Genomic DNA, 56,713 nt, shown 5'->3' with positions numbered 1-56,713 from the left:
CGCGCTTGACGATATCCATGCTGTTTAGCCAGCGTTCGGCCTGGGCATTGAAAGCCGTTTCGATTTCGCGGCGCACGCCCTGGGCCGCACCGGCGGCATCGGTCATCAGCTTGGCGAATTCATCCATGATACGGTTCGGTCCAGTGCTCATAGCAATCTCCTTGCGGCCGTCGGCCCTCAACGGTCAGGCATCTATCTGGGCCAGATAGTGCTGAGGTAGGATTTCCGGAAAGCCGATGCAAGTAAATTGAGATAGGACGGGACAACAGGCCCGGCCCATACGGCCTCAATAACAATCGACTTGACCGTTTCGATAGCGGACGCCATGTTCCGCGCACATTTGGATATAGCATGGTCCTGCTCCGAAATGGCAGGGTGCCTTCGGGAATCATGCGATAACGGGCCTGACGATCTTGCTGACATCCGCCAATCTTGCCGCCATCCTCCCATTTCCGGACCTCGATCCGGTTGCCATTTGGCTTGGGCCGGTCCCGGTTCATTGGTATGGGCTAGCCTATGTGGCGGGCATTCTGCTCGGCTGGCTCTACGCGAGGCGGCTGATCGACAACGGCAAGCTCTGGCTGAACGATACCGCTCCGATGACCCGCCAGCATCTGGATGACTTCATCCTTTGGGCTGCCATCGGCATCGTCCTGGGTGGACGCATCGGCTACATCTTGTTTTACGATCTCGGGCCGGTTTTGAACGATCCGATACGGGCCATACAGATCAACAAGGGCGGCATGTCCTTCCATGGCGGATTAACCGGCACGACCATCGCCATGTTTTTGTTCGCCAGACGCAATAAGATTCCGGTCTGGAGCATGTTCGACATCGTTGCCGCCGTAGCGCCGATCGGCCTCTTCTTTGGCCGCATCGCCAATTTCGTCAATGGCGAGCTTTGGGGCCGCGTCACCGATGTTCCCTGGGCGATGGTATTCTGCAGCCAGCATCTGGTCGATGCCAACAACGGAATCTGCCCCGCCGGCCCCGACCCGCGCCACCCAAGCCAGCTTTACGAAGCCGGCATAGAAGGCATTTTGCTCTTCCTCATTCTGTTCGCGCTCTGCCGCTGGGCACTCGCGCTGAAAAAGCCGGGGACAGTCAGCGGTATTTTCATTATCGGCTACGCATTCTCGCGTATTTTTGTCGAATTCTTCCGTCAACCTGACCGGCAGCTCGGCTATCTGCTTGAGACGAACTGGCTGACGATGGGCATGGTGCTGTCGCTTCCGATGGTTGCCATCGGCCTGTGGGCAGTTATTCGCGCCGGTCGAGCAGCGACCAGGCAAGCGGCTTGAGTTGAGGGTTTAATGTCGCGTGGCCTCCGTCGAAAGACGCTCCCAGCTTGTTGCGGGTCACGCATTAGCGAAAGCAAAGAATGACGACGGCGCTCGGGGAAAAAATCAAAGCCATCATCCGCACCAACGGGCCATTGAGCATCACCGATTATTTTTCGCTGTGTCTCGCCGATCCGGTGCACGGTTACTACAAGACGCGTGAACCCTTCGGCCACTCCGGCGACTTCGTCACCGCGCCCGAAGTCAGCCAACTTTTCGGCGAAATGATCGGCGTCTTCATGGTACATGCGTGGCAACGCCATGGGACGCCGGTGGACGTGCGGCTCGTCGAGATCGGTCCCGGCAGAGGCACGATGATGGCCGATATGCTGCGCGTCATCGGTAAGCTCGCGCCGCAGCTCTATGACGCCATGACGGTGCATCTGGTCGAGACCAGCGAAAGGTTGCAGGGCTTTCAAAGACAAACGCTGGAGGCGCATGGCACGAAGGTCACGTGGCATATGGACTTCGGCGAGGTGCCTGCCGGTTTTACCCTGCTTGCGGCCAATGAACTCTTCGATGCCATCCCCATCCGCCAGTTCGTGCGCACGCAAAGCGGCTTTCGCGAGCGCGCGGTCGGGCTCGACATCAATGATGAGCTGACCTTCACGACAGGCGTCGCAACGCTCGATCCGGCGCTTCTTCCCGACGGCAGCCTGCCGCCGATAGGTACTATCTTTGAAATTGCCCCTGCCCGCCAGGCCGTGATGACAACGATCTGCGACAGGCTCGCAGTCCATGGCGGCACGGCGCTGGCCATCGATTACGGGCACATGACCACCGGTTTTGGCGACACGCTGCAAGCCGTGCGCATGCACGAATACGACCCGCCGCTTGAGCATCCGGGCGAAGCAGACCTCACCAGCCACGTCGATTTTCAGGATCTAGCTCAAACCGCGCTCGCCTCCGGCATGCACATCAACGGATGCTGTCATCAAGGCGATTTCCTCGTCGGGCTCGGCCTGCTGGAACGGGCGGCAGCACTTGGCCGCGACCAGGACGCGACCACCCAGGAGAGCATCCAGAACGCCGTGGAAAGGCTGGCCGCAGCCGGCGAAGGCAAGATGGGCGAGCTCTTCAAGGCTCTCGCGGTTTCTAGCCCGCCGATCGATCTCCTGCCCTTTCGTCCCGTCAGTTGAATAGTGACTGTCGATCCTGCGGATTGACAGTCAGCGCTGCGCTGGGCCAACATCCCGGTCAAATCGAACTGCTTCGCCGCAGATGCGTTGTTCATCGCACGACAGGCAAACCAGAACTCAAGGAACGCTCCAGTTGCCGACACCAATTGCAAGCACGCTGCTGAGCGCCGCCGAGGCTGCCGGCATTCGCCATGGCTATTTCACCCGTGCAGGCGGTGTTTCGGAAGGCATTTATCGCGGATTGAACGTCGGGCTTGGCTCGAAGGACGATCGCGAACATGTGCAGGAGAACCGCCGTCGCGTCGCCGGTTGGTTTGGCCTCCCGGTGAAGAAGCTGGCCACTGTCCATCAGGTTCATTCGCCTGATGTCATGACGGTCGACGTGAATTACGATGGAAACCGCCCGGAAGCCGATGCGATGGTCACGGCCACGCCCGGCATCGCGCTCGGCGTATTAGCGGCCGATTGCGGTCCCATCCTTTTCGCCGATCCGGAAAATCGCGTCATCGGCGCGGCTCATGCCGGCTGGAAAGGCGCGCTGACCGGCGTACTGGAAAACACCATCGATGCGATGGTGGCGCTCGGCGCCCGCCGCGAGGCGATCATCGCCTGCCTTGGCCCCTCCATCAGCCAGGCAAGCTACGAAGTCGGCCCCGAATTCGTAGATCGTTTCCTCGCCTACGATGCCGGCTATGGCAAATATTTCGTACCGTCCGAACGAGCCGGCCATGCGATGTTCAATCTGCCAGCACTGACCGTCGATCGCCTGCGCAAGGCGGGCGTGACAGCCGAAAGCCTGAACCTCTGCACCTATCCGGACGCCGACCGCTTCTTCTCCTATCGCCGCACGACGCATGCGAAGGAGCCGGATTACGGCCGGCAGATCTCAGCAATCGCCATCGCGGAGACAAGTTGACATGGCCCTGCATTTCGAACGCAGCGAATTCGATGCCCGCCTCGCGCGGCTGCTTGCCAGAATGCAGGAAGAAAAGCTCGATGCCATGCTGCTGTTCGCGCAGGAGAGCATGTACTGGCTGACCGGCTACGACACGTTCGGCTTCTGCTTCTTCCAGACGCTGGTGGTCAAGGCGGATGGCTCGATGACGCTTTTGACGCGCTCTGCCGATCTTCGCCAGGCGCAGCTCACTTCGGTCATCAAGGATATCCGCGTCTGGGTCGATCGCCCCAATGTCGATCCGACGCTCGAACTCAAGGAATTGCTCGTCGAACTCGATCTTCTCGGCGCACGCATCGGCGTCGAATACGACACCCACGGCATGACGGGCCGCATCGCCCGACTGCTCGATCATCAGCTGTCCAGCTTTGGCCAGATTATCGATGCCTCTTATATTATCAGTCGCCTCCGTTTGACAAAGAGCCCGGCAGAGATCGCCTATGTGGAACGGGCAGCGGCACTTGCGGATGATGCGCTCGACGCAGCCCTGTCGCTGATCAAGCCGGGGGCGGACGAAGCCGATATTCTGGCCGCCATGCAGGGCGCCGTCTTGTCCGGCGGCGGAGACTATCCCGCCAACGAATTCATCATCGGCTCGGGCCAGGACGCACTGCTCTGCCGCTACAAGGCAGGACGCCGCAAGCTCGATGCCGACGACCAGCTCACGCTCGAATGGGCCGGCGTCAATGCCCATTATCACGCCGCGATGATGCGCACCGTCGTCATCGGCAATCCCAGTCATCGACATCGCGAACTCTACAGCGCCTGCCTGGAAACGCTGCAGGCGATCGAAACGATCCTGACACCCGGCCACACGTTCGGCGACGTTTTCGACATGCATGCCAGGATCATGGATGGGCGTGGCCTCGCCCGTCACCGGCTGAACGCCTGCGGCTATTCGCTCGGCGCCCGCTTCTCGCCCTCGTGGATGGAGCATGAGATGTTCCACATGGGCAATCCGCAGGAGATCGCGGAGAATATGTCGCTCTTCGTGCACATGATCATCATGGACTCCGACAGCGGCACCGCCATGACGCTCGGACAGACCTATCTGACCACATCCCAGGCTCCGAAAGCCCTCTCGCGGCACCCTCTCGAATTTCTTAACCGTTAGCGGCGTAATGTAGCGATCCTGAACGGGACGACCGGAAAGAGGAAGGATCGCGCCAATGGGACTGGTCAGGATAACATTGACTGTCGCCGGCTTTTGCCTCGCGCTCTCTGCCTGCAACACCACGGACGCTTTGACGCCGCCCGAGGCCATTGGTTATGCCGGCTCCAGCCCCGTCACGCAGCGCGATGTCGAGCGCCTGGCCGCAGCGCCACAGCCCCGTCGGAGCTATCAGAACTCGCAGGATAGCTTCGGTTATCAGCAGCAGACTTCCCAGCAGGCCTATCAGCCCCAAAGCAACGGCGGCAGCGGCTCGCTCGACGAACAAGCGTCGGCGCTGCGCTCGAGCGGCACCAACCCCTATGCCTCCCGCCCCTTGGACGGTGCTCGCACAGCGTCGATCCCCCAGGCCAACGACAATCAAATTTCCGAGAGTGACGAGCAGCGCGAGGCGGACCGCCGCCTTTCGGAAGACCCGCCGCCGCAACAGCAGCAAGCAGCTGACGATCAGCAGCCGGACCAGCAACAGGCATCGCTGCCGCCGGCCGCAGCGGCCACAGGCGGCAGCAGCATCCGCTTTCTGCCGATCATCGGCGCGCCCGTTCAGGCTGTCACGCCGCTTTCGCGTCAGCTCGGTGCCGATGCCCGTTCGCTCGGCTTGACGATCAAGAGTTCCAGCGACGCCAGCGCAAGCTACATCCTGAAGGGCTACCTCTCAGCCTTCGAGGACGGACCGCAGATCTCCGTGACCTATGTGTGGGACGTACTGGATGGTGCCGGCAACCGCGTCCACAGAATCCAGGGAGCCGAAAGCGCTCCGTTGAAGCGCGGCGATCCGTGGACGGCGGTCCCTCCAGCGGTCATGCAGAAAATTGCCACCAAAACCATGGCAGATTTCAACTCCTGGCGTAATTCCAGCGGTGGATAGTCACAAGCTTTTCAGAAATATGAAAGGTAACGCGCCTCTACCCCTTGCATTCGAGAGCGAGGTGATTAAAAGCGCGGCTATCAGGTTGGTAACAGGCGGACCACAATGAAGGTTTTCGCAGGCAATTCGAACCGGCATCTAGCCGAAGCGATCTGCAATTATCTTAACGTTCCTTTGGGCAAGGCTAGTGTCAGGCGCTTTGCGGACCAGGAAATCTTCGTCGAGATCCAGGAGAACGTGCGCGGCGAGGACGTATTCGTCGTCCAGCCGACTTCGTTCCCGGCCAACGACCATCTCATGGAACTGTTGATCATGATCGATGCGATGCGGCGCTCCTCGGCGCGGCGCATCACGGCGGTTCTTCCCTATTTCGGCTATGCCCGTCAGGATCGTCGCGCCTCCGGGCGCACGCCGATCTCGGCCAAGCTGGTGGCCAATCTGATCACCGAGGCAGGAGCCGATCGCGTTCTCACGCTCGACCTGCATGCAGGCCAGATCCAGGGCTTCTTCGACATCCCCACGGACAATCTCTACGCTCTGCCGATCCTGACGCGCGATATCAAGGCAAACTACGATATCGGCAACGTCATGGTCGTCTCGCCTGACGTCGGCGGTGTTGTCCGCGCCCGCGCGCTTGCCAAACGCCTCGACTGTCTGCTGGCGATCGTGGACAAGCGCCGTGATCGCCCGGGTGAATCCGAAGTGATGAACATCATCGGCGAAGTCACCGGCAAGGATTGCATTCTCATCGACGATATCGTCGATTCCGGCGGCACGCTCTGCAATGCGGCCGATGCCCTGCTTGCACGAGGCGCGGCAAGTGTTACCGCCTATATCACACATGGCGTTCTCTCCGGTGGCGCTGTGACACGCGTGACAAATTCGCAGCTGAAGGAACTGGTCATCACCGATTCCATTCAGCCGACGACGGCCGTGCAATCGGCCCCAAACATCCGCGTCATAAGCACAGCAACTCTCATCGGCGAAGCCATTAACCGCACCAGCCAGGAAGAGTCAGTTTCCAGCCTGTTCGACTGACGTCGGATAGCGCCCTGGAGCAATTCGAGGAAGTGTGCGTAGCGTTTTCCGCCCTGAATTGCGTAGCAGTGAAAAGACGGAGAATCTTCGCGATTCGAAGAAAAGCGGAAAGGCTCTAGGAAGCCTTGGCTTCGGCTGAATGCGTCTGTCGCCATGCCAGTAGGCCAATTCCGATCAGGCCGGAGACGAACACCGCTGCGCCAGCTCCCATGATCGACGGCCCGATGCCGAACCATGCAAACAGGCTCGGTGACATGAGATAGGCCAGAAACAGGCCGGAAAAGATCGCGCACATCATCAGACGATAGACCTGCCCGAGACGATGCGGTTCGCTGCGCGTCTGCATCAGATGCAGCATGGCCAGATTTTCGAAGGGGCCGTTAATGGCCGCAAAGCAGGCGACGATCATCAGCCACATCCGATCATGCATCAGCGGCAACAGAAAGACCCCTGCCCCGAAAGTCAGCTTCGCCGCAATGATCCAGACGACGGGCCGGCGCGGCTTGATGCTGCTGAGAATGAGATTGGTCGTGACGTTGCCGACGCCGTAGGCCGTCATCATCAAGCTGTAATCCGTCAGCGGATCGGCGCTGGTTTCTCGCAGATGCAGGATCATCCCGAGCAGGATGCCCATGGCCCAGGCGATGTTTCCCATCAGATTGGTGAACAGGCCATAGAGAATGGCGGCGTGGCCTCGCGCGACACGCCATCCGCCGAGAACGCCGTCCACAACGGCAGCCATGCCTGAAAATTCGCGCCGACGCGGTGCGGCCGGCAGCTTTGCCACAGCCAGCCAGACGGCCAGTGCCGAAAGCAGGAAGGTCGCGGCCGTCACGGTAAAGAATTGCGACTTCGGCAAAAAGCCGTTCACGAGGGCAATCAGGCTCGGCCCGAGAATGCGCGCCATGCGGCGCGTGGCATCAAAGAGGCCGTTGGTGGCATGCCGGACATCCGGATCGACGGCGATGGTCGGCAAAGTCGCCTGCAGCGACGGGTCGAATGCCGACGTCAGCAAGGCAATGCTTCCGGCGAGCACCATTAGAAGCGGCAGGCTCATCAGATGCAGAAGGCCGGCAAGCGACAGTATCAGCAAGAGCGCCGCCCTTACGAGATCGGTCGCGATCATCGTGGTGCTGTGCCGCCAGCGATCCGTGAGGATGCCGCCGAAGAGGCTTCCGAACAGCAGCGCTCCGGACTGCAGTGCGGACACATATCCCGCGTTGCTGCCGATAAAATCCGCCGCGATCCAGACGACCGCGACCATGTAGAATTCCGAGCCCGTGGCCGCCAGCACCTGGCCGGCCCACAGAAGAGAGATCGAGCGCTGGCTCAACGGCCTCAGAACAAACATGGTCGCATTCTGATTTCAGAGTGGCTTACTTCATGACCTGGCCGTTGACCGTCACGCTGCCAGTATCGGAGAGATCGATGTCCCAGCGCGACCGTCCATCAGCATCCGTCTTGGCAAAACCCTTGGCCATCATCAGACCGAAGGAGAGCTGGGAAAGATCGGCCTTCGTCTTTGCCGCTTCCTGGACGGCAGCAATCGTCTTGTCGAGATCACGTGCGAACACGGACATCTTCATAGACACGCGATCTTTCTCGTTCAGCCAGCCACGCATGCTTCCGGTCGCCTCGACATCATAGAGACCAGAGACGGCGCTGATCTTCGGGAAGTTGATCGTCATCGTGCCGTCCGGGAACATGGCCTCCTGCAACTTGGTGTCGAGAGCCGCCTTGCTTTCCGGATCATTGAAATCGGCCTGCTGGAAGACATCCATCAGGGCCGAAAAATTCAGGTTGGGCATCTGAATCTGGAAGTCGGTCACATCGGGAATGAAAGCGATATAGTCTTCGGGCACCAGACCGGTGGCCAAGGTAAGCTTTTCGGCGCTCAATCCAAAATCGGCGTTCATCGCGTTGGTCGGGCCAGCCAACTTGACGAAGTAACCCAATTTCTGCAGGCCGCCTTCCCCGAAGGGGGTCGTAACGGAAATATCCTTGGCGGTGATGGCCTCATCGAAGGAACCGACGATCGGCATGGCATCCATGAACAGCGCCTTCAGCGCCTTGCTGTCCGCGTCGGAGAGCGTCTTCTGGTCCTTGTGCTCGGAGACGAAGTGCAGAATGGAATTGACGGCCTTCAGCGGCAGCTTGGTCGCACCGGCGTTGAAGTCGATCGCCGCCACCTTGATTTCAGCAAGCGTCGCATCCGCGGACGAAACCTTGTCGTAGAACGACTGCATGCTTCCGTTCATCTTGACGTCGAGCCTGCCGGCCTCGCCACTATCGGCGGAGGAAAGCGTGTAGCCTATGCTATCGACCGTTCCTTCGTTCTTCTGGGCGCTGGCGTCGTTGGTCTTCGTGGCGAAGGTGATGCCTTTGCCCTGCAGATCGGCCGATCGCAGATAGTGGAGTGCCGGATCGAAGACGCCTTTGAAAACGGAGGAGGCCAGCGCGTAGCGGAACTCCACATCAGGGTCGGTGCCGGGCTTGGACTTCGCGGAAATGTCAAAGCCATTATTGCCCTCGACGTTCCAAAGGCCGCTGTCCAGTGGCGTCGCAAACATCGTCAATGGCTTCAGGCCGCTGATCTCGAAACCAGTGATATCGAGCTTGTCGAACAGCGCCTTCAGGTCATAGGTGACCTCATACTGAGAGCCGGTCGGCTTTACCGAGATGCTGCCGCTCTTGGCAATATCGTCGGGCAGGAAATAGGTCAGATTGCTGAAAAGATCCTTCGCACCCTGCTCGCTGACATCAGCCGCCTGCGTGGCGCCAGCCACACCTGCAGCGAGGACAGCCGCCGCGGCAACCGCTTTGAAACGCATAATTTACCCCCAAATATGATGGAAAAGAAATGTGAAAGCTCGAAAAGCACCATCCGGCTCTTCAAGCGGAGTTGTGTCTTTGCCCCACGGCATCACGCGCGCCTGCGCCGCTTCAGGGCTTCTTCATCACCTGTCCGTTGACCGTTATCGTTCGATCCTCGTCCATCGTGACATCCCAGCGCAAACGGCCGTCGGGATCGGTCTTCGCAAACCCCTTTGCGGCCAGCATGCTGATGGAAACCCTGTTGAGACGGGCGTCTGCCTTCGCAGCCTCCTGAATGGCGGCAATGGTCTTGTCGAAATTGCGCGCCAGGATCGTCGCCTGCAGCGAATAATCCGAATGCGCCTTGGTTGAGCCCTTCAATGCGCCGGAAACCTCCAGGTCGTAGACGCCCGAAGTAGCGCTGACCTTTGGAAATTCAAGCGTGCCGTATCCATTCGGGAACATCGTGCGCTTGACGGCCTCGCCGGACATGGGCGCCGCCCGCGTGGTGATCGTCTCAAGCGCTGTGTCGATGAGGCCGGAAAAATTGATATTGGGAACACCGAGCTGCACATCCAGCGTCTCCGGCAGGAAGGACGCGTAAGCTGCCGGGACAAGACCCGCATCCGGTGTGAAATGCTCGGCCCGCAGCCCCAGATTGACATTCGAGGCCTTGGTCAAGCCGTCCATCTTGAAGCTGTAATCGATCCGCTTGATGCCGACCTTTCCCTTGTCCGTCGCGATGACGGCATTGTTCAACGTCACCGTCTTGCCGAGAGAGCCGAACACGGGCAAGGCCTTGTGCACCAGCTGCTCGAATTTCTCGCCGCCGCTCTCCGAAAGCTGCTTGGTCTTGATGTGCTGAACGAAGAACCGGATGAGTGCGCTCAGCTCCTTCACAGGCAAGCTGGTCGCGGTAACGTTGGTGGTAACGCTATCGGCACTGAAGCTGAAGGGCGAGCCCTGCGGCAAAGTGAACGTCTCGTTCAGTTGCTGAAGCGAGCCTTGCATTTGCAGATCGACCTTGCCCGCTTCGCTGCTATCGGTCACCGTGTGGGCAAACGAGGCGCTGTCGATGGCGACATCGACCTTGCGGCCGCTTTTTGCTCCGCTGCCGACGCTCGAGAATTTCACGCCGCCGCATTTGACGCCCATCGAGCGCATCATCTCGATCGACGGATCGAATATGCCGTCAAAGGAGCTTGACGCGATCGAAGAGGCGATATCCGAGGTCGGCGAATGCACGGCGACATCGAGACTATTGCCGCCCGTGAGATGCCAGCGGCCTTGTTCGACAGGTTTTGCAAACAGGGACAATGGCTTGAAACCCGTCACCGAAAGCACGTTGGAGTTGATCTTGTCGAAGAACTTCGCAAGATCGTAGGTAATCTCGTATTGGTCGCCCGCCGGCTTGACGGCTACGAAGTCGCTTCGAGCGAGGTCGCGTGAAAGCGGAGAGAGCAGGATGTCGCGGAGATCGTCCGCACCCCGCTGACTGACGTCGGCGGCGTGCGATGCGCCGGTAAGGCCCACGGAGAAAATCGCGCCGACGATAAGCTTGGAGCGCATGCTCGACCTCACCTTCTGCCCCTGATCGATTGAACTCGACTGTTGAAGAGGCCGAGCGTATATGTCAAGCCGTTGATAGAAATGACACCTGCGGCTCGTGCCTCTCAGTTGCAATGTCATCACAGCCCCCTGTTTCCAGGGGTGCTTGCACCTTTCATCACTTTGTATTATACGCCACGCGTCCGCGTAGACACCCTTGGAGGCAACGCGGATGAGGCAGGGCACGCCCTCCTCCAGTTCAATCGATACGGCGTATGACCGACCGGATGAACTCTCCAAATAACCTCGAAAGGAATAGCTATGAGCCACGAAAGCTACGAGCTCAAGGCCGAGGCGCGCGAACGGGTTGGTAAGGGGTCCGCCCGTGAACTTCGCCGCAATGGTCTGATCCCCGCTGTCATCTATGGTGACAAGCAGGCCCCCATTTCCATCGCTCTCAACACCAATGAGGTGACGAAGCGCATCCACGCCGGCGGCTTCCTGACGACGATCGCAACGATCGACGTCGACGGCAAGAAGATCAAGGTTCTGCCGAAGGACTATCAGCTCGATCCGGTCCGTGACTTCACGGTTCACGTCGACTTCCTGCGCGTTTCCGGCAACACCGCCGTTACCGTGGAAATCCCGGTTCACTTCGAAAACCATGAGAAGTCCCCCGGCCTCAAGGCTGGCGGCGTACTGAACATCGTTCGTCACGAAGTCGAAGTTCATTGCCCGGCAGACGCCATTCCGGAATTCTTCTCCGTTGACCTCAGCGGCCTGAAGAGCGGCGACAGCGTTCATATCTCGAACGTCAAGCTGCCGAAGAACGTCACGCCTGTCATCGCCGACCGCGACTTCACGATCGCAACGATCGTTGCTCCGGCAGCCGGTCTTGCCGAAGAAGAAGGCAGCGAAGAAGCCAGCGCCTAATCGGCCTCTTCATCGTAACATTCGAAACCCGCCTCCCCCTTGGGATGGCGGGTTTTTCGTGTTTGGCGCGAATATTAGAGAAAGTAAAAATAAAGATTTCTTGAATCTATACTTCAATCGAGGTCCATTAACCCCAGAGTTTCAGCAACATTTAACAGATTCATGAAAATCTACGCGAAAGAGTTGTGGGGAGCGGCGCACCCAGGATGCGGTTGGCCTGCGACTGGGGAGCAAACGGAATAATGAGTCATTCGGTCGAAAACAGGTTTTTCGCGATCGTCTGCGGTGCGCTGCTGGTTTTCGTGGCGCCACTCTTCATTCTGTTCCTTTTTCTCTCCTCCGAGCGCGCAGAAAAAGAAATCAAGGATCACATTACCGTTCTGCTCGTCGCCAATGCCCAGGCGCTGGCAAAGCCCCTATGGGATCTGGACGAAGACAGCGTCACGCAGATCAGCGCTACGACGGTCGCTGAAGGCGCAATCGTCAGGGTGAATGTCCGCGATCTTTCTGGCCAGCTCGACGTTACGCAATCGACCATCCCGAAATCCTACAAGGGCAATCTGGAATCTGTCTCCCGCCCGATCATCTACAATGGCGTCGATGGCGCCAAGAAACTCGGCACCATCACCGTCTACTATCCCGAACTCGGCCTCTTCGATGGGCTGAAGAATGAAGAGATCGTCTTCATTTCGATCTTCATTTTTGCCGTGTTGACCGTTTTCGGCGCAGCGCTGATCGGCAACCGCATCTTCGTCATTCAGCCGCTGATGCGGTTGACACATGCCATCGAGGCGACCCGCCGTCTTGGCTCGCGTCATCATGTCGACTGGCAGTCGAGCGACGAGATGGGTCGGCTTGCCAGCAGCTTCAACGACATGCAGAGCAAGCTACAGCGCGAAGAAACCGAGTTGAAATTCGCCCATCGGCGGGCGACCGACACTTACAATCTGACGCCCGCTATGCTGTTCTCGCTCGACAAGGACGATTGCATCGCCGCCGTCAGCGACTATTGGCTTGCCGCCACCGGTTATGACCGCGCCGAAGTGCTCGGCCGCCGGTTCGCAAGCCTGGTCCTTCCGGATTCGCGCTCGGAATACAGCGAACGCAAGCACGACAACCCCGACAGCGCCGCTCGCCTTGCCGTGACGGTGAAATTCCTCTGCCGTGACGAGCGGGTCATGGACGTCCTGATCCTCGAAACCACCGCGATCCAGGACGGCCTCTCGCTTTCGGTCATGACCGACGTCACCGAGCTCAAGCAATCCGAGGACCGCAATCTGCGGCAGGCGATCACCGATCACCTGACCGGCCTTCTCAATCGTCAGGGCTTCGAGACCGCACTGGACGCCAAGATCAACGAGGCAGACCTACGCAAGCGCGAGCTCGCCTGCCTCTTCATCGACCTCGATCGCTTCAAGTGGATCAACGACAATATGGGCCATGCCGCCGGCGATGCGGCGTTGCGGGAACTTGTCGCGCGCCTGCAGGAATGTCTGAAGCCCGGCGATATTGCAGCTCGCCTGGGCGGCGACGAATTCGCGATCCTGCTATTGGCCGAGGACGCGGAAGCGCGGGCCTTCGATATGTCCGCCCGCATCGCGGAAATTTTCGAAGCGCCCTTCGAAGGCGACGCGCGTCTCAGCGCTAGCATCGGTATCGCCATCTATCCACGCCACGCCGCAAACGCCGCCGAACTGCTGCTGAAATCCGACATCGCCATGTACGCCAAGAAGCGCGACGGGAAGAACGGTGCGCAAATCTTCGACAATGGCATGCTCGACGACTCCCGCAGTCGCGCCGAGTTGGAAAGCAATATCGAGAGCGGCCTCAACGAAGACTGGTTCGAGGCATATCTGCAGCCGATCGTGAATATCGACGACCGCTCGGTTGCCGGCTTCGAAGCCTTGATGCGGCTGAACCATCCTCAGAAAGGCATCCTGCCTCCTGCCCGCATTATCGAGGTCGCCGAGGAAACCGGGTCCATCGTGCGCATCGGCAATCGCATCATGGAAAAGGCGATCGCCAGTTTCGCAAAGCTGTCCCGTCTCGACGGCATGGAAGACACCTACCTCGCCATCAACTTCTCGCCGCTCCAATTCGAGCCGGAGCTGCCGGTGCGCATCGCCGCCCTGCTCTCGCGCTACGATATCTTGCCGCGGCGCATCGTCGTCGAGATCACCGAGGCCGTGCTCATGGATGACAATCCGGAGACGCGCATGGTCATTAACGAAATCTGCCGCTATGGCTGCCGCATCGCGCTGGACGATTTCGGCACAGGCTATTCGTCGCTGAGCTATATCAACCGCTTCCCGGTCGACATCATCAAGATCGACCAATCCTTCATCAGGGCAATCAACGACACGGCTTCCGATGTCAGCGCCAAGAGCCGCATGCTGGTCGAAAGCATCACCACGCTCTCGCACAAGATGAACTGCACCGTCATAGCCGAGGGCGTCGAGACGGAAGAGGAATGCGCGACCCTGCGCACCATGGGCATCGATTATGGCCAGGGCTATCTCTTCTACCGGCCGCAGCATCCGGACAATCTGATGAAGATATGGACGGGCCTGATACAAGCTCATCCAACCCCCGTAGCCCAAGCATCCTAGCGAAGAGGAACCGCATGCGAAAGCCGCTGCTCATCATTGCAACCAGCCTGTTTTCGCTCTCTCTTCTCTCTCCAGCTCGCGCTGAAACGGTTCATTTCACCACAGAGGAATATCCGCCCTTCAACTATCGCGAGGGCAAGACGCCCGTCGGCGCCACCACCGAACAGGTTCAGAAGATCATGGCCGACATCGGCGTGAGCTATACGATCACCGTGCTGCCCTGGGTTCGCGCATACAATCAGGCCTTGACGGAACCGATGACCTGCGTCTTCGCCACCGCCCATAATGAAGAGCGCAACTCGCTGTTCAAATGGGTGGAACCATTGCTGATCGATCGCAGCGTCCTGATCAAGCATAGCGGTTCCAAGGTCGCGGCAGCAAACCTGGATGAAGCCAAGCAGTATCTCGTCGGCACCTGGCGGGAAGACTATACGGCAACGATATTGCACCGAAACAATTTCCAGCGCATCGACGTCGGCAGCGACTTCAAGGCAAGCCTGAAGAAGCTGATGAGTGACCGCATCGACCTGATGCCGATCTCGGAATTCTACTTCGACAAGCTGAAGGACGAAGGCAACGCGGTGGAAGAGGTAGCCGTCCTTGCGCAGCAACCCCTGAGCATCGCCTGCCAAAAGGATTTCCCGCCCGATCTTCTGAGCAAGATGCAGACGGCACTGACCGCGCTGATCGCCGACGGAACGCAGAAGCGAATTTACCTGAAGTACGGCCTGCATCTCGGCGACTGATCGCATCTAAACTTGACTTTGCCGCCATTTCCTTGTGGTGAAGGGCGTCAGCATTTTCCAAGGGGTGAAGCGCATGCTTCTCATCGCGGGTCTCGGCAATCCCGGCGCCAAATATCAGAGCAATCGCCACAATATCGGCTTCATGGCGGTGGATGCGATCCATCGTCGCCACAGTTTTTCGCCCTGGTCGAAGAAGTTCAAGGCCGAGATCGCGGAAGGCGAACTCGGAGGCGAGAAGGTGCTGCTCATCAAGCCGCAGACTTTCATGAACCTCTCCGGCGAAGCCGTCGGGGAAGCCATGCGCTTCTACAAGCTTGAGCCCTCCCATCTTGTGGTGATCTACGACGAACTTGATCTGGTCGCCGGCAAGGCGCGATTGAAGACCGGTGGCGGCCATGGCGGTCACAACGGCATTAAATCCATCGACGCGCATGTCGGCCGCGAATATCGACGCCTGCGCCTCGGCATCGGCCATCCGGGCGCCAAGGAACTCGTGCATAATCACGTCCTCGGCGATTTCGCCAAAGTGGACAGGGACTGGCTTGAACTCCTGTTCGATTCGCTTGCCGATAATGTCGACATGCTGGTGCGGGGCGAAGATTCGCAGCTGATGAACAAGATCGCGCTCGCGCTCGGCGGCAAGTCGGAAGACGATGCACCGAAGCCGGAGAAGAAGGCGCCGGCTGCCAAATCGCACATTCATCAGGCGCGCAACCACAGCCAACCGAAGATACCGGAAACCGGCCCCATGGCCGAGATGCTGAAGAGGATGTTCGGCAAGAAGGACAATTGAAATGCCGGGGGCAGCCTTCAAAGACAGCGCAGAGATTAGCATCCGGCCGATAACAGCAGCGGATCTACCGACGCTCATTGCCCTGTACCAGCATTTGAACGCCGACGACCCGGTGCCGGAGCTATCGTTGGCACAGCGCCGTTTCGCGGAAATCCTCGCCCATCCCGGCATGACCATCTTTGCCGCCTTTGACGGCGCGAAGGCCGTTTCTTCCGTCACACTGGCGGTCATTCCCAATCTGACGCGCGGTGGTGCGCCCTATGCACTGATCGAGAATGTGGTGACACACGCCGATTGCCGCCAGCGCGGCCTCGCCGGCACGGTTATCCGTAAGGCAATAGCAACGGCGTGGGACAAAGACTGTTACAAGGTCATGTTATTGACGGGGTCAAAAGACCCGGCAACCCTGCGCTTCTACGCCAATTGCGGCTTCATGCAGGACAAGACCGGCTATCAAATCCGTCGCCCTGTCTGAGGCGCAACCGTAACCCTATTCTTCCGGCTCGGTCGTGAACATCAGCGGAAAGCCTCCGCTTTTCGCAAGATCAATCGCCTCCTGCGCCTTGGTCTCGGCGATATCCCGCGCACAAACCATGACAACGCAGGTACCGAGCTTGTGCGCCGTCATCATGACGCGATAGCCCGTCTCCTCGCTCATACGGAAGACGGCTTTGAGTACCATGATGACGAATTCCCGCGGCGTGTAATCATCGTTCACGAGAATGATCTTGTAGAGCTTCGGCCTATCGACCTTCGGCTTGGTTTTAGTCTTTGGTTTCAGGACAACATCATTGTCACTCATCGGCATCACCGTTGACGACAGGAAAAGGGCTTTGGAATGATAGAAGGACTATAGTGCAGCGCGCCACATCGTTCAAGAACAGTCCTGTCAAGGAGACAATGTAGTCGGCGGCGGCCACCAGCAAAACCAGGGCTTGCAATCCGTCTGATTTCGCCTATAAGACGCCATCTACTAACTCAGGTTCGGGAGCAGCAAAATGAAGAGCACAGCTTCATCGCGCCCCTTAGGGGCACAAGCTTAAGCAGCGTAGACGCGCTGCGATGAGCTTTTTCGATCGGCATTGACGCCGAGAGATTGACCCATCCTGGGAATATTTTCATGGGCAATTCCATAGGGACCTCCGGTCCCATCGCTATGCGCTGCAATCAGCCTGCTGCCGCGGTCGCACATTATTTCACATCGAAGTCCTGGATCGAAGGGACGGCACTGGAACAGCTCGGAGAGATCGCAAAGCTCCCCGGCATGCTTTCGGTCGCCAGCTTTCCCGACCTGCACCCCGGCAAATACGGGCCCGTCGGCATGGCCGCACTAGCATCGAGGCTCTATCCGCAACTGATCGGCAACGATATCGGCTGCGGCATGGCTCTTTTCGAATTCGATCTGCCTCAGCGTAAGTTCAAGCTCGACAAGGCGGCGGATATGCTGCGGGGCTTGGAAAACATCAGGCTCGATGTGTCGGATGTCTCGCAGACCGACCGATCGCTCGACCTCGAAATCAGCACGGAGACGCTAGGTACGATTGGGGGCGGCAATCATTTCTGCGAGATCCAGGCAGTCGAAGACCTGCTTGAGGAAGATGCAGGCCAATTGCTGGACAAGCAGAAGCTCTATCTGCTCGTTCACACCGGCTCACGCGACCTCGGCGCCAAGGTGTTCAACCGCACCATCGACGTGAGCTGCGGCTTAGCTGAAGGCTTCGATCCGATGTCCGAAGCCGGCATGCAGTGGCTGCAGCTTCATGATCTTTGCGTCGAGTGGGCCAAGCTCAATCGGCGCATGATTGCGCAGCGGGCCGCTGTAGCCCTGCGGACGGACTGCAGGCTGATCGCCGACATCCCGCACAATCTCGTGCGGGCGACGGCGGACGGCTACGTCCACTATAAGGGCGCGGGTGCCGTCCAGGATTCCGCGATCGCACCGATCGCCGGCTCCAGGGCAAGCCTGAGCTATGTCGTCGAACCGCTTGCGGCTGCGGCAAAGTCGCATTGGGCGATCTCGCATGGAGCCGGTCGGAAGTATGATCGTCGCAACATGCATGGCCGGACGGGTTCCACCCGCTCCGAGCGGGAGGCGCTGCTGCGCAACCCGTGGGGCGGCATCGCAATCTGCGACGATCGCAAGCTCGCGATCGAGGAGGCGGCCGGCGCCTACAAGAATGCCGGTCAGGTCATCGCCGATCTGGCCGATCACGGCCTCATCCGGCCGCTGGCATCGATGAAGCCTCTCATTACCTACAAGAAGGTCAGCATCGATCACGAGGAGCCGAAGAAGGATCGCATGCGGGACCGCAGAGCAAGCGGGAGGCACCGGGATGTCTGAAATTCATCTTCTCGCAACCTCAGGCAACGGCCCGGCAGAATGCAGGGTCGCGCTGAAGGCCCTGCTGTCCATTCTGGAGAGCGAGGCCCGCGACAAAGGCTGCGAGATCGAGGTTACCGCGTCGCGGGCACCCGATCTGCACGGCCCTGTTTCGGCAATCATCACGCTGCGCGGCGCCGAGGCACATCGCCTCGCAGCAGATTATTGCGGCTCGATCCGTTTCATCTTCAAGAGCAGGATCAGGCCGGGACACAAACGGCAAAACTGGTTCGTCGGTATCAAGCAGATCGAATTGCCCGATACGGCAAAGGAGATCCCGAGCATTCAGCGGGACGATATCCGCTTCGAGACACTGCGTGCCGGCGGCCCCGGCGGGCAGCACCAGAACACGACCGACAGCGCCGTCAGGGCAACGCATATCGCGACCGGCATTACCGTAACCTGCCGCGATGAACGTTCTCAGCACCGCAACAAGGCGCTGGCGGTAAGGCGACTGGAGGCAATGCTGCAACTGCTGGCCGAACGTCAGAATCAGAACGCCAAGACCGCCCTCTTTCTCGCCAACAAGGAGCTGGAGCGCGGCAATGAAGTAAAGGTGTTCCGACTTTGAAAGGATGACCCGCTCGGCTGAAACCGGGCGGGTCATTTGGTCCAAAACGCCCCTTTTTGCCGGAAAATAGGCTCGGCTTTCGCACAAGGCTTGACCCGCAACGGCCCTTCCCCCATAGGCACTGCAAAGATTTTCAAGATATGGACAAGGTGCCATGGGTTTCAAATGCGGTATCGTCGGGCTGCCGAATGTCGGCAAGTCCACTCTGTTCAACGCGCTGACCAAGACGGCGGCGGCGCAGGCGGCCAACTATCCGTTCTGCACGATCGAGCCGAACACGGGTGAAGTCGCGGTTCCCGATCCGCGCATGCGCAAGCTTGCCGACGTTGCCAAGTCGAAGGAACTGATCCCGACGCGCATCTCCTTCGTCGATATCGCCGGCCTCGTGCGCGGCGCGTCGAAGGGCGAAGGTCTCGGCAACCAGTTCCTCGCCAACATCCGTGAAGTCGATGCCATCGTGCACGTGCTGCGCTGCTTCGAAGATAGCGACATCACCCATGTCGAGGGCCGCATCAATCCGGTCGCCGATGCCGAAACGATCGAGACCGAGCTGATGCTCGCCGACCTTGACAGCCTGGAGCGCCGCACCGAACAGACGCGCAAGCGCGCCACCGGCAAGGACAAGGAATCCATGGCGATGCTGCCGATCATGGATGCATCGCTCGCATTGCTGCAGGAAGGCAAGCCGGTTCGCACGCTGCTGTCGAAGCTCGATGCCGAAGAGATCCGCATCCTTAAGAGCCTGAACCTTTTGACCTCGCATCCGGTGCTCTACGTTTGCAACGTCGCCGAAGGCGATGCCGTCAGCGGCAACGAGCATACGGCGGCCGTCGCGGCCATGGCGAAGGAACAGAATTCCGAAGTCGTCATCATCTCTGCCGCGATCGAGGCTGAGGTGGCGCAGCTGCCGGAAGAAGAGGCGAAAGAATTCCTCTCGGCCCTCGGCCTCGACGAAGCCGGCCTCGACCGGCTGATCCGCGCCGGCTACAAGCTGCTGCACCTCATCACCTACTTCACGGTAGGCCCCAAAGAAACGCGCGCCTGGACGATCGAACGCGGCACGAAGGCGCCGCAGGCAGCCGGCGTCATCCATTCGGACTTCGAGCGTGGCTTCATCCGCGCCAACACCATCGCCTATGAAGACTACATTGCTTTCAACGGCGAAACCGGCGCGAAGGAAGCCGGCAAAGCGCGCGACGAAGGCAAGGAATACGTCGTCCAGGATGGCGACGTCATCCACTTCCGCTTCAACACCTAAGGCATGCCGCGCGAAAGTGTTGGCCGGACTTACGACACCCATATGCGCGAAATCAAAGGCCTGAAGCGCGAAACGCGAATCTGAGAGATCACGACGCGCTTCAGCACACCTCGGCTTGCCGGCGCCTATCTGAGCACCGGCAGTCTCGCTTGCAGGCCATCCGGCAGCTGAGAGACGATGACGCGACGCAATGTCGTCCAACCAATGCCGATCACAAGCACCACCACCCCGACAATCAGCAGAACCAGAAAGCCAACCTGATCGAGCCCGGCATTGTTGTGGCGAAGAAGCGCGCCTGTCGCGAGACCAAGCGACACGAGGCCGGCGGTGACGAAGGCGCGGCGATCGATCACAAGGCCGATCAGCATCATCGCCACGACAACGCCGAGAACTGTCAGCGCCTGCGTATAGCCACCGAAGAAGACGTTGGCGAGGTTGGCGAAGGCAGCAGCGCCGTCACCAAGCTCCAACCGCAACGCCAGCAGAATCGTCGAATAAAGCAAGGCTGGCGCAGTCGCGAGATGCAGCCAGAAGGCAACGTCGGAGCGGCGCGTAACCCTTCGCGGATCACTCAGGTCAAAGCGCATCGCCAACGCAAAGCTGCCGACAGCGGCGGCCAGCAGGATCACGAGCGTCACGGTTGGGTAATCGGCCGGCACGTCCGTGGAGTGAAGCGCCGAGCCGATGACATAGAAGATCGTCGCCAGCAGCAGCCCGAACAGGGAGAAAAGTAGCAATGCCAGCGACAGGGGCACCCGGTAGCGCCAGTAAAATGCCGCTAGCGTCAACGGGAACGGAACGGTCAGCACCAGCGCGCCAATGGTGAAGTTATCGGACAGGGCTGGCGTGGCGCTGATATAGCCTATCACCGTGTAGATAAGCCAAACGACGAGAGCCACTGTCAAAACCACAGCCGGCAGCGCCAGTCGCTGGCGGCGCACCAGGATCTCCGCCAAAAGGACGATCGCCAGCACCAGCAGATACCGATGCGCCAGCCCCCACAGCCCGACGAGCAGGACGATAATGCCGATAGTGATCAGTACGTCATGGAAACCGCGAACGAAACGCGGAGCCTCCGTGTCCTCCAACGGGTTGGCTACCTCGGCTGAAGGTGCGTCCAAAGGGCCGCCGGCCACGCGCGCGCCGATATTCCTCGCGGTCAAATAGGGAAGCAGCCGCTCTGCCTGCGTGTCGGAAATAATCCCCTCGCCGGCAGCATCTTCCAGCGCGATTCTAAGCTCGCTCATCTCTGATCCCATTACATTTCCTTGCCACCAAGCCTCAGCATATCGTTGCGGTACAATCAAGAGCTGCCGGGACATCCACGGCTATTCGGCGGCGGGTATCGCTCGCCACGTCGTTGAAAGGGCTTGCGCCGCGACTAGTGCCTATGCGATTGCCGATCTAGAGCATGTCGCGCAAAAGCGCGTTGCGGTTTCGCGACAACGACATGCCGAGACGCCAGAACCTGAAGAACAAGGAGCAGATCCAAGGGATCGCGATGCGCTTCAGGCGATTTGAAGGACGGCATGAGACATGACGAAACTGGCCTATGAAGACTTCAAGCCCGAGCGGGAATTTCCGCTTGGTCCGAAGCATGTAACGGCTGAGGAAATTGTCGCATTTGCAAGCGAATTCGATCCGCAACCCATGCATCTCGACGAAGAGGCAGGCCGTGCCAGCATCCTCGGCGGCCTTGCGGCCTCCGGCTGGCACACATCTGCGATGTTCATGCGCATGATGTGTGATTCCTACCTTCTCAACACGGACGCCCAAGGCGCGCCGGGCATCGACTTCATGGACTGGAAGAAGCCGGTTCTGGCCGGCGATACGCTGTCCGGCCGCTCCATCGTGCTGGAGGCGCGCCCGATGCGCTCGCGCCCTGGCATCGGGATCGTCAAATTCCGTCACGAAATTGAAAACCAGCGCGGCGAGCTCGTCTGTCTCGGTGAGAATGCGACAATGGTCCGGTTGCGCGCCGGTGCGGAGGCCACGGCATGAAACTGAATGATCTCTACACGATCGGCGAACGCATGGAGATCGGTAGCCATACCTTCACGCCCGAAGGCATCGTCCGCTTTGCGTCGCGCTTCGATCCACAGATCTTCCATATGGATGCCGAAGCCGCCAAGCATTCGCTGTTCGGCGGGCTCTGCGCCTCCGGCTGGCATAGCTGTTCGGTATGGATGCGCAACTTCGTCTACTTTTGGAAGTCCGAAACGGCTCGTCTGATTGAGGAAGGCAAGACGCCGCCCACGCTTGGCCCCTCGCCGGGCTTCAAGAACCTGCAATGGCTGCGCCCGGTCTTTGCCGGCGACACCATCACCTACGGTCTCACCCTCATTGCCAGCCGCCCTCTGGCCTCGCGTCCTGGCTGGACGCTCTATACGCTTGTCTGCGACGGCAGCAACCAGGACGGCACGCAGGTTCTGCGTTTCGAAAGTACTGTGCTGGGATTTGATTAGACCATGGCGGGCTGAGTTCCGCACGGAACTGCGCGATAACACGAAGTGGAGCGGCGGGGAGCGAACAGAACCCCGCACGCGCATCTCGCCGACGAGATCAGTGGCCGGAGAATTCCACCAGAGTGTGAACCGGCACATCAAGCTCTTCGAGCTTCTTGCGGCCGCCAAGATCGGGCAGATCGATGACGAAGCAGGCTGCAACGACTTCGGCGCCAATCTGGCGCAACAGCTTCGTTGCGCCGACAGCGGTGCCGCCCGTCGCGATCAGGTCGTCGACGAGGATCACTCTTTCGCCCGGATTGACCGCATCGCGATGCATCTCCATTTCGTCGACGCCGTATTCCAGGCTGTAGGCGATCCGGACAATATCGTGCGGCAGCTTGCCCTTCTTGCGGATCGGCACGAAGCCAGCCGACAATTGATGTGCCACCGCTCCCCCGAGAATGAAGCCGCGCGCTTCCATTCCGGCGACCTTATCGATTTTCGTGCCGGCATAGGGCTGCACGAGCGCATCTACCGCGCGACGGAACGCCCTGGCATCGCCAAGCATCGTCGTGATGTCACGGAAGATGATGCCCGGCTTGGGATAGTCCGGAATGGAGCGGATGCTGGCGGCAAGCTCCGATGCAATAGTGTTCATCAAATATAGTCTCTCAGGCTGTGATAGGGCCGGCGGCACCCTACCAATATGTGGGCGCTATACCAACAAAAAAGGCGGCCTCAACGGGCCGCCTTTTGCATGTCGGTCTGTTCTTACTCAGTGAGCACCGGCCTTGGCGTAGACGGAACGCTTGGTGAGATAGATCAGGATCGAGAAGATCAGCAGGAACACGATCACCATGAAGCCAAGATGCTTACGATCTTCCAGATGCGGTTCCGAGGTCCACATCAGGAATGCAGAAACGTCGCGCGCATACTGGTCCACCGTCTGCGGCGCACCGTCATCATAGGTTACCTGTCCGTCCGAAAGCGGCTTGGGCATGGCAAACGTCGCGGCCGCATCGAAATACGGATTGTAGTGCGAGTTCTGCGGCACCTTGAAGCCAGCAGGCGGTTCTTCGTAACCTGTCAGCAGCGAGTAGATATAATCCGGGCCGCCTTCCTGATACTGCGTGAAGATATCGAAGATGAACTGCGGGAAACCGCGCTCGACTTCGCGTGCCTTGGCAAGCAGCGACATGTCAGGCGGCACGGCACCGTTGTTCGAGGCCGCAGCCGCTTCGTCGTTCGGGAACGGCGAATTGAAATGGTCGGACGGAACCGCCTTGCGGCTGAACATTTCACCCTGAGGGTTCGGACCGTCCTGCACTTCGTAGTTGGCTGCGAAGGCCTTAACCTGCGCCTCCGTATAGCCGAGATCTCCCAGCGTACGGTAGGCGACAAGCTTCATCGAGTGGCAGGCGGAACAGACTTCCGTATAGACCTTGAGACCACGCTGCAGCTGTGCCTTGTCGTAGTAGCCGAACGGGCCGGAAAAAGACCAGTGCTGCTCGCGCGGCTCCTTCAGCGGATAATGCGGTGTCGCGGCTTCTGCGGCAGGCTTCGTTTCCTCGGCAACGGCAGCGACCGTAGCAGCGCCGCCGATAAGCGTGAGCGACAGAAGGCCGACAATAAGTTTCTTCATCGTTTTCTTCCTCTATCGCCGGTTATGCCTGAACCGGAGCGGCAGCTTTACCGCCCTGCTTCTCAAGAACCGCTTCCGTAATGGAGTTCGGAACACGCTTCGGTGTCTCGACCAGGCCGAGTACCGGCATGATGACGAGGAAGAACAGGAAGTAGAACAGCGTCGCGAACTGTGCCGCCGTGGTGTAGATGCCTTCCGCCGGCTGGGAGCCGAGCCAGCCGAGAAGAACGGCATCGGCGACGAACAGCCAGAAGAACAGCTTGTACCAGGGACGATAGACGGCCGAGCGAACCTTCGACGTATCGAGCCAAGGCAGGAAGAACAGCACGATGATGGCGCCGAACATGGTCAGAACGCCGCCGAGCTTCGAGTCGATCGGGCCGATGTTGAAGGTGATCGAGCGCAGCATCGCGTAGAACGGCAGGAAGTACCATTCCGGAACGATGTGGGCCGGCGTCTTCAGCGGGTTGGCCGCGATGTAGTTGTCGGCGTGGCCGAGGAAGTTCGGCAGGTAGAAGACGAAATAGGCGAAGACCAGCAGGAAGATGGAAACGCCAAGCGCATCCTTCAGCGTCGCGTAGGGCGTGAAGGGCACGGTGTCGGTCTTCAGCTTGACTTCGACGCCGGTCGGGTTCGTCTGGCCGGTTACATGCAGCGCCCATATGTGCAGGATCACGACACCCGCGATCATGAAGGGCAGCAGGTAGTGCAGCGAGAAGAAGCGGTTGAGCGTCGGATCGTCAACGGCGAAGCCGCCGAGCAGGAAGGTCTGGATCCAGTCGCCGACCCATGGGAAGGCCGAGAAGAAGCCGGTGATGACGGTCGCGCCCCAGAAGGACATCTGACCCCAGGGCAGAACGTAGCCCATGAAGGCGGTTGCCATCATCAGGAGGTAGATGATCACGCCGAGAATCCAGAGGATTTCGCGCGGTGCCTTGTAGGAGCCGTAGTACAGGCCGCGAGCGATGTGCAGGTAGACAGCGACGAAGAAGAAGGACGCACCGTTGGCATGCATGTAGCGCAGCAGCCAGCCATGGTTGACATCGCGGACGATCTTTTCGACCGAGTTGAAGGCGATCGCGGTATTGGCCGCGTAGTGCATGGCAAGCACGACACCGGTCAGAATCTGCAGGACCAGCATGACGGCCAGCATCGCGCCGAAGGTGTAGGCGTAGTTCAGATTGCGCGGGACCGGGTACGCGATGAAACTGTCATAGACCATACGCGGCAGCGGAAGCCGCGCGTCGACCCATTTTTCGAGCCCTGTCGATGGCTCGTAAGACGAATGACCACTCATGATTCAGCTCCCCCTCAACCGACCTTGATCTTCTTATCCGACGTGAACGCATATTGCGGTATGGAGAGGTTCTGCGGCGCAGGCCCATGGCGTATGCGACCGGCGGTATCGTAGACCGAACCATGGCAGGGACAGAACCACCCGCCATATTCCCCTGCCTGACCAAGCGGGATGCAACCGAGATGGGTGCAGACGCCGATCATGACGAGCCAGTTTTCCTTGCCCTCGCCCGCCGAACGGGCAACGTCTGTTGCCTGCGCATCAGCCGGGAGATTGGCATTGCGAGCAACCGGATCCTTCAGGTCCGAAAGCTGCGTGCCCTTGGCATCGTCGATTTCCTTTTGCGTGCGGTTACGGATAAAAACGGGCTTGCCGCGCCATTTCACCGTCAGGGACATGCCAGGCTCGAGGCTCGACACGTCGACTTCGATGGATGCAAGAGCAAGCGTCGATGCGTCCGGCCGCATCTGATCGATAAACGGCCATGCAACCGAAACCGCGCCAACTGCGCCGGCCATGCCTGTCGTCAAATAAAGGAAATCGCGGCGCGTAGGCTCGCCTGTGGATTCACTTGTCGTACTATGCTCGCTCAACGCTGCACATCCTCTTCCCGCAAAACCACGGTGAAACCGCGGTACCCCTCTCACTAACGGCGAATCAATGCGACCACAATTCCGCCATAGATTCCTCCGTAACCCGCTGCGTTCTAAGCTTGATCGCAAATTATGTCCAGCCTTGGCAAGCTTAGAGGGCACAATGTCGCGGCAAAACTGCGCTATTGCGTCGCAGAGCGGCAACGCAAGCGTTCCCGTCGTAAGAATGGGAAGCTAAGCTCATGAAAAACCATGAATTTCACTCCGCACCAATTTTGCTCCGCACCGCAAAATTGACAGCATTTTCTGTGCTGCACCGCAGGAAATGTCGCCATAGTCGCGATTTTATCACTCCGCAGGGCTTAATTCTTACCTCTTAAAACCGAATGGATTTCCCCGGCAATTTGTGGAGGATTGCAGTCGGACCTTACGTCGTGAAAATATCGAAAATCAGCACGAGAATGTCCCATGAGGCACACAGTTTATTGCGTTCTTTGCGTTCTCGCCACGCTGGCTTTGGGCATCCTTGCAGCACGTTATGCCGCCGATCTCTGGGTACTGGGCTTTTTCGAAAGCCTGCAGACCCATATAAGCCTGTTTGCGATCATACTGGCGCTGATCGCATTCCTCTTCAAACGCCACTGGTACGCGATGTTCCTGACAGTGGCAGGCGCCGCGCTGGCGATCCACTCGGTGTTCATGCTGCAGGAATACGCCGCATCCTCCCTTGTCGCGTCGGCGGAGGCGGGCGGCGGGCATTTCAGGCTGCTATCCTTCAATATCGAGGACAGCAATTTTGAAAACGGCACCCGTATTACCGACTTCATCGTTGGCTCCAATGCCGATGTCGTGGAAATTTTCGAGGCAGGACCGATTTTCTCGGAAATGGATCGCATCCTCAAGGTCTATCCCTACCGCATCGGCTGCGGCGTGATGACCACCGATTGCGATTCCTTGATACTGTCAAAAAGACCGTTTCAGACCCAGATGATGCGCAGCCTTGGCAGCCTATGGGACAATCGCTTCATTCTGGCCACCATCGACATGGATGGCCAGCCGGTGAATTTTGCCTCGGCTCATCTGAGCAAGCCCTATTTTGACGAGTTCCATCAGGTCGAGCTTGGTCTCCTCGCGGCAGCCCTCGAGGATGTGAAGGGACCATTGCTTCTCGCAGGCGACTTCAACGCTTCCGTCATCACGCCCGACATGCGCGACTTTCTCGCCGCGACCGGTCTGCGTCATGCCTTTCCGGAGCCGGCAACCTGGCCGATCGCAGCAGGAGCCTATGGCATCACCATCGATCACGTCTTCGCCCGCGCCCCGCTGCGGCTGATATCCGTGACGCAGATCCGCGATGCGATGGGCTCGAACCATTTTGGTCTGATGACGGAATTCAGCGTTCCTCGCCATCAATAAACATGCATGCCGCGATCGAGTAGGGCGGATGCGATCAATCCGAATCCGCAGCAATGAAGCCGCCGGACTGGCGCGCCCATAGCTCGGAGTAAAGGCCGCCACGAGCGATCAGCTCTTCGTGGGTTCCCTCCTCGATGATTTCGCCCTTGTCGATGACGATCAGCCGGTCGAGCTTGGCAATGGTCGAAAGCCTGTGGGCGATCGCCAGAACGGTTTTGCCTTTCATCAACCCGTCGAGGTTGGATTGCAGCACGGCCTCAGCCTCGGAATCCAGCGCCGACGTCGCCTCGTCGAGCACGAGAATGGGCGCATCTTTCAACATGACGCGCGCGATGGCGATACGCTGACGCTGGCCGCCGGAGAGCTTGACGCCGCGCTCACCTACATGAGCTGCGTAAGCCACGCGTCCCTTCTGATCCTGCAGAGCAGTGATGAACTCGTCGGCCTCTGCCTGTCGTGCCGCTTCCACCATCTGCTCGTCGTTGGCATCCGGACGGCCGAAGAGAATATTGTCGCGAATGGATCGATTGAGAAGAGCCGTATCCTGCGTCACCATGCCGATGGCGCCCCGTAGCGATTCCTGCCGCACGCCGGCAATATCCTGGCCATCGATCAGGATGCGGCCGCCTTCGAGATCGTAGAAGCGCAGGAGCAAGTTGACGAGCGTCGTCTTGCCCGCCCCGGAACGGCCGACGATGCCGACCTTCTCACCTGCGCGCACACTGAGAGAGAAATCATCGATGATGCCGCCGCCGCGCCCGTAATGGAAGGTCACATTCTCGAAACGGATTTCAGGACCGCTGATCGCCAGATCCTTGGCCGCAACCCGGTCAACCAGTCCGATGGGTTCGGAGATCATCTCGGCCGAGTTCTGGATCGTGCCGAGATTGCGCATGATGGCGTTGAATTGAGACATCATGCGGCCGAAGAGCATGTTCAGTCTCAGAACCATGCTGAGGGTGAAGGCGACGCCGCCGGTCGAGATCTCGCCAGCCAGCCAGAGATGCACGGCGAGCGCGCCGATCGTGGTGATCATGACGCCGGAGAGCAACGCAAGCGACGAGCGCACGCCGGTCAGCAGCCGCGTAAACGGCATGACGGCGGCCTGGAAGCGGTCGAAACCCCGCCGGATATAGTCGTCGTTCTGCTCCTCCCGTCCGAAGAGCTTCAGCGTCTGGATATTGGCATAGGCGTCGACCATGCGCCCGTTCAGCATCGAGGATACCTCAGCGGCGTTGCGCGCATGCTGCCGGATGCGCGGTACGAAGTGGCGGGCCAGCAGCGAAAAGACGCCGATCCACACCGCAATCACCAGCGCCAGCCGCCAGTCGAGCCCACCGACGAGCGCGATCGTGGAGGCGGCATAGATGATGATGAACCAGACCACCTGCAGTAGCGACACGACGAGATCGCCCGTCGCCTGCCCCGCCATCCAGACTTTGGTGACGACGCGGCCGGAGAAATCATTCTGGAAGAATTCGACCGACTGCCTCGCCACATGCCGGTAGGCCTGCCAGCGCACGAGATTGAGAAATCCGGGAACGACCACCTGCTCCTCGACCAACGCGCCGAGGCTGACGATCACGAAGCGCACCACGAGCACCACGAAGACCATGCCGAGAAGTGCGCCACCGTGACCGGCAAGCAGCCCGGTCCACCCCTCGTCCGGCTTCACCTTGTCGAGGATATCGACCAGATGACCGACGAACCAGAACAGTGCCGCCTCCAGCATGGCAACGGCTCCACCGAGCGCCGCCATCGCCAGGAACGGCCCCTTCGCCTGGCCGACATAATACCAGATGAAAGCGCCAAGCGACCGCGGCGGGCGGAGATCGCCGCTCCGGTAGTAGGGATCAATCCACGTCTCGAACAGACGGAACACCGAACGAATGAACATGGAAGCGATATAGGGAATTTCCGAAGGCCCGGAAAGTAAAGGCAGGAGCCGCAGAAGGTTACATTTTCGTTAGAATGCCATGGCTGAGGGTTTCGATTGAAGCTCGGCGCGAGATGGCGGCGACGCGCAATTTCATTCAAGACCGAAGAACACGGCAGCTCGATATTGCTCGAAACGATCATCGAGTGAGAACCATGCCCGCCACTTCGTCTCAAGCTGACCCGACATATTCACCTCACCCGTCGCCAATCCCCTGCTCTCCCGTGGGAGCAATCGCATGAGCATGGAGTTTTTGATAACGACTCTCATCATCGTGGCGTCTCCGGGCACCGGAGCAATCTACACCCTCGCTGCGGGATTATCGGGCGGCGCCAGAGCGAGTATCGTCGCCGCGTTCGGCTGCACGCTCGGCATAATCCCGCATTTGCTTGCGGCAATCAGTGGTCTTGCCGCGCTCCTGCACACCAGCGCCTTGGCGTTTCAAGCGCTCAAATGGCTCGGAGTCGCCTATCTGCTCTATATGGCATGGTCGATGTTTCTGGCGCGAGGCATGTTGCGCGTCGACGGTGCGCCGACTGACAAGGACAGCCGGCAAGTGATTGGCTCGGCAATCCTGATCAATCTCCTCAATCCGAAACTGTCGATCTTCTTCTTCGCCTTCCTGCCTCAATTCGTGACGCCGGATCAGCCTAACCCCGTTGCGCTGATGCTGAAGCTCAGCCTGATATTCATGGCGCTGACCTTCATCGTCTTCACAGGATACGGCGTGTTTGCCGCCTACCTGCGACGCCACATCGTCTCGAATCCGACCGTGCAGTCGTGGATGCGGCGAAGCTTCGCCACAGCGTTCGGGGCACTCGCACTCCAACTCGCTCTTGCAAGCCGTTAGCCCGCAGCGTCGTCTTCCCGACGCCTTGGTTCCGTTTTGGATACTGGGAAAAATAGCCACTAAGGGAAAACAGCAACTGGGGCGCCAAAGCGCCCCAGTTGTTCAGTCCCCTATTGAGCAGCCGCTTCAGCCTCTTCGTGATCGGCGAGGAAGCCGCCGGACTGGCGACTCCAGAGCTCGGCATAGATGCCGCCATTCTGGGCCAGCTCCTGGTGCGTGCCCATCTCGATGATCCGGCCCTTGTCGAGAACGACAAGGCGGTCCATCTCGGTCAGCGTCGACAGCCGGTGCGCAATCGCGATCACCGTCTTGCCATGCATCAGCGCGAAGAGGTTTTCCTGGATCGCCGCTTCCACTTCGGAATCGAGCGCCGAGGTCGCCTCGTCGAGCACCAGGATCGGCGCGTCCTTCAGGAAGACGCGGGCGATCGCGATACGCTGCCGCTGGCCGCCTGAGAGCTTGACGCCTCGCTCCCCGACCTGCGCATCGAGCCCCGTGCGGCCATGCATGTCGACCAGGCCCTCGATGAACTCCCACGCATTGGCGCGCTTGGCCGCCCGGATGACATCCTCATCAGTCGCGTCGGGGCGACCATAGGCGATGTTGTCGCGGATCGAGCGATGCAGCAATGACGTATCCTGCGTCACCACGCCGATCATCGAACGAAGGCTGTCCTGCGTGACGCCAGCAATATCGTGACCGTCGATGGTGATGCGGCCGCCTTCCAGATCGTAGAAGCGCAGCAAGAGGTTCATCAGGGTCGTCTTGCCGGCGCCGGAGCGGCCGACCAGACCAACCTTTTCACCCGCACGGATATCGAGGGACAGGTCTTCCATGACCCCCTTCGCCTTGCCGTAGTGGAAACGAATGTGATCGAACCGGATCGCACCCTGCTTGGCAATGATCGGCGATGCTGCCGGCTTGTCGATAATGTCGTGCGGCTTCGTCATCATGCCCATGCCGTCATAGACCGTGCCGATGTTTTCGAAGAGCGCCGAGACTTCCCACATCACCCACTGCGACATGCCGTTGACGCGCATGGCAAGGCCGATGGCAATAGCGATGGAGCCGACCGAAATCGTACCATTGAGCCAGAACCAGATCGACATGGCCGAGACGATGAACAGCGCCGCGCAGTTGTTGAAATAGACGCTCGCGTGGAACAGCGTAACCTTCCGCATCTGCTTGTGCACGGTATCGAGGAACTCCTCCATGCCGGCCCTGGCATAGGTCTCCTCGCGACCCGCATGCGAGAACAGCTTTACCGTAGCGATGTTGGTGTAGCTGTCGACCACGCGGCCCGTCATCATCGAGCGCGCATCGGCCTGCTGCGACGCGATCTTGCGCAGCACAGGCACGAAGTAGGAGACGATCGCCACATAGACGCCGAGCCAGAGCAGGATCGGGAACATCAGGCGCCAGTCCGCCGCCGCGATGACGAGGATCATCGAGAGGAAATAAGCGAACACATAGACGAAGACGTCGAGGATCTTCATCACCGTCTCGCGCACGGCAAGCGAGGTCTGCATCACCTTGGTGGCAACGCGGCCGGCAAACTCGTTGGCGAAAAAGGTCATGCTGTGGCGCAGCAGGAAGCGGTGCATCTGCCAGCGTGCGATCATCGGATAATTGCCGAGCAGCACTTGATGCATGATGAAGCTGTTGAGGATCGCCGCAAACGGCAAGCCGACCAGCACCATCGCGCCCATCCAGAACAGTTTGTGCCATTCCGTCTGCAGGAAGGTCGCCTTATCCGCCTTCGTCAGCCATTCGACGATATCGCCGAGGAACTTGAACAGCGCCACCTCGCCGACTGCGATCGACGTGGTGAGGATACTCATGGCGATCAGCCACGGCAGTGCAGGTTTGGAATAGTGCCAGCAGAATGCAAAGAGGCCCTGCGGAGGCGTATCCGGCACCTCGCTCGGAAATGGATTTAGTCGGCGTTCAAACCAGCCAAACATTGAAATGCTCCAAAGACTCGACCCTGTGACCACCCGTTGCGCCCAAAGGTCGCAGATTCATATGGTGGTTGGGCGATAAAACAACGAGGCTATGCCAGCCGCGCAATGACTCAAAAAGGGGGGAATGCTTGCGAATTCGCGCCTTGTGGCGCTCTCAGCGGGTCCGAAAAAAGGCCGACAGGAGGCGCATCGTCACAAACAAGATATCCATCATGAGCCTCCTTCGTTCGCAAGTTGTAGAGCGCTTGTCTTTTAGCGCGGCTTTTCTTTTTTGAAAAGAGGAATATGCCTGAAAAATGGGCGAAACCCTTCAATTCTGCTGATGGAACGCATCACGAAAATCGACAAATCAACAAAAATCGGAGACAAATCCCGGCGATTTCGCTAGAGCGGATGATCTTAGGCCGAATTGACCTAAGATCATCCGCTCTAGAATCAAAGAAGTAGAGCATGATCTCGTCCGAAAGCCGCGTGCACTTTTCGGCATCATGCTCTAGTTGCAGCACATGACCATGCTCCGCATCGCCCTCTATCAGCCCGACATCCCCGGCAACACCGGCACGATCCTGCGGCTCGCCGCGTGCCTCGGCCTCGGCGTCGACATCATCGAGCCGGCCGGCTTCGACATATCCGACCGCAACCTCAAGCGTGCCGGCATGGATTATCTATCAGCCGTCACCCTGACACGACATGTGAACTGGGAGCGTTTCGAGGCATGGCGTCTGGAAAGCAGTCGCCGGCTGGTGCTGGCCTCCACCAAAGCGGCGCAGCCCTATACCGGCTTTGCCTATCGCGATGACGACGTGCTTCTTTTCGGCCGCGAAAGCGCCGGCGTTCCCGATCACGTCCAAGAAAAGGCCGACGGCCGCGTCCTAATTCCGATGGTCGAGGGCCAACGCTCCATCAACGTCGCGATGTCCGCGGCGATGATATCGGGCGAAGCGCTGCGACAAACGCAATGGTCGCCACTTCCCCCGGGATCGAATGTCGCACCCCAATAGGCGTTGGCACGTCGGATAAAGTGTGAGAAGCTTGGCCTTGGAATGCTCTAACTCAGGCAGCCTTGGCGAGGTGACCCCATGTTCCAGACGGCATTCACACTTTCCCTTACGCAGTTCGCACGCACATTGAGCCTCCCCGAGCGGCTGCAGCGTTCCCCTGCCCGCAATCTTGCGCTTGAAGGCCTCCGCCAGCGGAACCTTGCGCTGGATGCCCTATTCTACGACATCAAGGTGATCACGCCGGAAGAGGCCTTCTACATCAGCGACTCGCTGGCTGCCGAAGGCGCGATCATGATCGTTCCGCCAAGCGGCGGCGCGGCGATACGCCTTTCTGAAACGGTGGATGAGTTTGTGTTGAGAGGCGGTGACAAGGTGCGAGCGCTCGCTGTCGCCGGCATCGGCGGCTCGGCACTTGGCGCTGCCGCCTTCGCCCGCAATGTCGCCGATGCGGTGCAGGGACCTGTCGCCGTCGTCGTCTCCGGCTACGGCATCGCCGATGCCATTACCGAGGCATTCGGAGGGCATTTCTTCTTTGGCCACCTAAGGGGTCTGCGCCCGTTTCTGGAAACACTGGACGATCTCGCCGGACGGCCCAAAGTCGGGGCGTATGGCAAGGCATCGGCAAGCCGCACCAGCCTGGCGACGCGCACCGTGCAGGCGCTTCTTGCAGACGAGCGTCTCTCCTTCGATTTGTTGGTTGGTCACTCCAAAGGCAATCTGGTCCTCTCAGCCGCCCTGCACGACCTGTCCAAGCAGGCGGCAGCTCGAATAGCAGCGCACGCCGCGACTGTAAAAATCGTGACGATCGGCGCCCGCATCGCGATGCCACCGGCCTTCACCGATGTGGTCGACGTCATGGGCACATGGGACTGGTTCGGCGAAATCAACTCGCGCCCGTTCATCGACGCCGATCGGCGCGTCCCGCATGCCTGGCATCATACGAATACTGACTTGAACGGGCATTTGCCCGTGACTGCGACACTCAAGGAAATCCTGGCAGCCTCCCCCTCTCTCGCCAAGCGGCAAGTCGAGGAACGCGGAACCGAAACTTCTCCGGAACTGCCGGCCACGGCGGCTGAGCCCGCCGTTTCACCCTCTTCGATCGGCCCCAAACCGCGACCCGCGACGATCGAAGAGGTCAAGCAGGCCTTTGCCGCCGGTGCTGGCGCGGCAGCGAACACATCGCAGATTGAATCAGGCTCCCCCGAAGAGTTGCAGCCGCCTCAACCGCACTGAAACGCGCAGTGCGCAAATATTGATCCAATATGTCGCAAGCGACTGTGGACTATGGCTTGAGCAGGCGTATAATATTTAGCCGGCAAGCAAAATCGCCTCGTATTAAAAAACAGAATTAAACGCTGAAATTCATGCCTTTTCAGTAGGTTATTATCGCTTTCGGAATCACTTCGGCATGGTGGCATGAGAAAGACCTAGAAGAAAATGGAATCCACCATCGTCATGATCAATCTGTTCGGCGCCGTCGGCCTGCTGCTGTTTGGCCTTGCGCAGGTGAAGGATGGTGTGTCTCGGGCATTCGGCGCCCGCTTGAGAACCGGCCTTGCCAAGGGAACGCGCAGTGGCCCGCGTTCGTTCGTATCTGGCTTCCTCGCGACGATCGCATTGCAAAGCTCCACCGCGACAGCGCTGATGATCGCCTCCTTCGTCGAACGCGACCTTGTTCTGCCGAGCATGGCGCAGATCGTCCTGCTCGGCGCCAATGTCGGCACGGCGGTCACGGCATGGATTGTCGCGACCGGCATCGAATGGCTCTCTCCCCTCATCATCCTGATCGGTATCGTCCTTTATCGACGCGCCTCCACCTCGCAGCAGGGCGCAGGAGCCGCGCTCATCGGCATCGGGCTCATGCTGCTGTCGCTGCAGCTTCTGAGCCTTGCCACGGCTCCGATGCGGCAATCGGCAGCGCTCGGCGCCTTCATCGGGCTGCTCGACGGTGCGTTGCCCGTCGCGCTCATCTTCTCGGCGGTGCTGGCCTTCGTATCGTCGTCCAGCCTTGCCGTCGTCGTACTGATCCTCTCACTTGCGTCTACGGGGATCTTGTCACCGGCCCTGACGGTCGTCCTCGTCCTCGGCGCCAATCTCGGGGGTGCCGTTCCGCCGCTCGTGGCGACGCTTTCCGGTCCTGCGACCGCCCGGCGCGTCACTCTGGGCAACCTGATCGTGCGCGCCATTGGCTGCCTCATCGTACTGCCGCTTGCCGGCTATATCGGTGACTGGATGCAAAGCCTGCATTTCTCACCGGCCAAGCTGCCGGTGGATGTGCACCTGCTCTTCAATATAGCCTTGGCCATTTGCGCATGGCCCTTCTCCCGACTGCTGTCGAAGACCATGCTCAGGATCGTTCCCAATGATCCGCAGACCGACGATGGGCCGAAGTTCCTCGACCAGCAGGCCCTTCAGACGCCGGTCGTGGCGCTTGCCAGCGCCACGCGCGAGGTTCTCGCTGTCGGTGACCTTATTGAGCGCATGCTGATCCGCACGGAAAATGCCTTCAACAACAATGACCTGGTGCCATTGAAGGAAATTCCGGTTCTGGAAAAGCGCGTCGACCGCATCCAGCAGGAAGTGAAGATCTATCTCTCGAAACTCGGACGTGACGGACTGGACGATGAGAATGGCCGCCGCTCGATCGTCATTATCGACTATGCCATCAACCTCGAGCATATCGGCGACATCATCGAGAAAGGCCTTGCCGAACAGGTGACGAAGAAGATCGACAAGGGCCTGACCTTCTCGGAAGACGGATATCGGGAGCTTCGAAGCCTCTTCAGCCTGACAGTCGACAACCTGCGCATCGCCCAGACCATCCTCGTCACGCGCGACTTCAATCTTGCGAGACAGCTGATGGAAGTGAAGGTGGATGTGCGCAGGCTTGAGAAGCAATCGTCCGAGCGCCACCTTGAAAGACTGCGCGACGGTCGCGTCGACAGCCTGCAGACCAGCTCGCTGCATCTGGACATGCTGCGCGACCTGAAACGCATCAACGCCCACATCGTCTCGGTGGCTCATCCGATCCTGGATGAAAGCGGGCTGCTGATCGAAAGCCGGTTGAGGAACACGCAATAGTCATCGCGCAGGCTCATTGCCTGTCGCAGCAAACGATCACTTCGTCCGTTTCAATCCGCCGACGGCAAGCGCCGCATGGTGAATTCGATACGGTCGCCCTCGATCTGACGCCAGCTTTCGACTTCGGTCCAATAGGCGGCCTTCGGAAATTCGTCGAACCATTCGCGTGCCTTGGCACGTGCATCTGGACGACTGAGACAATAGGTCTCGCGAACGAAATCGCTCTTTCCTCCGGCTGGATGCTCCTGCCGGTAGCGGAATATTCTGCTTCTCAACCCATCAAGGGGCGGCGGTCCGGGTATCTTCATGATCAAACCTCGCCTTTGAGAGAGGGAACATAATACCGCACCGGGAATTTGGCGAGTCGATTCTCCTGCGACGTCGCTGCACTGGCTGCGCCGCAGAGTTGCTGTTATTCACGATCACGATACATAGGATGCGAATCGTGAGCCGCCGGCCGCTCGCACCATCGGAGAGCATGAATGGAACGACCCAATCTTCCCAAAGGACTGCCTGAGGATATTGAAGCAAAGAAGGAGGCCGCCCGAGCCTGGTTCGAGAGCCTGCGCGATGCGATTTGCGCCGAGTTCGAGAAGCTGGAAGACGAGCTTGCCGGACCTCTTTCCGATCAGGAACCGGGAAGGTTCGTCGCGAAGGATTGGCTGAGGGAAAACGGCCAGGGTGGCGGCGGCCGTATGTCGATGATGGAAGGCCGCGTTTTCGAGAAGGTCGGCGTCCACACGTCGACGGTCTATGGCGAATTCTCTCCCGATTTCCGTAGCCAGATCCCGGGTGCAGAGGAAGATCCGCGCTTCTGGGCTTCCGGCCTGTCACTGATCGCCCATCCGGTTAACCCGAACGTGCCGGCCGTGCACATGAATACCCGCATGGTGGTCACGACGAGCCATTGGTTCGGCGGCGGTGCCGACCTGACGCCGGTGCTCGACCGTCGGCGCACCCAGGAAGATCCCGACAGCGTCCTTTTCCATCGCGCCATGCAGATCGTCTGTGATCGCCACGACGTCGCGAATTACCAGCGCTACAAGACCTGGTGCGATGAGTATTTCTTCCTGAAGCACCGCAACGAGGCCCGCGGCATCGGCGGCATCTTCTTCGACTGGCTGCATTCGCCGGAGGAAGCGGGCGGCTGGAACGCCGATTTTGCCTTTACCCGCGACGTCGGGCGCGCCTTTTCCATGGTCTACCCGCGCATTGTCCGCTCGAATTTCAACGAGACTTGGACCGAAGACGAGCGCGACGAACAATTAATCCGCCGCGGGCGTTATGTTGAGTTCAATTTGTTATATGATAGGGGTACAATCTTCGGGCTTAAGACGGGCGGCAATGTCGAGTCGATCTTGTCGTCCATGCCGCCGGTGGTGCGTTGGCCTTAGAGCGTATGCTTCCTTACGGAAGTGCAAAGGACGTTCTAAATCTCTTAGTCTACGCATCAGGCTTTCCGAAAATCGATTCCGATTTTCGGGCCGATGCTGTAGGGCGTTCAATATAAAATGATCAGATAAGCCCTGAAATCGGCGGAGTGAGTGCCTAGGTTACGTAATGCTCGTTTCAATCGGAGGAGGTTGTAATGGCAGTACAGAATCAAGTCACGGAAGTTTCCAAGGAAAAGAAGCTTTCGCGCACAGTCGATAGTCCGGAGTTCGTTGTCCGGCTAGCGGAGGATATGCGGGTCCGCAGTGGATCCGATTTACCCCTGTCCTGCTTCATCGAACAGGTGAGAATGCAGCTTGCAGGTAAGTCACCACGCGACATCGCTCGCATGGAGGCCGATCGTTCGGCTAGACAAGTGCCTATCACCGGGTATCAGTCGTCCGACTGCTTTAAATCCTGGGCCATGCCGGACTAACATCCGAAGAAGCGCGTCCGGCAGGCCAAGGGCTTTGCCGGACAAAGAAACCTTTCCCTGCCCGTTGCGTTTAACCTTCATGCCGAAAGACATGAAGGTTAAACGCCGTAGAAGAATGAGGAGGAAGATATGCGACTGTTCGAATGCGGTACATTAGTTCCCGGCTGCACATGGCACACGCGCGCCAAGGACGATGCCGAAGTGGTTCGTCGCGCCGTCGAGCACTTGCGGGACGCTCATGGCGAAACAATCGTCCGGGAAAACATGATCGACAATATCAAGACACGCATTCGCGACGAGGCAAATGCGGCCTGATCGGCACCTTGCCGTCAGGCGCTTGCCAGATCCTTCAGCCGGGCGAGAAGCTTCGCCCGGTCATCCGTAAAGTTTCCTTCGAGCCATTCCTGCTCCAGCTTGCCAAGCAACTCTCCGACACGCGGGCCGGCGGTGACGCCGGCGGCCAGCGCATCCGAGCCACTGAGCGGAAAGGCGGGCTTCTTCCATTTCGACGCGCGCTCTAGCAAGTTGCCAAGCCTGGCAGAACGGGCCATTTCCTCAAAATCCCCTTCCGCCTTGCCGCGCGCAACAGCGAGCGCCAGCTTCAGCCGAACCGTGACGCCGATTGGATCGTGGCGATAGAGCAACCGGTCGAATGCGGCCTCCGATATATCATCCTTGATAGCGGGCGCGCTTGCCCAGGCCTGCATATGGCCTGCTTCGGCCTTCGAAAGGCGCAGCCGCTCTGCCAACTTCGCAAGTCTGCCTGCGTCCGGCGGCACGATGGCGGCAAGCCGCAGCAACGGATCGGCGACCCAATCGAGCGCCTGCTCGGTGGCAATCAGGGCCGGAATGGCGTCGATGCCCCATTTTTCCGTTTCCGGCAGAACCTCGGTCAGCACACCCACCTGACGCATCCAGAGCAACGCTCGACCGGGATCCCCCGCCGAAAGCAGCTTCTTCATCTCTGACCAGACGCGCTCGGCCGACAATGTCGCGATCTTCGATCGGGCGGCGGCGCAGGCGCGCAGTCCGTCAGCATCCGGCCGGCCGTTGCCATAGTGGGCGAAGAAGCGGAAGAAGCGCAATATGCGCAGATAATCCTCGGCAATCCGCGTTGCGGCATCGCCGATGAAGCGGATATTGCGGCGCTCCAGATCGGCAAGCCCGTCAACGAGATCCACGACGCTACCATCAGCAGACGCATAGAGCGCGTTGATCGTCAGGTCGCGCCGTTCCGCATCCGCCTGCCAATCCTCGCTGAAAGCTACGATTGCGCGCCGTCCGTCGGTTTCAACATCGCGCCGCAAAGTGGTGATCTCGAACGGTGTGCCGTCGATGACGAGCGTGACCGTTCCATGCGCGATGCCGGTCGGCACGGCCTTGATTCCAGCCACCGCGGCTCTTTCGACCACAGTCTCCGGCAAGAGTGACGTCGCAATATCGATATCGGCGACAGGCAACCCCATGAGACTGTTGCGCACGGCTCCGCCGACGACGCGGCCTTCGCCGCCATCGGCATTCAGCAACGCCAGCACCCGCTGCAGCGCCTTATCACGAAACCAGGGCTCGGCGGCGACGGAGGTCATGTGTAAAGCCTTTCATAAAGCGTGCGGACGATGCCCGCCGTAATGCCCCAAATCATGCGCTGCCCATAGGGCATGCGATAGAAATGACGTTCGGTTCCCTGCCAGAGCATGGTGTCAGTCGTATGGTGGTTTGGATCCATCAGGAAGGAGAGCGGCACCTCGAAGGCGTCTTCCACCTCGGTCGGGTTCAGCGCCAGATCGAAACCCGGCTTCACCACCGCCAGGATCGGCGTGATGCGAAAACCGGTCGCCGCCAGATAATGCGGCAGGCGCGCTACGGGCTCGATGAAGATATCCGCAAGCCCGATCTCTTCGCCTGCCTCGCGCACGGCAGCCATTTCCGGCGAAGCATCCTCCGGGTCGATGGCACCGCCCGGAAAGGCGATCTGGCCGGAATGCTTGCGCAGGGTCGAGGTTCGCAGCGTGAAGATCACCTTGGCGTCGGCGCCACTATCGACAACGGGAATGAGAACGGCGGCATCCTTCAGCTTCAGCCCCTCGACCTGCAATATGGTTTCGGGATTGAGGCGATGGTCGCCGTGATCGCGCCAGGCAAGCTCGACCGGGCCGCCGCTCTGCTGGAGCGCACGGCGCCGAAACTCATCTGCGGAATAGAGAGGGAATTCGCTCATCGCGTCAGCGCATCCAATTCGGCAACCGGCATGATCGGGAATATAGAGCCGCTGGAGCGCACGCAGAACATCTCGCGCCCGGCGATTTCGACAGGTTCACCGAGTTCGACGAGATCATACATGACCGCGCGCGTCACCAGCGCGTCAAGCCGCCCGCGAACATGCAGATAGGGCTTCAGCTCGTCGTTTTCGCCGCGGATGACGAAGCGGATCGGATGATCCCTGCCCGCTTCGACGACATCGCCGACATTGGTGCGGAAGGTCAGCACGCGCCGGCCGTCACGCTCGGTCACGCTCATCTCAACGGCGACGAAGGGCGCATCGACCACCTGGATGCCGACCTTTTCCACAGGCGTGACGAGATAGGTCTTTCCGTCCTCATCCTTGCGCAGGACGGTGGAAAACAGCCGCACCAGTGGCGCACGTCCAATCGGCGTGCCGAGATAGAACCAGGTTCCGTCAGGCCGGATTTCCATGTCGATATCGCCGCAGAATGGCGGATTCCAGCGCTCGACGGGCGGCAGCCCCTTTTTGCGGCCGCCGCTATCACCGGCGGCGCGCGAAATCAGCGCTGCCAAGCTCGCTGCGTCGCCCGTTGCCCTGATTTCCTCAGTTGCCATTCTTCCGTCCCGGTTGGCGGTTAATCACGAATACGACAGTTTCTCACGAGATAGTCATTCGAAACGCGCTTGTCAGCCATGTTCGTGGCGATAAGCTGTATTGATTATGGGGCAAATGTGTAAGGTCTGCGAATCGCGCGCACCGTTTTTCTGCCACTGGAGACGCAAATGGGCATGATCAAATCGACCGAAACGAACCTCGACGAGCAGGCCATCATCGCTGCAGCCGAAAAGGCGCTGGGCGATATTGCCGCCGTTCGCCAGGAGGTTTCGAAGGTCATTTTCGGTCAGGAAAGCGTGGTGGAGAATACCCTGCTTGCCGTGCTCGCCGGCGGTCATGCCCTGCTGGTCGGCGTGCCGGGTCTTGCGAAGACGAAGCTCGTTACCACGCTCGGCGCAGTCCTCGGCCTTGCCTCCAATCGCGTGCAGTTTACGCCGGATCTGATGCCTTCGGACATTCTCGGCTCCGAAGTCATGGACCAGGATGAAACCGGCCGCCGCTCCTTCCGCTTCGTCAAAGGTCCGGTCTTCGCGCAATTGCTGATGGCCGACGAAATCAACCGCGCCTCGCCGCGCACGCAGTCGGCGCTGCTGCAGTCGATGCAGGAATATCACGTCACCATCGCCGGCCAGCGCTACGATCTGCCCGCGCCCTTCCATGTGCTCGCGACCCAGAATCCGCTCGAGCAGGAAGGCACCTACCCACTGCCGGAAGCCCAGCTCGACCGCTTCCTCCTGCAGGTCGATGTCGGCTATCCGGAACTTGCCGATGAGCGCCGCATCCTGCTCGAAACCACAGGCCTGAGCGAAGCGACGCCGCAGGCCGTCATCGATGCTGCGCGCCTGCTGGAGATCCAGCAGCTGATCCGCCAGATGCCCGTCAGTGACGGCGTGGTCGATGCCATCCTGTCTCTCGTACGTTCCGCCCGTCCCGGCCAGGGCAATGCCTCGACCGACAAGCATGTCGCCTGGGGTCCCGGCCCGCGCGCAGGCCAGGCCATGATGCTTTGCGCCCGTGCTCGCGCGCTGTATGAAGGCCGCCTTGCACCGTCGATCGACGACGTGCATGCGCTTGCAGAACCGGTGCTCGAGCATCGCATGGCGCTGACCTTTGCTGCCCGCGCCGAAGGCATGTCCGTGCGCGATGTCATTGCAGGGCTGGTAAAGCAGTCGAGAACCTAAGCCGGATGTCGAGGAGAGTATAGCGCGTGGCATCCATCGGACAGATCGCCGGACCGACTTCGGGCAATGATGCGCTCTCCCGAGCCCGCAGCCGCGCCGCTCTCGTGCCGGATTGCCTTGTCGAAGCCAAGCGCATCGCCAATACCGTGATTGCCGGCTGGCACGGCCGGCGCAAACGGGGCATCGGCGAGAATTTCTGGCAGTTTCGCCCCTATACCGAAGGCGAGAGCCTTTCGCGCATCGACTGGCGACGCTCGGCCCGCGACGATCATACCTATATCCGCGATCATGAGTGGGAGGCCGCTCACACGATCTGGCTTTGGGCGGACCTCTCGCCATCCATGATGTACAAATCGACCTACGGCCACGTTTCCAAGGAAGGTCGTGCCCTGGTCATCATGCTGGCGCTTGCCGAGATCCTTTCCCGTTCGGGCGAACGGATCGGTTGCCCCGGTGTCATGGAGCCGGTTTCAACCCGCAATGCGGCCGAACGATTGGCTGCGGCCCTGATGCATACGCCGCTCGAAGGCGGTCTGCCGCAGACGGCGATGATCCGTGGCTGGAGTGATATCGTGCTCATCGGCGATTTTCTTGATGATGCCGACAGCGTCATGGGCAGGATCGGGCCGCTGGCACGTCGCGGACTGCGCGGCCACGTCATCGAGGTCGCAGATCCGGCCGAGGAAATCTTCCCCTATAACGGCCGCACCGAGTTCAGCGATCCTGAAACCGGCTCGAAGCTGATGGCCGGTCGCGCCGAAAACCTGCGCGAGGATTATCAGCGCGCTTATCTCGCCCGCCGCGAAAATCTCGGCCAATCGCTGCGCCATCTCGGCTGGACCTTCATCAGCCATCGCACCGATCACCTGGCGTCGGAAGCGCTGGTGGCCGTGCACATGTATCTTTCCGGCATGCCTGCACGAGCAGCGTCGGGAGGGCAGCCATGAGCGGACTTTCCTTCGCATTCGCTTCGCCGGCCATCCTCGCCGCTCTGATCCTTCTTCCCGCAATCTGGTGGCTTCTGCGGCTGACGCCGCCGCAGCCGCGTGCCGAAGTCTTCCCGCCGCTGCGAATTCTGGCGTCCATCCTCAAGCGAGAGGAAACGCCGGCGCGCAGCCCCTGGTGGCTGACGCTGCTGCGTATGCTGCTCGCCGCCCTGGTGATCCTCGCCATCGCCAATCCGATGTTCAATCCGCGGACAAATACCCTGTCGAGCGGCGGCCCGCTGGTCCTGATGATCGACAACAGCTGGGCAAGCACGTCGGACTGGGATCGCCGTGTCCGAACCACAGATGCTTTGATCGACGATGCCGATGCCAAAGGCATTCCGGTATCGATCGCCTTTACCGCCGAGCAGAGCAACGACGCGACGCCGAGCGCCGCGACTGCCGCCCGCGACAAGCTTCATGCGATGAATCCGAGGCCGCTGGTGCCTGACAGGCAGAGAGCTGCCGACGCCGTCAAGGCCGCGCTCAATGGCAGCAAGCCTGGAACGATCGCTTTCATCTCCGATGGTATCGAGGCGAAGGAAAAGGACGATATCGTCAGCCGGCTTGCCGCCCTCCAGCCAAGCGAACTGCGGCTGATCGAGGGCAATGGCAACGACATTCTCGCAATCACCGGCGCCTCCAACAACGTCAACGACATGAGCGTCACTGCGACACGGTTGAATGGAGCCAGCCCGCTCCACCTGCAACTGACGGCGCAGGACAATCAAGGCCGGCCGATCGCTGCCGGAGCGCTGAATTTTGCCAGCGGCCAGACCGTCGCAACCGGCTCCATCACCGCTCCCTTCGAGATGCGCAACGATTTCGCCCGCATCGGTGTCGACCGCTATGCCAATGCCGGCACCGTTCACCTGCTCGACGACGGCTTCCGCCGCCGCCGCGTGGCGCTGCTCTCGGGCCAGGCGGCCGACGAATTCCAGCCGATCCTGTCGCCGCTCTATTATATACAGCGCGCCCTGCAGCCCTACGCCGATCTGATCCAGCCCAGCAGCGCGGATCTGGCGAAGGCCATCCCGCAATTGCTGGCCGGCAACCCCTCCATGATCATCATGGCCGATGTCGGTCGCCTGCCGCAGGAAACCTACGCTCCGCTGCAGCGCTGGATCCAGAACGGCGGCACGCTGATCCGTTTCGCAGGCCCGCGCCTTGCCGCAGCTCCTGCTGATGATCCGCTCGTCCCCGTGACATTGCGACAGGGAGAGCGCACCTTTGGCGGCGCGCTCTCATGGGCCGAACCGCAGCCACTGGCCGACTTTCCCTCCTTTGGTCCATTCGCAGGTATGCCGAAGCCGACCAATGTGCTGATCAAGCGGCAGGTTCTGGCCGAACCGACGCCGGACCTTGCCGAGCGCACCTGGGCAAGCCTTGCCGATGGGACGCCACTCGTCACGGAAAAGCAGATGCAGGCCGGCCGCGTCGTGCTCTTCCACGTCAGCGCCGAGCCGCAATGGTCGGATCTGCCGATTTCCGGCGATTTCGTCGAAATGCTGCGCCGCATCGTCCAGCTGTCTCGCTCGGGCGGCGTCAACTCGGCGGAGACTGCGGCCAAGACAGCTGAAGCAATGCCGCCATACCGGCTTCTGACGGCCAAGGGCGTTCTGACCAGCGAAATCGGCAGCGCCCGCCCACTGGAGCGCAGTGTCAAGGGCGCACCCGCCGCCAGTTTCGACAATCCGCCCGGCCTGTACGGCTCCGAAGAGGGCTTTACCGCCGTCAACGTCCTCGGCCCCGGCACGGCGCTGAAGCCACTGGACGCGGCAGCCGGAACGGTCCTGCGCGAAGGCCTTATTGGTGGCGAAGCATGGTCTGCCAAGCCGGTCCTCTTCACCCTCGCCTTCCTCACCCTTCTGGCGGATAGCCTGATCGTGCTTTTCATGAACGGCGTCTTTTCACGCTTCGGCAGATCGGCAAAAACGGCTGCCGGTGGCGCCGCAATGCTGTTACTGGCTCTTTCCGTCGCAACGTTCCTGCATCCTGCCAATGCCCTAGCAGACGATACGAAGCCGGGCGACGACACCATTTATTCGCGGCTCGACAAGACGCATCTAGCCTACGTCGTCACGGGCGAGTCCGAGGTCGACCGTGTTTCCGAACGCGGCCTTGCTGGCCTTTCGGACTATCTGACCTACCGCACGACGTTGGAACCGGGCCCCCCGGTTGGGCTGGATCCGGCGAAGGACGAGCTCGCCTTCTATCCGCTGATCTACTGGCCGATATCGGCGACGGCGCCGATGCCGTCCAACGACGCGATCAACCGCATCGACGCCTATATGCGCAATGGCGGCACTGTGCTTTTCGATACGCGCGATGCCATCAACACGATGGGCGATACCTCATCGCCGGGACCGAACGGCCAGCGGCTGCAGCAGATCCTCGCCAATCTTGACATTCCCGCACTGGAGCCGGTACCGGCAGGTCATGTGCTCACCAAATCCTTCTATTTGCTCTCGAGCTTTCCCGGCCGTTATGCCGATAGCCCTCTCTGGGTGGAAGCGCGCCAGGATAGCCGCCGCGACAGCAATGCGGTCGCCTCATCGGACGGCGTGACGCCGATCATGATCACGGGGAACGACTTCGCCGGCGCATGGGCGATCGACCAGAACGGCTCGCCATTGCTGCCGACCGTTCCACCGGACGAGACCCAGCGCGAATATGCCTACCGCAGCGGCGTCAACATCATGATGTATATGCTGACCGGCAACTATAAGTCGGACCAGGTGCACGTCGGCGACATTTTGCAACGGTTGGGGCAGTGAGATGAATATCGGTTTTGCCCCCTTCCTGCCCTGGCCGGTGCTATCGGCCCTCGCGGTGGTGACGCTTGCCATCGCAGCACTTGCGATCTACCGACGCCTGCGCGGCAGCTGGATCCGTGCGCTTGCTGGCCTAGCGCTGCTGATCGCACTCGCCAATCCCGTGCTGATGCAGGAAGACCGCGACCAGCTGACGACGATCGTCCCTGTCATCATCGACCGAAGCCTCAGCCAGCAGACGCCCGAGCGCACCAAGATGACGGATGATGCGCTGGCCATGCTGAAGGACCGGCTGGCGCAGTTCCCGCGCATTGAGCCGCGCTTCGTCGATGTGCGGGACCCTGCCGAGTCGGACTCGCCGTCGACGCGGCTGTTCACGGCCCTCTCCTCCGCCATTGCCGATGTGCCGCCCGCCCGCATCGGCGCCGCGATCTTCCTGACCGACGGACAGATCCACGACATCCCGGGCGTGAACCAGCAGCTCGGCTTCGACGCACCGATCCATGGCCTGATCACCGGCAAGCCCGATGAATTCGATCGCCGCATCGAAATCGTGCGCGCGCCGCGCTTCGGCATTGTCAATAATGATGAGCAGCAGCTCATCTTCCATGTCGTGGACGATGGCAAGAGCCCAGGTGGCCTCGCCGATGTCACCATCAAGATGAACGGCGACGAGATCGCCACTCTGCAGGCGACGCCCGGCCAGGATACGCCCTTCAGCTTCAAGGTGCCGCGTGCCGGCAACAACGTCCTCGAATTCTCCGTCGCGGAAGTCCCCGGCGAAGTCACGCCGACCAACAACCGCACGGTTCAGCTGATAGAAGGCATCCGCCAGAACATGCGCGTCCTGCTGGTTTCGGGCGAGCCGCACGCAGGCGAACGCGCCTGGCGTAACCTGTTGAAGTCGGATCCATCTGTCGACCTCGTGCACTTCACTATTCTTCGCCCGCCGGATAAGCAGGACGGCACGCCGATCAACGAACTGTCGCTGATCGCCTTCCCGACACGCGAACTCTTCGTCGACAAGATCAGCTCTTTCGACCTGATTATCTTCGACCGTTACCAGGACCGTCAGAACGTCCTGCCGACGATCTATTATGATTACATGGCGCAGTACGTCGAAAATGGCGGGGCGTTGCTCGTGGCCGCCGGTCCCGAACACGCGGCCGGCAACTCGATCGCGCTGACGCCGCTCGCCTCGGTTCTGCCCGCAGAGCCGACGGGCCAGATGATCGAGAAACCCTTCTATCCTCGCCTCTCTGACCAGGGCCGCAAGCACCCGGTGACGCGCGGCCTGGACGGATCGGACACCGAGCCACCGCATTGGGGACGCTGGTTCCGCACCGTCGATGTCGAAAAGCCCCAGGGCCAAACCGTCATGGTCGGCGCAGACAGCAGTCCATTGCTGGTGCTCAATCGCGTCGGCCAGGGTCGCGTCGCCATGCTGCTCTCCGATGAAGGTTGGCTGTGGGCGCGTGGCTTCGAAGGAGGCGGTCCGCATGTGTCGCTCTATCGCCGCATAGCCCATTGGCTGTTGAAGGAACCAGCTCTGGAGGAGGAAGCGCTGACGGCGAATGCTTCCGGCCGCACGCTGCAAGTGACACGTCAGACGGTCGGGGACGATCCCGGCGCTGCCACCATCAAGTCGCCCTCCGGAAAGACGCTGACTTTGCCTTTGAAGCAAGCGCAGCCCGGCCTCTATCAGGCTCAGAAGCATATGGACGAGATCGGCCTCTACCAGATCAGCGATGGCAATCTTTCGACGCTGGTGCATATCGGCGCCATCGACGCTCCTGAGTTCAAGGCGATGATCTCGACCACCGAAACGCTGAAGCCGCTGGTGCAAAAGACCAAGGGCCTTGTCGCCCGTGTCGCAAGCGCCAATGGCGGCGTCACGGTCCCGCAGATCCTGCCGGTTCGCGGCGCAGTGCGCGTCGCAGACGGCCAGCGACTAACCGTCCGCATGACCGACGAAACCGTGCTCAAGGGGATCAACACCTTGCCCCTGTTCGCAGGCTTTGCCGGCCTTGCCCTACTCCTCTTTGCCTTCTCGGCCACATGGTGGCGTGAAGGACGGTAAACATGATGACAGAATTCGATATTACGGACGCCCCCTCCGACGCCGACCTCGCTGCGATCAGCCAAGGCCTGACAGCCTTCAATGCCGCCGATATCGGCGCATCGCAACGCAGGGCGCTGGCCGTGCTCATCCGAGACGACGAAGGCAACACCATCGGCGGAATCTCCGGCTATACGGGCTGGGGATGGCTGTTCACGCAATGGCTGTTCGTGCCCGACACCCTGCGCGGCCAGGGTATGGCAGGCAAGCTGCTCGATGCGGCGGAAGCCGAAGCAGCAGCTCGCGGCTGTTTCGCGGCGTGGATCGATACCTTCAATCCACAGGCGCTACGCGCCTATCAGCGCCAGGGCTATACGATCTTCGGCGAGTTGCCGGATTTTCCGGTCGGCCGCAGCCGTTTCTTCCTGCAGAAAAAGCTACCGCAGCGCTGAACCCAGCACGGCGATCATCGCCCATCTATCGCGGATCTTAAATCGCGATCGCCGTCAAAGGCTCGATCTCGTCGAAATCCTCGTCCTCGACAGTCAGGGTATCATCCCGCCAGGCGATGGTGCCCTGCAGCCGCTCATGCGTGTCGGCGACAATCGGCACCACCAGAACACGGTTCGGATCGACCGGCCCCGGAAACGCCAGAGCATTATAGGCGACCTTTTCGAAGCCGAGCGGACAATAGTAAGGCGGATCGCCGACGAGGATGACAGCCTCCGACCCTTTCCGCTTGGCCGCTTCAACAGCAATCCGCACGAGTTCGCGGCCGATGCCTTTATTCTTGTGCGATGGCCGAACCGCAAGCGGTCCAAGCAGGTGCCCTTTGACGGTGCCGGCGAGCACGGGCGTCATCCGCACCGATGCAATCGTCTCGCCGTCATCGGCGCAGATGAAGGAAAGCGACAGATCATGCGGTCCCTGTTCGCGAATCCGCGCTGCGGCACGGGTAAACCGGCCGGGACCAAATGCTTCTTCGTTGATGATTTCGATGGCAGCGTCGTGCGACGCATCCTCAGTGAGGTAGATCAGATCGTGCTTGTACATTAGACCAAGAAAACCGGATAGACAGACGGAATTGTTCTCGAAGGCGCTCGTGGAGCGTTCGGGATCATCGGCGTCGTCGCAGGCTTCTGGTTACTTTCATGACAAGTGGTCCTCAAAGTGTGACAAGCCCGATAGCAGGAAATATCCAGCACGTCCAATGCAAAATGCATGCTGCCATCAGTTGATGCAAGATCGTGTCCGCATGATGACAGCAGCGTAAAATACCGGCCTCTCGCATGCGTCTATATCGTAGATTGCGGTGGCTACGCAGTGTTCATCGTTTATCAGCTCGAAATTCCGCTGCTATGACGTATCTTCCGCACCATCCTCTCTAGAATTCCGAAAGGGCAGAACAATGGGCATGTTGGTAGACGGCATCTGGCACGATGTCTGGTACGACACCAAAGAAACGAAGGGCCATTTCAAGCGCGCCGCCTCGCAATTCCGCAACTGGATTACCCCTGACGGAGCGGCCGGCCCGACCGGAACCGGCGGTTTCAAGGCTGAAGCCGGGCGTTACCATCTCTACGTTTCGCTTGCGTGCCCTTGGGCACATCGCACCTTGATCTTCCGCAAGCTGAAGAAGCTGGAAGATCTGATCTCGGTCTCGATCGTCGATCCCCTGATGCTGGAAAAAGGCTGGGAATTCAAGGGAACGGACGGCGGAACGATCGATCCTCTTTTCGGAGCGAAAACGCTCTGGGAGGTCTACGTCAAGGCCGATCCGCATTATTCCGGCCGGGTGACGGTTCCCGTTCTCTGGGACAAGCAGACCGGTACGATCGTCAACAACGAATCAGCCGAAATCATCCGCATGTTCAATAGCGCCTTCGACGAATTGACCGGCTCGCGCGAGGATTTCTATCCCGCCAATCTGCGCGCCGAAATCGATGCCCTGAACAGCGTCGTCTACGACACTGTCAACAACGGCGTCTACAAGGCCGGGTTTGCGACGACACAGGAAGCCTATGAGGACGGTGCCCGCAGCCTTTTCGAAACGCTCGATATGCTCGACAAGAGGCTATCGACGCAGCGCTACCTGTTTAGCGAACGTCTGACCGAAGCGGATTGGCGGCTCTTCACAACGCTGGTTCGCTTCGATGCTGTTTATGTCGGCCATTTCAAGTGCAACATCCGCCGCATTGCCGACTATGCGAACCTCTCCGCATATCTTCGTGATCTTTATCAGATCGCCGGCGTGGCGGAGACCGTGAACCTCGCTCACATCAAGAACCATTACTATCGCAGCCACAGGACAATCAACCCGACAGGCATCGTTCCGATCGGCCCCGAACTGGATTTCCATCGCCCGCATGGCCGGGACCGGCTCGCAAAGGCGGCTTGATCGGGAAACAGGGACATCCCGCCGTCGAATGCGACCAGGCGGGATTACCAATAGTTGGAAGGGCGCGCGGTTCCTTCCAGCTCTTCCAGCCGGCGAAACGTCGCATTGGTCGTCCCCGGCGGGAGTGCATCGCGCGGGAAGAAACCGCTCTCGACGATTTCGCGGTCCGGTTTGCGCGGCGCAGTCTGCGTCACCTCGACACGATAGAAGACGACGTGATCGCGCTTGCTGGTGCGATTGTTGAAATAGACGTGGAAGAGCTGTGGCTCGCCCGAGATCACCAGATTGCCTTCCTCACGCAATTCCTTCTCAAGCGCCTGCTCCACCGTCTCGTGGCGCTCGACGCCGCCGCCGGGCATGTGCCAGCCGGCAATGTAGGAATGGCGCACCAGAAAGATCCGCCCTTCAGCGTCAAAACATGCAGCACGCACGCCCAGAGTCATGCTTCGGGTCAACGCGAAATAGACGTGCAGAGCCCGGCCAAACAGCTTCGCCCATACGCTACTCTTTTCGTCTCGTGCAATCTTGTCGTTCATGCGCAAACCGTAACGCCCCACCCCTTATTCAAACCGGCGATCTATTTGTTTTGGCAGTAGAGTGGGCTATGTCTCACCCCATGTTCAAGCTCGCGCACATTTCCGACGTCCATCTAGGCCCCCTGCCACGCCTTTCGATCAGAGAGCTCGCCTCCAAACGCATTACCGGATTTGTGAACTGGCACCGAAACCGACGCAAGCATCTTTTTGGCAATACGCTGGATCTGCTTCTGGACGATATCAAGGCGAAAGAGGCAGATCATCTGGCGGTGACGGGCGATCTCGTCAACCTTGCAAGCGGTATCGAAATCGAGACGGCCGCCGCTTGGCTGAAAACGGTCGGCGATCCCTTGCACACCTCTGTCGTTCCCGGCAATCACGACGCCTATGTGCCCGGATCCTACGAGAGGGCCATGCGTGCATGGTATCCCTATGTCAAAGGCGACCGCGCCCCCGCAGAGTGGCAGGAGGATCGGCATGTCTTTCCCTACCTGCGGATTCGGGATCAGGTTGCGCTGATCGGCTGCTCGACCGCCGTCGCCACCCCACCCTTCGCCGCCAGCGGATTTTATTCTGCCCGTCAAGCGCGCGAGACAGTCAACATGCTCCGCGCCGCCGGCGATGCCGGGCTCTTTCGCGTCGTCATGATCCACCATCCACCGATCCGCGGCGCCACTAGCTTCTACAAGCGTATGATCGGCATTCGTCGCTTTGCAGCAGCCATCTCGACTGGCGGCGCCGAGCTGGTTCTTCATGGCCATACCCACCTGAATACCCTGCACTGGCTGCGTAGCCACAACGGCCCGGTCCCGGTTGTGGGAATTGCTTCTGCGTCACAGAATGTCGGCGGCTTCAAACCTCCCGCCGCCTACAACCTCTTCTCGATCGCCGGCCGGCCTGGTTCCTGGGAGTTGAGTGCCGAACGCTACAGCATCAATGCCGATGGCGACGGCGTGAACGCCACTGGCATCGATATTCTGGCCTCATAATTCGCCTCTCGCGGCCTTCGGTTGCGTGGTTGCGGTAGCGTTTTCCAAGATGCCGCGCTACAATTGAAGCCTCGGAATCCTGGAGGATGGCATGGGTCACAAAGTCGCTGCGAAAAACTCCGCAATGAGCGCTCTGGTTGCGGGGGTCATGCTTGCTTCCAGCCTGCAGGCTCTTGCCGCCGGCTCGGAAAGTGATGAAACGGCCCCGCCGCCGAAGAGCAAGACCATGACCAAGTGCACCGACGGCAAGGTATGGGATAAGGACAAGAAGGAATGCGTAAAGCCGAAGGAAAGCGGCTTCAACGATGACCAGTTGTTTCAAGCCGCGCGGGAATTCGCTTATGCCGGTCAATACGACAATGCCATTACGGTCCTGAAGCTTGCCAAGGACCAGAATGATCCCCGGATCCTCAACTACCTCGGCTATTCCAATCGCAAGGCCGGCCGCATGGAGCTTGGCATGAGCTACTATCGCAAGGCCCTGCAGCATGATGCAAACTACATTCTGGCGCGCTCCTATATGGGGCAGGCCCTGCTCGAACAGGGCGATGTTCAGGGTGCGCGCGTCCAGCTCGTGGAAATTCGTGATCGCGGCGGCGAAAACACCTGGGCCTACCGCTCGTTGCTGCAATCGCTCAAGGGCCATGTCGTTTATTGAGGAGTGATCCATGGCGTTTTGGCGCATCACCGACACAATGACGGGCACGCACGCAGGCGTTTTTGAAGGCTTGCGAAGCAGCACGAAAATGGTTCATACCAACACAGGACGATCATTCCATTCGCATCGCCTTTCCCAAGGGAAAGGCCCAGGGGTGCGGGAAGAGATCGGCTACGCGACAACCTCCAACCTCTCTTCGGAAGACCAATGCCCACGCCGGTAGCTGCCATCGATATCAGACGAGATCTGGTCGGTCTTCTTCCAAAGCTCCGCCGTTTCGCGATAACGCTGACCGGCGACCTGACGGAGGCCGATGAACTCGTCCAGGGCATCTGTCAGCGCGGCATCGCCAAGTTCCATCTGTGGAATGGCGTCGGCAAGCTGGAAAGCTGGCTCTACACGATGGCCCGGAACCAATGGATCGATGAAGCCCGGCGCCACAAGATGCGCTCAACTGCTAAGGGCAATGCCCTTGAGCAGGGCGAATTGGCATCCGGCCTGCATCCAAATCCTGTGGAAGCCGGAGAAGCGCATCGCTTGGTCACATCTTTGCCCGAAGGACTTGCCAGTGTCTTCCTGCTGGTCGATGTCGAAGGGCACAACTACAAGCAGGCAGCCGATATTCTCGGCATCCCCCTGTCGGCATTGACGTCGCGGCTCTCCAGCGCCCGCCTCTATCTCGCCGCTCAAGGTCACAGCCGCTCGTCTCGAAGGTTTTAAGCATTGCAGGACATGAAGAAATTGCCGCTCGAAATTCGCCTGTCCGCCTTCATGGACGGCGAAATGAGCCGTGACGAAAAGGAAGAGCTGGAAAAACTGATCGCCTCCGATCCAGAAGCACGGCGGATTCTCGATGAACTGAGGCACGGCTCAGACGTTGGGCGCAAGGCTTTCGACGAGGTTCTGAAGGAACCGGTGCCACTGGCACTGGTGCGATCGATCAAAAGCGCACAGCCTCCGAAGTCACGCGACGCCTCCCCTCGCCTCGCGCGCCCCTCGTTCAAGCTCGCGCCAACGGGCAGGCAGTCGCTTGCCGCAGCCCTCATCCTGTTCGTGCTCGGCGGCGGCATCGGCTATCTCTTCGGCATGCAGCCGGCGGATGTCCCCGCAGCCACGCCTCTTACTCCGGCGCAAGCGACGATGCGCAATTGGCTCGACGACATCGCGGCATACCATCGCATCTATTCGCGGCAACCGCGCCACATGGTCGAGATGCAAGCCAGCGAGCTGGATGAAATCAGCAAATGGCTGTCGGGCACGGTCGGCGTCAAATTCAACTTTCCGGACCTCGCCGCTGACGGGCTGGTCTTTCAAGGCGCGCGCATGTTCATCGCCGGCGGCAAGCCGGTGGGTCAGCTGATCTACAAGAACCTCGACGGTGATGTCGTCGCCGTCTGCTTTACCAGGACCGAGGGCGTGGCAAACAACAGCAATTTCGACGAAACCATCAAGGACGACGTCAGCATTGTCTCCTGGTACCGCGATGGTGCGACCTACGCCGTCGTCGGCCCATCCTCGGATGCCATGCTCGACCAGATCGCCAAGAGGGTATCCTCGGAAATCTGATAGAGCGTGATGCCGAAAAGTATAGGCGGTTTTCGGACGACATGACGCTCTACTTCTTTGATTCTAGAGCGGATTCAGATTCTAGGTCAAACAAACCCAAAATCATCCGGCTCTAGCAGCTCCCCTCGCTTTTGCAGCTTGCAGCCGCCGTCGGGCCGATGGATAATACCATGCGGTAATCGCACTGCATCGTCATCTTTGTTGGAGTTTCAACATGTCGGACGTACTGCTGACCATTCCGGAAATCGACAGACGCATAGCGGTCATCAAGGAAAATCTCCGCGAACTGATCGAACAGGCAACCGCCTTTTCCGGCGCAGCCGACGAAGAGCGGACATCGGAACGCATCGCCGATCAAGAAGAAGAGCTTGAGCGGCTGACGAAGCAGCGCGACGAGCTCGCCAACAAGAAATCATAAACGCAACAATCGCGAAGTTTCGTGCTTCGCCCGCGGTCGGTTTCGCCACCAGCCGCCCCTTCCCTATGTGAGCGAGAGACATGACCGATAATTTTCTTGTCCGGCCCGTGAAGCGGCAAGACTACGAGCAGTGGCTCGTCCTGTGGGAGGGTTACAACAGGTTTTACGGACGCTTCGATGCGACGGCGCTTCCCACTGCCATCACGCAGATGACCTGGGAGCGATTTTTCGATGCTTATGAACCGGTACACGCGCTAGTCGCCGAAAAAGACGGGCAGCTTCTCGGGCTGACGCATTATCTCTTTCACCGCAGCACCACGGCCATCGAGCCGAGTTGCTATCTGCAGGACCTGTTCACCAGCGAGGCCGCTCGCGGACTGGGCATCGGGTCGGCCTTGATCGAAGCCGTTTACGCACAGGCCCGGCAAGCGGGCTCCCCTCGCGTCTACTGGCAAACGCACGAAACGAACGCGACCGCGATGCGCGTTTACGACAAGATGGCCGAACGTTCCGGCTTTGTTGTCTACCGCAAGCTATTGTGAAACGGCTGCCCAGCCCGCTGCGCCCCCCGCCAGTCGCCAAAGAAATATCCCCTCGACGATAATCGAGGGGATCGAATTTTATTGAACCTCTGCGGCTGAGTTCAGCCCTTTGAGGCCTTGATATCGAGCACGCGGTTGGCAGCCGAGACGATTGCCTCGAGAGAGGCGGCAACGATGTTCGTATTGATGCCGGCACCGAAGATTTTCCCGCCATCATAGGAAATCTCGACGTAGGAGATCGCCGCGGCGTTGGAACCGTGCTGCAGCGAATGCTCGGAGTAATCCTCGACCGACATCGGCACGCCGAGATAGATCGAGAGCGCGTTGATGAAGCCATCGATCGGGCCATTGCCGCGGCCTTCGATGCGCTTCACTTCGCCATTGTCGGAAATTTCGGCCGCGACGATGCGCTGGCCCTTGTGCTCGGGATCGGCGAAGGTGTGGTGATCGATGAACCGGATGCGGGCGTTCGGCTGCGTGACGTAGCGCTCGATAAAATGCTCGTAGATGCGCTTGGACGGCAATTCCTTGCCTTCCTCGTCGGTAATGCGCTGGATCTCCTCGCGATACTCCACCTGCAGATTGCGCGGCAGGTTCAGGCCGTAGTCCTGCTGCATGATGTAGGCGATGCCGCCCTTGCCGGACTGCGAGTTGATGCGGATGATCGCCTCATAGGTGCGGCCGACATCCTGCGGATCGATCGGCAGATAGGGTACTTCCCAAACCGGATCGTTGGCGACCTTGGCGGCCTTCATGCCCTTGTTGATCGCATCCTGGTGCGAACCGGAGAAGGCCGTATAGACCAGCTCGCCGACATAGGGGTGACGCTCGCCGATCGCCATCTGGTTGGAATATTCGAAGACTTCCTTCATGTGCTCGATATTGGAGCAATCCAGCTCGGGATCGACGCCTTGCGTGAACATGTTCAGCGCCATGGTGACGACGTCGACATTGCCGGTGCGCTCACCATTACCAAAGAGCGTACCTTCGACGCGGTCGGCGCCGGCCATCAGCGCCAGCTCGGCGGCTGCGATGCCCGTGCCGCGGTCATTGTGCGGATGCAGGGAGATGATCAGATTTTCGCGGTTGTCGAGATTGCGGCACATCCATTCGATCTGGTCGGCATAGATGTTCGGCGTCGCCATCTCGACCGTCGACGGCAGATTGATGATCAGCTTGTTATCAGGCGTCGGCTTCATGACGTCGATGACGGCGTTGCAGATTTCCAGCGCTACATCCAGCTCGGTGCCAGTGAAGCTCTCGGGCGAATATTCGAAGCGATAACCGCCGCCGGCCTTGGCCGCCATGTCGGTGATCATCTTGGCCGCATCGACGGCGATCTGTTTGATGCCCTGCACGTCCTTGGCAAACACCACGCGGCGCTGCAATTCGCTGGTGGAATTGTAGAAATGCACGATCGGCTTGTTGGCGCCTTCCAGAGCTTCGAAGGTGCGAGTGATCAATTCCGGGCGGCACTGGACGAGAACCTGCAGCGACACATCGTCAG

At 59.8% G+C, this 56,713-nt stretch carries 55 protein-coding genes (2 of these 55 cut by a window edge); 36 read left to right on the top strand and 19 right to left on the bottom strand.

The window, feature by feature from the left end:
• A protein-coding gene (locus GGD46_RS07810) for an accessory factor UbiK family protein (RefSeq protein WP_184703152.1) crosses the window boundary here: on the bottom strand, positions 1–151 show its 5' portion. 110 nt of this gene lie to the left of the window's left edge; only the first 151 of its 261 coding nucleotides appear in the window; its start codon is at positions 149–151; its stop codon lies off the left edge, out of view.
• Positions 152–413: 262 nt separating this feature from the next.
• Between GGD46_RS07810 and lgt the strand changes: the two genes are divergently transcribed.
• The 6 genes from lgt to GGD46_RS07780 all read left to right on the top strand — a co-directional run bounded on the left by lgt (position 414) and on the right by GGD46_RS07780 (position 6,511).
• Positions 414–1,301, top strand: coding sequence for a prolipoprotein diacylglyceryl transferase (lgt, locus tag GGD46_RS07805; protein WP_184703151.1), 888 nt, complete (start codon positions 414–416; stop codon positions 1,299–1,301).
• 80 nt (positions 1,302–1,381) lie between these two features.
• Entirely contained in the window at positions 1,382–2,479 is a 1,098-nt protein-coding gene (locus tag GGD46_RS07800) for a class I SAM-dependent methyltransferase (protein WP_184703150.1), read from the top strand.
• A gap of 133 nt (positions 2,480–2,612) precedes the next feature.
• On the top strand, positions 2,613–3,395 hold the full coding sequence (gene pgeF / locus GGD46_RS07795; protein WP_184703149.1) for a peptidoglycan editing factor PgeF: 783 nt from the start codon (positions 2,613–2,615) through the stop codon (positions 3,393–3,395).
• A gap of 1 nt (position 3,396) precedes the next feature.
• On the top strand, positions 3,397–4,548 hold the full coding sequence (locus tag GGD46_RS07790) for a Xaa-Pro peptidase family protein (protein WP_184703148.1): 1,152 nt from the start codon (positions 3,397–3,399) through the stop codon (positions 4,546–4,548).
• Between the two features lie 55 nt (positions 4,549–4,603).
• Positions 4,604–5,473: a hypothetical protein gene (locus GGD46_RS07785; RefSeq protein WP_184703147.1), complete on the top strand. Its 870-nt coding sequence runs from the start codon at positions 4,604–4,606 to the stop codon at positions 5,471–5,473.
• Positions 5,474–5,578: 105 nt separating this feature from the next.
• Entirely contained in the window at positions 5,579–6,511 is a 933-nt protein-coding gene (locus tag GGD46_RS07780; RefSeq protein ID WP_184703146.1) for a ribose-phosphate pyrophosphokinase, read from the top strand.
• A gap of 115 nt (positions 6,512–6,626) precedes the next feature.
• Here the strand turns inward: GGD46_RS07780 and GGD46_RS07775 are convergent, their stop codons facing one another.
• The 3 genes from GGD46_RS07775 to GGD46_RS07765 all read right to left on the bottom strand — a co-directional run bounded on the left by GGD46_RS07775 (position 6,627) and on the right by GGD46_RS07765 (position 10,894).
• Positions 6,627–7,862, bottom strand: coding sequence for an MFS transporter (locus GGD46_RS07775; protein WP_184703145.1), 1,236 nt, complete (start codon positions 7,860–7,862; stop codon positions 6,627–6,629).
• Positions 7,863–7,887: 25 nt separating this feature from the next.
• Positions 7,888–9,342, bottom strand: coding sequence for a hypothetical protein (locus GGD46_RS07770; RefSeq protein ID WP_184703144.1), 1,455 nt, complete (start codon positions 9,340–9,342; stop codon positions 7,888–7,890).
• A gap of 112 nt (positions 9,343–9,454) precedes the next feature.
• Positions 9,455–10,894: a hypothetical protein gene (locus GGD46_RS07765; RefSeq protein ID WP_184703143.1), complete on the bottom strand. Its 1,440-nt coding sequence runs from the start codon at positions 10,892–10,894 to the stop codon at positions 9,455–9,457.
• A 300-nt stretch (positions 10,895–11,194) separates the two neighbouring features.
• Here GGD46_RS07765 and GGD46_RS07760 point away from each other — a divergent pair, with 300 nt between their 5' ends.
• From GGD46_RS07760 to GGD46_RS07740, 5 genes are all read left to right on the top strand, one after another.
• A complete protein-coding gene (locus GGD46_RS07760) occupies positions 11,195–11,806 on the top strand; it encodes a 50S ribosomal protein L25/general stress protein Ctc (RefSeq protein WP_184703142.1) in 612 nt (203 codons plus the stop codon).
• A gap of 242 nt (positions 11,807–12,048) precedes the next feature.
• The gene (locus GGD46_RS07755; protein WP_184703141.1) at positions 12,049–14,415 is read left to right on the top strand and encodes an EAL domain-containing protein; all 2,367 of its coding nucleotides are present in this window, start codon (positions 12,049–12,051) and stop codon (positions 14,413–14,415) included.
• A gap of 14 nt (positions 14,416–14,429) precedes the next feature.
• Entirely contained in the window at positions 14,430–15,161 is a 732-nt protein-coding gene (locus GGD46_RS07750; RefSeq protein WP_184703140.1) for a substrate-binding periplasmic protein, read from the top strand.
• Positions 15,162–15,234: 73 nt separating this feature from the next.
• Entirely contained in the window at positions 15,235–15,954 is a 720-nt protein-coding gene (gene pth / locus GGD46_RS07745) for an aminoacyl-tRNA hydrolase (protein WP_184703139.1), read from the top strand.
• A 1-nt stretch (position 15,955) separates the two neighbouring features.
• Positions 15,956–16,429, top strand: a complete 474-nt coding sequence (locus GGD46_RS07740; protein ID WP_184703138.1) for a GNAT family N-acetyltransferase — start codon at positions 15,956–15,958, stop codon at positions 16,427–16,429.
• Between the two features lie 15 nt (positions 16,430–16,444).
• Here the strand turns inward: GGD46_RS07740 and clpS are convergent, their stop codons facing one another.
• The gene (gene clpS, locus GGD46_RS07735; RefSeq protein ID WP_184703137.1) at positions 16,445–16,756 is read right to left on the bottom strand and encodes an ATP-dependent Clp protease adapter ClpS; all 312 of its coding nucleotides are present in this window, start codon (positions 16,754–16,756) and stop codon (positions 16,445–16,447) included.
• A gap of 318 nt (positions 16,757–17,074) precedes the next feature.
• Between clpS and GGD46_RS07730 the strand changes: the two genes are divergently transcribed.
• The 3 genes from GGD46_RS07730 to ychF all read left to right on the top strand — a co-directional run bounded on the left by GGD46_RS07730 (position 17,075) and on the right by ychF (position 20,163).
• A complete protein-coding gene (locus GGD46_RS07730) occupies positions 17,075–18,295 on the top strand; it encodes an RNA ligase RtcB family protein (protein WP_184703136.1) in 1,221 nt (406 codons plus the stop codon).
• A complete protein-coding gene (gene prfH / locus GGD46_RS07725) occupies positions 18,288–18,905 on the top strand; it encodes a peptide chain release factor H (protein WP_184703135.1) in 618 nt (205 codons plus the stop codon). Before GGD46_RS07730 ends, prfH begins: the two co-directional genes overlap by 8 nt.
• A 154-nt stretch (positions 18,906–19,059) precedes the next feature.
• Complete coding sequence (gene ychF / locus GGD46_RS07720) at positions 19,060–20,163, top strand: redox-regulated ATPase YchF (RefSeq protein ID WP_184703134.1); 1,104 nt, start codon at positions 19,060–19,062, stop codon at positions 20,161–20,163.
• Between the two features lie 125 nt (positions 20,164–20,288).
• Here the strand turns inward: ychF and GGD46_RS07715 are convergent, their stop codons facing one another.
• Entirely contained in the window at positions 20,289–21,410 is a 1,122-nt protein-coding gene (locus GGD46_RS07715; RefSeq protein ID WP_184703133.1) for a hypothetical protein, read from the bottom strand.
• 289 nt (positions 21,411–21,699) lie between these two features.
• Between GGD46_RS07715 and GGD46_RS07710 the strand changes: the two genes are divergently transcribed.
• The gene (locus GGD46_RS07710; protein ID WP_184703132.1) at positions 21,700–22,164 is read left to right on the top strand and encodes a MaoC family dehydratase; all 465 of its coding nucleotides are present in this window, start codon (positions 21,700–21,702) and stop codon (positions 22,162–22,164) included.
• On the top strand, positions 22,161–22,628 hold the full coding sequence (locus GGD46_RS07705) for a MaoC family dehydratase (protein WP_184703131.1): 468 nt from the start codon (positions 22,161–22,163) through the stop codon (positions 22,626–22,628). The genes GGD46_RS07710 and GGD46_RS07705 overlap by 4 nt, the downstream gene beginning before the upstream one ends.
• Positions 22,629–22,725: 97 nt before the next feature.
• On the opposite strand, the gene GGD46_RS07700 is transcribed toward GGD46_RS07705, so the two are convergent.
• The 4 genes from GGD46_RS07700 to petA form a co-directional block, all read right to left on the bottom strand.
• Positions 22,726–23,268 carry an adenine phosphoribosyltransferase gene (locus GGD46_RS07700; RefSeq protein ID WP_034476679.1) on the bottom strand — a complete coding sequence of 181 codons (543 nt, stop codon included), beginning with the start codon at positions 23,266–23,268 and terminating at the stop codon, positions 22,726–22,728.
• 117 nt (positions 23,269–23,385) lie between these two features.
• A complete protein-coding gene (locus GGD46_RS07695) occupies positions 23,386–24,252 on the bottom strand; it encodes a cytochrome c1 (protein WP_184703130.1) in 867 nt (288 codons plus the stop codon).
• A gap of 22 nt (positions 24,253–24,274) precedes the next feature.
• Positions 24,275–25,549 (bottom strand): cytochrome b, encoded by a 1,275-nt coding sequence (locus GGD46_RS07690; protein ID WP_184703129.1) that lies wholly within the window; start codon positions 25,547–25,549, stop codon positions 24,275–24,277.
• Between the two features lie 14 nt (positions 25,550–25,563).
• A complete protein-coding gene (petA, locus tag GGD46_RS07685) occupies positions 25,564–26,142 on the bottom strand; it encodes a ubiquinol-cytochrome c reductase iron-sulfur subunit (RefSeq protein ID WP_184703128.1) in 579 nt (192 codons plus the stop codon).
• A 468-nt stretch (positions 26,143–26,610) separates the two neighbouring features.
• Here petA and GGD46_RS07680 point away from each other — a divergent pair, with 468 nt between their 5' ends.
• Entirely contained in the window at positions 26,611–27,558 is a 948-nt protein-coding gene (locus GGD46_RS07680) for an endonuclease/exonuclease/phosphatase family protein (RefSeq protein WP_184703127.1), read from the top strand.
• Between the two features lie 34 nt (positions 27,559–27,592).
• Here the strand turns inward: GGD46_RS07680 and GGD46_RS07675 are convergent, their stop codons facing one another.
• Positions 27,593–29,455: an ABC transporter ATP-binding protein gene (locus GGD46_RS07675; RefSeq protein WP_184703126.1), complete on the bottom strand. Its 1,863-nt coding sequence runs from the start codon at positions 29,453–29,455 to the stop codon at positions 27,593–27,595.
• A 277-nt stretch (positions 29,456–29,732) separates the two neighbouring features.
• On the opposite strand from GGD46_RS07675, the gene GGD46_RS07670 reads away from it, so the two are divergent.
• A complete protein-coding gene (locus GGD46_RS07670) occupies positions 29,733–30,344 on the top strand; it encodes a LysE family translocator (protein WP_184703125.1) in 612 nt (203 codons plus the stop codon).
• 110 nt (positions 30,345–30,454) lie between these two features.
• On the opposite strand, the gene GGD46_RS07665 is transcribed toward GGD46_RS07670, so the two are convergent.
• The gene (locus GGD46_RS07665) at positions 30,455–32,308 is read right to left on the bottom strand and encodes an ABC transporter ATP-binding protein (RefSeq protein WP_184703124.1); all 1,854 of its coding nucleotides are present in this window, start codon (positions 32,306–32,308) and stop codon (positions 30,455–30,457) included.
• A 506-nt stretch (positions 32,309–32,814) separates the two neighbouring features.
• Between GGD46_RS07665 and GGD46_RS07660 the strand changes: the two genes are divergently transcribed.
• The 3 genes from GGD46_RS07660 to GGD46_RS07650 all read left to right on the top strand — a co-directional run bounded on the left by GGD46_RS07660 (position 32,815) and on the right by GGD46_RS07650 (position 36,393).
• Entirely contained in the window at positions 32,815–33,309 is a 495-nt protein-coding gene (locus GGD46_RS07660; RefSeq protein WP_184703123.1) for a tRNA (cytidine(34)-2'-O)-methyltransferase, read from the top strand.
• 78 nt (positions 33,310–33,387) lie between these two features.
• A complete protein-coding gene (locus tag GGD46_RS07655; RefSeq protein WP_184703122.1) occupies positions 33,388–34,545 on the top strand; it encodes a hypothetical protein in 1,158 nt (385 codons plus the stop codon).
• A 204-nt stretch (positions 34,546–34,749) separates the two neighbouring features.
• Positions 34,750–36,393: a Na/Pi cotransporter family protein gene (locus tag GGD46_RS07650; RefSeq protein ID WP_184703121.1), complete on the top strand. Its 1,644-nt coding sequence runs from the start codon at positions 34,750–34,752 to the stop codon at positions 36,391–36,393.
• 50 nt (positions 36,394–36,443) lie between these two features.
• On the opposite strand, the gene GGD46_RS07645 is transcribed toward GGD46_RS07650, so the two are convergent.
• Positions 36,444–36,704 (bottom strand): hypothetical protein, encoded by a 261-nt coding sequence (locus GGD46_RS07645; RefSeq protein ID WP_184703242.1) that lies wholly within the window; start codon positions 36,702–36,704, stop codon positions 36,444–36,446.
• A 171-nt stretch (positions 36,705–36,875) separates the two neighbouring features.
• Here GGD46_RS07645 and hemF point away from each other — a divergent pair, with 171 nt between their 5' ends.
• The 3 genes from hemF to GGD46_RS07630 all read left to right on the top strand — a co-directional run bounded on the left by hemF (position 36,876) and on the right by GGD46_RS07630 (position 38,575).
• The gene (gene hemF / locus GGD46_RS07640) at positions 36,876–37,787 is read left to right on the top strand and encodes an oxygen-dependent coproporphyrinogen oxidase (protein WP_184703120.1); all 912 of its coding nucleotides are present in this window, start codon (positions 36,876–36,878) and stop codon (positions 37,785–37,787) included.
• Positions 37,788–37,981: 194 nt separating this feature from the next.
• On the top strand, positions 37,982–38,260 hold the full coding sequence (locus tag GGD46_RS07635; protein ID WP_184703119.1) for a hypothetical protein: 279 nt from the start codon (positions 37,982–37,984) through the stop codon (positions 38,258–38,260).
• 129 nt (positions 38,261–38,389) lie between these two features.
• Complete coding sequence (locus tag GGD46_RS07630; protein ID WP_184703118.1) at positions 38,390–38,575, top strand: DUF1059 domain-containing protein; 186 nt, start codon at positions 38,390–38,392, stop codon at positions 38,573–38,575.
• A 14-nt stretch (positions 38,576–38,589) separates the two neighbouring features.
• On the opposite strand, the gene GGD46_RS07625 is transcribed toward GGD46_RS07630, so the two are convergent.
• The 3 genes from GGD46_RS07625 to GGD46_RS07615 are packed head-to-tail and all read right to left on the bottom strand — an operon-like array spanning position 38,590 to position 41,098.
• Positions 38,590–39,846 carry a CCA tRNA nucleotidyltransferase gene (locus GGD46_RS07625; protein WP_184703117.1) on the bottom strand — a complete coding sequence of 419 codons (1,257 nt, stop codon included), beginning with the start codon at positions 39,844–39,846 and terminating at the stop codon, positions 38,590–38,592.
• Entirely contained in the window at positions 39,843–40,478 is a 636-nt protein-coding gene (locus tag GGD46_RS07620) for a CoA pyrophosphatase (protein ID WP_184703116.1), read from the bottom strand. The genes GGD46_RS07625 and GGD46_RS07620 overlap by 4 nt, the downstream gene beginning before the upstream one ends.
• The gene (locus tag GGD46_RS07615) at positions 40,475–41,098 is read right to left on the bottom strand and encodes a DUF1285 domain-containing protein (protein ID WP_184703115.1); all 624 of its coding nucleotides are present in this window, start codon (positions 41,096–41,098) and stop codon (positions 40,475–40,477) included. Before GGD46_RS07615 ends, GGD46_RS07620 begins: the two co-directional genes overlap by 4 nt.
• A gap of 168 nt (positions 41,099–41,266) precedes the next feature.
• Between GGD46_RS07615 and GGD46_RS07610 the strand changes: the two genes are divergently transcribed.
• The 5 genes from GGD46_RS07610 to GGD46_RS07590 are packed head-to-tail and all read left to right on the top strand — an operon-like array spanning position 41,267 to position 48,551.
• A complete protein-coding gene (locus GGD46_RS07610; protein ID WP_184703114.1) occupies positions 41,267–42,280 on the top strand; it encodes a MoxR family ATPase in 1,014 nt (337 codons plus the stop codon).
• A 26-nt stretch (positions 42,281–42,306) separates the two neighbouring features.
• On the top strand, positions 42,307–43,227 hold the full coding sequence (locus tag GGD46_RS07605) for a DUF58 domain-containing protein (RefSeq protein WP_184703113.1): 921 nt from the start codon (positions 42,307–42,309) through the stop codon (positions 43,225–43,227).
• Positions 43,224–46,043 carry a DUF4159 domain-containing protein gene (locus GGD46_RS07600; RefSeq protein ID WP_184703112.1) on the top strand — a complete coding sequence of 940 codons (2,820 nt, stop codon included), beginning with the start codon at positions 43,224–43,226 and terminating at the stop codon, positions 46,041–46,043. The genes GGD46_RS07605 and GGD46_RS07600 overlap by 4 nt, the downstream gene beginning before the upstream one ends.
• Before the next feature lies 1 nt (position 46,044).
• Positions 46,045–48,120 (top strand): hypothetical protein, encoded by a 2,076-nt coding sequence (locus tag GGD46_RS07595; protein WP_184703111.1) that lies wholly within the window; start codon positions 46,045–46,047, stop codon positions 48,118–48,120.
• A gap of 5 nt (positions 48,121–48,125) precedes the next feature.
• Entirely contained in the window at positions 48,126–48,551 is a 426-nt protein-coding gene (locus GGD46_RS07590) for a GNAT family N-acetyltransferase (RefSeq protein ID WP_184703241.1), read from the top strand.
• Between the two features lie 37 nt (positions 48,552–48,588).
• Here GGD46_RS07590 and GGD46_RS07585 read toward each other — a convergent pair whose 3' ends face one another.
• The gene (locus GGD46_RS07585) at positions 48,589–49,152 is read right to left on the bottom strand and encodes a GNAT family N-acetyltransferase (RefSeq protein ID WP_184703110.1); all 564 of its coding nucleotides are present in this window, start codon (positions 49,150–49,152) and stop codon (positions 48,589–48,591) included.
• A 355-nt stretch (positions 49,153–49,507) separates the two neighbouring features.
• Here GGD46_RS07585 and GGD46_RS07580 point away from each other — a divergent pair, with 355 nt between their 5' ends.
• Positions 49,508–50,497: a glutathione S-transferase family protein gene (locus tag GGD46_RS07580; protein WP_184703109.1), complete on the top strand. Its 990-nt coding sequence runs from the start codon at positions 49,508–49,510 to the stop codon at positions 50,495–50,497.
• Between the two features lie 44 nt (positions 50,498–50,541).
• Here the strand turns inward: GGD46_RS07580 and GGD46_RS07575 are convergent, their stop codons facing one another.
• Positions 50,542–51,033 (bottom strand): NUDIX domain-containing protein, encoded by a 492-nt coding sequence (locus GGD46_RS07575; RefSeq protein WP_184703108.1) that lies wholly within the window; start codon positions 51,031–51,033, stop codon positions 50,542–50,544.
• A gap of 50 nt (positions 51,034–51,083) precedes the next feature.
• On the opposite strand from GGD46_RS07575, the gene GGD46_RS07570 reads away from it, so the two are divergent.
• The 6 genes from GGD46_RS07570 (at position 51,084) to GGD46_RS07545 (ending at position 55,206) form a co-directional block, all read left to right on the top strand.
• The gene (locus GGD46_RS07570) at positions 51,084–52,022 is read left to right on the top strand and encodes a metallophosphoesterase family protein (protein WP_184703107.1); all 939 of its coding nucleotides are present in this window, start codon (positions 51,084–51,086) and stop codon (positions 52,020–52,022) included.
• Between the two features lie 91 nt (positions 52,023–52,113).
• Positions 52,114–52,680, top strand: a complete 567-nt coding sequence (locus GGD46_RS07565) for a hypothetical protein (protein WP_184703106.1) — start codon at positions 52,114–52,116, stop codon at positions 52,678–52,680.
• 207 nt (positions 52,681–52,887) lie between these two features.
• Complete coding sequence (locus GGD46_RS07560) at positions 52,888–53,400, top strand: RNA polymerase sigma factor (RefSeq protein WP_184703105.1); 513 nt, start codon at positions 52,888–52,890, stop codon at positions 53,398–53,400.
• Positions 53,401–53,403: 3 nt separating this feature from the next.
• Positions 53,404–54,246, top strand: a complete 843-nt coding sequence (locus GGD46_RS07555) for an anti-sigma factor (protein WP_184703104.1) — start codon at positions 53,404–53,406, stop codon at positions 54,244–54,246.
• Positions 54,247–54,460: 214 nt separating this feature from the next.
• Positions 54,461–54,664 (top strand): hypothetical protein, encoded by a 204-nt coding sequence (locus GGD46_RS07550; RefSeq protein WP_184703103.1) that lies wholly within the window; start codon positions 54,461–54,463, stop codon positions 54,662–54,664.
• 80 nt (positions 54,665–54,744) lie between these two features.
• On the top strand, positions 54,745–55,206 hold the full coding sequence (locus GGD46_RS07545) for a GNAT family N-acetyltransferase (RefSeq protein WP_184703102.1): 462 nt from the start codon (positions 54,745–54,747) through the stop codon (positions 55,204–55,206).
• 101 nt (positions 55,207–55,307) lie between these two features.
• Here the strand turns inward: GGD46_RS07545 and leuA are convergent, their stop codons facing one another.
• On the bottom strand, positions 55,308–56,713 hold the 3' portion of the coding sequence (gene leuA, locus GGD46_RS07540; protein ID WP_184703101.1) for a 2-isopropylmalate synthase. Its footprint extends 307 nt past the window's final position; only the last 1,406 of its 1,713 coding nucleotides appear in the window; the start codon falls outside the window, past its right edge — the gene reads right to left on this strand; the stop codon is at positions 55,308–55,310.

It is taken from the genome of Martinezella lusitana (assembly GCF_014207095.1).
Lineage (GTDB): Bacteria > Pseudomonadota > Alphaproteobacteria > Rhizobiales > Rhizobiaceae > Rhizobium > Rhizobium lusitanum_B.
This window is presented reverse-complemented; position numbering and strand designations above follow the sequence as displayed.

Excerpts from the sequence above, each read along its gene's own strand:
- GGD46_RS07800 (WP_184703150.1), top strand. The coding sequence starts at position 1,382 with ATGACGACGGCGCTCGGGGAAAAAATCAAAGCCATCATCCGCACCAAC.
- GGD46_RS07790 (WP_184703148.1), top strand. The coding sequence starts at position 3,397 with ATGGCCCTGCATTTCGAACGCAGCGAATTCGATGCCCGCCTCGCGCGG.
- GGD46_RS07785 (WP_184703147.1), top strand. The coding sequence starts at position 4,604 with ATGGGACTGGTCAGGATAACATTGACTGTCGCCGGCTTTTGCCTCGCG.
- GGD46_RS07780 (WP_184703146.1), top strand. The coding sequence starts at position 5,579 with ATGAAGGTTTTCGCAGGCAATTCGAACCGGCATCTAGCCGAAGCGATC.
- GGD46_RS07775 (WP_184703145.1), bottom strand. The coding sequence starts at position 7,862 with ATGTTTGTTCTGAGGCCGTTGAGCCAGCGCTCGATCTCTCTTCTGTGG.
- GGD46_RS07770 (WP_184703144.1), bottom strand. The coding sequence starts at position 9,342 with ATGCGTTTCAAAGCGGTTGCCGCGGCGGCTGTCCTCGCTGCAGGTGTG.
- GGD46_RS07765 (WP_184703143.1), bottom strand. The coding sequence starts at position 10,894 with ATGCGCTCCAAGCTTATCGTCGGCGCGATTTTCTCCGTGGGCCTTACC.
- GGD46_RS07760 (WP_184703142.1), top strand. The coding sequence starts at position 11,195 with ATGAGCCACGAAAGCTACGAGCTCAAGGCCGAGGCGCGCGAACGGGTT.
- GGD46_RS07755 (WP_184703141.1), top strand. The coding sequence starts at position 12,049 with ATGAGTCATTCGGTCGAAAACAGGTTTTTCGCGATCGTCTGCGGTGCG.
- GGD46_RS07750 (WP_184703140.1), top strand. The coding sequence starts at position 14,430 with ATGCGAAAGCCGCTGCTCATCATTGCAACCAGCCTGTTTTCGCTCTCT.
- pth (WP_184703139.1), top strand. The coding sequence starts at position 15,235 with ATGCTTCTCATCGCGGGTCTCGGCAATCCCGGCGCCAAATATCAGAGC.
- GGD46_RS07740 (WP_184703138.1), top strand. The coding sequence starts at position 15,956 with ATGCCGGGGGCAGCCTTCAAAGACAGCGCAGAGATTAGCATCCGGCCG.
- clpS (WP_184703137.1), bottom strand. The coding sequence starts at position 16,756 with ATGAGTGACAATGATGTTGTCCTGAAACCAAAGACTAAAACCAAGCCG.
- GGD46_RS07730 (WP_184703136.1), top strand. The coding sequence starts at position 17,075 with ATGGGCAATTCCATAGGGACCTCCGGTCCCATCGCTATGCGCTGCAAT.
- prfH (WP_184703135.1), top strand. The coding sequence starts at position 18,288 with ATGTCTGAAATTCATCTTCTCGCAACCTCAGGCAACGGCCCGGCAGAA.
- ychF (WP_184703134.1), top strand. The coding sequence starts at position 19,060 with ATGGGTTTCAAATGCGGTATCGTCGGGCTGCCGAATGTCGGCAAGTCC.
- GGD46_RS07715 (WP_184703133.1), bottom strand. The coding sequence starts at position 21,410 with ATGAGCGAGCTTAGAATCGCGCTGGAAGATGCTGCCGGCGAGGGGATT.
- GGD46_RS07710 (WP_184703132.1), top strand. The coding sequence starts at position 21,700 with ATGACGAAACTGGCCTATGAAGACTTCAAGCCCGAGCGGGAATTTCCG.
- GGD46_RS07705 (WP_184703131.1), top strand. The coding sequence starts at position 22,161 with ATGAAACTGAATGATCTCTACACGATCGGCGAACGCATGGAGATCGGT.
- GGD46_RS07700 (WP_034476679.1), bottom strand. The coding sequence starts at position 23,268 with ATGAACACTATTGCATCGGAGCTTGCCGCCAGCATCCGCTCCATTCCG.
- GGD46_RS07695 (WP_184703130.1), bottom strand. The coding sequence starts at position 24,252 with ATGAAGAAACTTATTGTCGGCCTTCTGTCGCTCACGCTTATCGGCGGC.
- GGD46_RS07690 (WP_184703129.1), bottom strand. The coding sequence starts at position 25,549 with ATGAGTGGTCATTCGTCTTACGAGCCATCGACAGGGCTCGAAAAATGG.
- GGD46_RS07680 (WP_184703127.1), top strand. The coding sequence starts at position 26,611 with ATGAGGCACACAGTTTATTGCGTTCTTTGCGTTCTCGCCACGCTGGCT.
- GGD46_RS07675 (WP_184703126.1), bottom strand. The coding sequence starts at position 29,455 with ATGTTCATTCGTTCGGTGTTCCGTCTGTTCGAGACGTGGATTGATCCC.
- GGD46_RS07670 (WP_184703125.1), top strand. The coding sequence starts at position 29,733 with ATGAGCATGGAGTTTTTGATAACGACTCTCATCATCGTGGCGTCTCCG.
- GGD46_RS07665 (WP_184703124.1), bottom strand. The coding sequence starts at position 32,308 with ATGTTTGGCTGGTTTGAACGCCGACTAAATCCATTTCCGAGCGAGGTG.
- GGD46_RS07660 (WP_184703123.1), top strand. The coding sequence starts at position 32,815 with ATGACCATGCTCCGCATCGCCCTCTATCAGCCCGACATCCCCGGCAAC.
- GGD46_RS07655 (WP_184703122.1), top strand. The coding sequence starts at position 33,388 with ATGTTCCAGACGGCATTCACACTTTCCCTTACGCAGTTCGCACGCACA.
- GGD46_RS07650 (WP_184703121.1), top strand. The coding sequence starts at position 34,750 with ATGGAATCCACCATCGTCATGATCAATCTGTTCGGCGCCGTCGGCCTG.
- hemF (WP_184703120.1), top strand. The coding sequence starts at position 36,876 with ATGGAACGACCCAATCTTCCCAAAGGACTGCCTGAGGATATTGAAGCA.
- GGD46_RS07635 (WP_184703119.1), top strand. The coding sequence starts at position 37,982 with ATGGCAGTACAGAATCAAGTCACGGAAGTTTCCAAGGAAAAGAAGCTT.
- GGD46_RS07630 (WP_184703118.1), top strand. The coding sequence starts at position 38,390 with ATGCGACTGTTCGAATGCGGTACATTAGTTCCCGGCTGCACATGGCAC.
- GGD46_RS07625 (WP_184703117.1), bottom strand. The coding sequence starts at position 39,846 with ATGACCTCCGTCGCCGCCGAGCCCTGGTTTCGTGATAAGGCGCTGCAG.
- GGD46_RS07620 (WP_184703116.1), bottom strand. The coding sequence starts at position 40,478 with ATGAGCGAATTCCCTCTCTATTCCGCAGATGAGTTTCGGCGCCGTGCG.
- GGD46_RS07615 (WP_184703115.1), bottom strand. The coding sequence starts at position 41,098 with ATGGCAACTGAGGAAATCAGGGCAACGGGCGACGCAGCGAGCTTGGCA.
- GGD46_RS07610 (WP_184703114.1), top strand. The coding sequence starts at position 41,267 with ATGGGCATGATCAAATCGACCGAAACGAACCTCGACGAGCAGGCCATC.
- GGD46_RS07600 (WP_184703112.1), top strand. The coding sequence starts at position 43,224 with ATGAGCGGACTTTCCTTCGCATTCGCTTCGCCGGCCATCCTCGCCGCT.
- GGD46_RS07595 (WP_184703111.1), top strand. The coding sequence starts at position 46,045 with ATGAATATCGGTTTTGCCCCCTTCCTGCCCTGGCCGGTGCTATCGGCC.
- GGD46_RS07590 (WP_184703241.1), top strand. The coding sequence starts at position 48,126 with ATGACAGAATTCGATATTACGGACGCCCCCTCCGACGCCGACCTCGCT.
- GGD46_RS07585 (WP_184703110.1), bottom strand. The coding sequence starts at position 49,152 with ATGTACAAGCACGATCTGATCTACCTCACTGAGGATGCGTCGCACGAC.
- GGD46_RS07580 (WP_184703109.1), top strand. The coding sequence starts at position 49,508 with ATGGGCATGTTGGTAGACGGCATCTGGCACGATGTCTGGTACGACACC.
- GGD46_RS07575 (WP_184703108.1), bottom strand. The coding sequence starts at position 51,033 with ATGAACGACAAGATTGCACGAGACGAAAAGAGTAGCGTATGGGCGAAG.
- GGD46_RS07565 (WP_184703106.1), top strand. The coding sequence starts at position 52,114 with ATGGGTCACAAAGTCGCTGCGAAAAACTCCGCAATGAGCGCTCTGGTT.
- GGD46_RS07560 (WP_184703105.1), top strand. The coding sequence starts at position 52,888 with ATGCCCACGCCGGTAGCTGCCATCGATATCAGACGAGATCTGGTCGGT.
- GGD46_RS07550 (WP_184703103.1), top strand. The coding sequence starts at position 54,461 with ATGTCGGACGTACTGCTGACCATTCCGGAAATCGACAGACGCATAGCG.
- GGD46_RS07545 (WP_184703102.1), top strand. The coding sequence starts at position 54,745 with ATGACCGATAATTTTCTTGTCCGGCCCGTGAAGCGGCAAGACTACGAG.